Raw genomic sequence first — 57,238 nt, forward strand, 5'->3', positions numbered from 1 at the left:
CGGGTGATCGCCGGGCCGGCTACCTATTTAGAAACGGCCCGGGCGGGGTGGCCGCCCCGGGGCCGTTTCTAGTGGATCAGGGTCACTCCTCGGCCGAGGCCGCACCCAGGTCGGCCGGCACCGCGTCGGGGACCGAGACGCCCCGGTCGGCGCCGCGGAAGGTCAGCTTCGCCTTCTCGACGACCTCGGGGTCGCCCTCGCAGTCGACAACCACGATCTGGCCGGGGCGCAGCTCGTTGAAGAGGATCTGCTCGGAGAGGGTGTCCTCCAGCTCGCGCTGGATGGTGCGGCGCAGCGGCCGGGCACCCAGCACCGGGTCGAAGCCCTTGTTGGCCAGGAACTTCTTCGCGCTGTCGGTCAGCTCGAGACCCATGTCCTTGTTCTTGAGCTGGGTCTCGATGCGGGCGGTGAAGATGTCGACGATCTCGAGGATCTCGTTCTGCCGCAGCTGGTGGAAGACGATCGTGTCGTCGATGCGGTTGAGGAACTCCGGGCGGAAGTGCTGCTTCAGCTCGTCGTTAACCTTGACCTTCATCCGCTCGTAGTTGGACTCCTCGGCCTCGGAGGCCTGGAAGCCCAGCGACACCGCCTTGGCCACGTCGCGCGTGCCCAGGTTGGTGGTCAGGATGATCACCGTGTTCTTGAAGTCGACGATGCGGCCCTGACCGTCGGTCAGGCGGCCGTCCTCAAGAATCTGCAGCAGGGTGTTGAAGACGTCCGGGTGGGCCTTCTCGATCTCGTCGAACAGCACCACGCTGAACGGCTTGCGGCGCACCTTCTCGGTCAGCTGGCCACCCTCGTCGTAACCGACGTAGCCGGGAGGGGCACCGACGAGGCGGGACACCGTGTAACGGTCGTGGAACTCCGACATGTCGAGCTGGATCAGCGCGTCTTCGGAGCCGAACAGGAACTCGGCCAGCGCCTTGGACAGCTCGGTCTTACCGACGCCGGACGGGCCGGCGAAGATGAACGAGCCGGACGGGCGCTTCGGGTCCTTGAGGCCGGCCCGCGTGCGGCGGATCGCCTTGGAGACCGCCTGCACGGCGTCCTCCTGGCCGATGACCCGCTTGTGCAGCTCATCCTCCATGCGGAGCAGCCGGGAGGTCTCCTCCTCGGTGAGCTTGTAGACCGGGATGCCGGTCCAGTTGCCCAGGACCTCGGCGATCTGCTCGTCGTCGACCTCGGACACGACGTCGAGGTCGCCGGCCTTCCACTCCTTCTCCCGCTGCGCCTTCTGGCCCAGCAGCTGCTTCTCCTTGTCGCGCAGCTGGGCGGCCCGCTCGAAGTCCTGCGCGTCGATCGCGGACTCCTTGTCGCGGCGCACCTGGGCGATGCGCTCGTCGAAGTCACGCAGGTCTGGCGGCGCGGTCATCCGGCGGATGCGCATGCGGGCGCCGGCCTCGTCGATCAGGTCGATCGCCTTGTCCGGAAGGAAGCGGTCGGAGATGTATCGATCGGCCAGCGTCGCGGCGGCCACCAGGGCGGCGTCGGTGATGCTGATCCGGTGGTGGGCCTCGTAACGGTCGCGGAGACCCTTGAGGATCTCGATGGTGTGAGCCAGCGACGGCTCGCCGACCTGGATCGGCTGGAAGCGGCGCTCGAGCGCGGCGTCCTTCTCCAGGTGCTTGCGGTATTCGTCGAGGGTGGTCGCACCGATGGTCTGGAGCTCACCACGCGCGAGCATGGGCTTCAGAATCGAGGCGGCGTCGATCGCGCCCTCGGCGGCACCCGCACCCACCAGGGTGTGGATCTCGTCGATGAACAGGATGATGTCGCCGCGGGTGCGGATCTCCTTGAGCACCTTCTTGAGGCGCTCCTCGAAGTCACCGCGGTAGCGGGAACCGGCGACCAGCGCGCCCAGGTCGAGCGTGTAGAGCTGCTTGTCCTTGAGCGTCTCGGGCACCTCGCCCTTGACGATCGACTGGGACAGGCCCTCGACGACGGCGGTCTTGCCGACACCCGGCTCACCGATGAGCACCGGGTTGTTCTTGGTCCGGCGGGAGAGCACCTGCATGACCCGCTCGATTTCCTTCTCCCGGCCGATGACCGGGTCGAGCTTGCCCTCGCGGGCGGCCTGCGTCAGGTTGCGACCGAACTGGTCGAGCACCAGAGAGGTCGACGGCGCGGCCTCGCCCGCCGCCGCACCGGCCGCGGCCGGCTCCTTGCCCTGGTAGCCCGAGAGCAGCTGGATGACCTGCTGGCGGACCCGGTTGAGGTCGGCGCCGAGCTTGACCAGCACCTGGGCGGCGACGCCCTCGCCCTCACGGATCAGCCCGAGCAGGATGTGCTCCGTGCCGATGTAGTTGTGGCCGAGCTGCAGCGCCTCGCGCAGCGACAGCTCCAGCACCTTCTTGGCGCGCGGCGTGAACGGGATGTGCCCGCTCGGCGCCTGCTGACCCTGGCCGATGATCTCCTCGACCTGCTGTCGCACTCCCTCGAGGGAGATACCCAGACTCTCGAGAGCCTTGGCGGCGACGCCCTCACCCTCATGGATCAGGCCGAGCAGGATGTGCTCGGTCCCGATGTAGTTGTGGTTGAGCATCCGGGCCTCTTCTTGGGCCAGGACGACAACCCGTCGCGCTCGGTCGGTGAACCGCTCGAACATGCCCTCGTGCTCCTCACGTGCCGTGCGCCAATGGACTGGCGGGGCCAGCGCACGGGCATCGGTGATACCCGTGCTGTAACTCTATCGCCGCCACGCGGCTCCGCCGGGTCCTCGCGACCCTGAAGAAACCGTCCGCAACGCTGATTTAGCCAACTTCGCACGCTCAGACGCTGTTCCCCCACCCGAACGTGTACGCGGACAGCGAAATCAGCGTGCTCCCCGTCCACAGCCTGTGGACAACTCCCTCCACACCTGTGGATAACCCTACGCAACGCGGCGGAAGAGCGAGCTGAAACGCACGCAGGACCCGCAGCCGACGGCTGCGGGCCCCGCGAAACGTGCAGGTCAGCTGCGACCCGGTCCCTTGGCGTGGAACTCGTCGACGATCTCCTGCGGGATGCGCCCGCGGTCGGAGATGTCCTTGCCCGACTTCTTGGCCCACTCCCGGATCGCCTTGTTCTGCTCCCGGTCGGCCGTCGCGCCACCACGGCCGCGGGCAGCCCGGCCGCCGACGACCACGCCGCCTCGGGCGACCTTGGAACCGGCGCTCAGATAGGGGTCGAAGAGCTCCCGCAATTTGGCGGCGTTCTTCTCCGACAGGTCGATCTCGTACTGAATGCCGTCGAGGGCGAACTTGACGGTCTCGTCGGCGTCACCCCCGTCGAGGTCATCGACCAGCTTGTGAATGATCTGCTTGGCCACGCGCCGCAATCCTCCCGAACACAGGTTCTCCCCAGCAATGGGAAGACAATAACGCCAGGGCCGCATCATCCGTCAATGGCGGTCCGATATTTACTCGCCCTGGACACAACGTTTCGCAGAATGCCCGGCCCGCGGGCGGGCTTCAACCGGTGACCGATTTCCGCATTCCGATGCCCGACCACGGATATCGCGGGCGCCGGCCGCGCACCCGGCCGGCCTCGTAATAGGTCGAAGCAGGATCGGCCGGGCGCCCCTCCTTCGGGATAATCCCGGACGAAAGTGGGCGGGGCCCCGCAGTCGGCCCGAACAAACTCGCTCCGGAGTACCGTTCGGTTCCGGGGAAAGGTCATGCTTTTGGGCGGCGTTCTTCACCCAGCGCAGCCGAGAGCGAACCGAAGAGAGTGATCGACTGCTGTTCACGGTGGCCGCATTGCAAGTTGATCTCGAAACCAGGCCGGTGAAAAACAACTCCGGATAAAGATCAGTATCGACCGGGTTGCTGTCCGTCACAAACCGGCCCGACATCAATTCGGACCGTCGCTCAGACGTTCCGCTCGTACACCATCCGCAAGCCGATCAGCGTGATCATCGGCTCGTAGGCGGTGATCGTTCGGCACTCGTCCTTGACCAGCCCGGCCAGACCACCGGTGGCGATCACGGCCGAGACCGGGCCGATCTCCTCGATCATCCGCTCGACGATCCGGTCGACCTGGCCGGCGAAACCGAAATACATACCCGACTGCAGGCATTCGACCGTGTTCTTGCCGATCACCGACCGCGGCTTGGCCGGCTCAACCTTGCGCAGCTGGGCCGCCCGGGCGGCGAGCGCGTCGAACGAGATCTCGATGCCGGGCGCGAACGCCCCGCCGAGGAACTCGCCACGCGCGCTGATCACATCGAAGTTGGTGGTGGTGCCGAAGTCGACCACGATCGACGGCCCACCGTAGAGAGCGTGCGCGGCCAGGGTGTTGACGACCCGGTCGGCCCCGACCTCCTTCGGATTGTCGATCGCCAGCTGCACGCCGGTCTTCACGCCCGGCTCGACGATCACATTGGGCAGATCGCCGTAATAACGGGCGAGCATGGTGCGCAGACTGCGCAGGGCGGCCGGCACGGTCGAACACGCCGCCACCCCGGTGACCTCGACGTTGTCCCCGGCGAGCAGGCCCCGGAACATCAGGCCCAGCTCATCCGCGGTCGACCGGGCGTCGGTCTTGATCCGCCAGCTGTGCACCAGCTTGTCGCCGTCGAAGGTCGCGAGGACCGTATTGGTGTTACCGATGTCGATACAGAGCAACACGACAGATCAAAACCTTCATTTCGTACGCGGGCGCGACTCCCCAACCGCAGGAGAACCCGTGACGGGCCCGACGACCAGAGACCTCTATGTTTCCACCCGATTCGTCAAGCCCGCGGACGCAGGTCCATCGCGATGTCGAGAATCGGCGAGGAGTGGGTCAGTCCGCCGACCGAGAGGTAGTTGACGCCCGTCGCCGCGTACGCCGAAGCGGTCGAAAGCGTGAGATTTCCGGTGGCCTCGAGTTCCGCCCGGTCACCGACCTCCCGAACCACGTCGGCCAGCAGTTCCGGCGACATGTTGTCGCAGAGCAGGAACGTCGCGCCCGCCCCCACCGCCTCCCGGGCCTCGGCCAGCGTGGTCACCTCCACCTGCACCGGAACCTCGGGAAACTTCTCGCGGACCAGTTTGTAGGCGGCGGTGATGCCGCCGGCCGCCAACTTGTGGTTGTCCTTGATCATCGCCACGTCGTAGAGGCCCATGCGCTTGTTGGTGCCTCCGCCCACCCGCACCGCGTACTTCTCGAGCGCCCGCAGGCCCGGAGTGGTCTTGCGGGTGTCGAGCACGGTCGCCCGGGTGCCCTCGAGCAGGTCGGCCCAGCGGCGGGTGTGGGAGGCGACCCCGGACATCCGGCTGATCAGGTTGAGGGCGGTGCGCTCGGCGGTGAGCAGCGACCGCGTCGGCCCGGTGATCGTGGCCAGCACGTCGCCGCGCCGGACCCGGTCACCCTCGGCCACCCGCTGGTCGAACTCGGCCGTGCCCCCCGAGGTGACCGCGAAGACCTGATCAGCCACCGGCAGGCCGGCCACTACGCCGTCGGCCCGGGCCACCAGCTCGGCCGTGTCGACCTGACCGGCCGGGATGGTCGCCTCGCTGGTCACGTCGCGCGGCGGGTCGCCCAGGTCCTCGGCCAGCGAGGTGTAGACCACCCGCTCGACCTCGCTGAGGTCGAGCCCGCCGGAAAGTTCCGCCGCTCCGCTTCCGCCCGTCACTTGCCCTCGCCTTCGACGCCGCCGCCGGTCGATCCGGTCAGGGCACTTCCTGGAGCCTCCGAGCCGGTCGCCCGTCGGCTCCGCCGCGCGTGCTCGCCGGTCACCGCATGTCCTCGAACGTCTGGGTCAGCCGGCCGGTGCCGTCGAGGCCGTCGAGCAGGTGGCCGCGCCACTCGTCCTCGGCCACCGGGTAGTCCTCGCGCCAGTGGCAGCCGCGGGTCTCCCGGCGGGTGGCGGCCGAGGCGACCAGCGCCGACGCCACGGTCAGCAGGTTGGTCGCCTCCCAGGCCGCGTTGCGCGGGGTCGCCCGCAGTCCGGCCAGCCGCGACAGCTCGGCCGCCGTGGCGGTCAACGAGCCGGCCGACCGCAGGACACCGGCACCGCGGGTCATCGCGCGCTGGAGATCGGCGCGGGTCGCGGGGTCGACCACCCAGCCCGGCTCCTCGGCCCGGGTCACCGGGTCGGCCTGGGCGGGCAGTTCGCGGGCGATGTCGTCGGCGATCCGCCGGGCGAACACCAGACCCTCGAGCAGCGAGTTGCTGGCCAGCCGGTTGGCGCCGTGCACGCCGGTGCAGGCCACCTCGCCGCACGCGTAGAGGCCCGGGATGCTGGTGCGCCCGGCCAGGTCGGTGCGGACACCGCCGGACGCGTAGTGGGCCGCCGGGGCGACCGGGATCAGCTCGGTCGCCGGGTCGACGCCGGCCGCCCTCGTCGACGCCATGATCGTCGGGAACCGGTGCTGGAGGAACTCGGCGCCCAGATGACGCGCGTCGAGGTAGACGTGGTCGCCGCCGGTCGACAGCAGCACCCGGTGGATGCCCTTGGCCACCACGTCGCGCGGGGCCAGCTCGGCCAGCTCGTGCTGCCCGACCATGAACCGCTTGCCGGCCTCGTCGACCAGGTGGGCGCCCTCGCCCCGCAGCGCCTCCGAGATCAGCGGTCGCTGCACCGACGTCACGCTCGCGCTGACGAACGAGGTCGGGTGGAACTGCACGAACTCGACGTCGGTGACCGTCGCGCCGGCCCGGATGGCGAGCGCGACCCCGTCGCCGGTCGACACCGAGGGGTTGGTCGTCGACGAGTAGATCTGACCCATCCCGCCGGTGGCCAGCACGACCGCGCGGGCGAGGATCGCGCCGACTCCGTCCTCCGAGCCCTCGCCCAGCACGTGCAGGGTGATGCCGCAGGCACGCCCGTCGGCCGCGCGCAGCAGGTCGAGCACGAGCGCGTGCTCGACGAGCCGGATCCACGGGTCACGGCGTACGGCCTGGTGCAGCGCCCGCTGCACCTCGGCGCCGGTGGCATCGCCGCCGGCGTGCACGATCCGGTCGGCCCGGTGGCCGCCCTCGCGGGTCAGCATCAGCGAGCCGTCCGGGTTGCGGTCGAACTCGGCGCCCATCCGGATCAGCTCGCGGACCCGGGCCGGACCCTCCTCGACCAGCACCCGCACCGCCGCCGGGTCGCACAGCCCGACCCCGGCGATCTCGGTGTCGTTGGCGTGCGCCTCGGGGGTGTCGAGCGGGTCGAGCACCGCGGCGATGCCGCCCTGCGCCCACCGGGTCGAGCCGTCGTCGATGTTGACCTTGGTGACCACGGTGACGTGCAGACCCTGCTCGCGCAGGTGCAGCGCGGCGGTCAGGCCCGCGATCCCGGAGCCGACGACCAGCACGTCGGTGGTCTCGCTCCAGCCGGGTTCGGCCGCGGCGAGCCGGCGCGGCAACGGCGGCAGGTCGGCGAGGGTAGACATGGACACAGTCAACTCCGCGGTTACGCGAAATTCACGGCGGGGGTGCCGTCAGTGGGAACCATTACTTGTACTGGACAGGAAGGCTTTTCGCGCCCTTGCCCTTGAGCGATCCGGTGAGCCCGGTGCCGTCCAGCCACAGGTAGCAGCGCACGCCGTGGTCGCCGAGCGCCCAGACGTCCTCGCCGCCGGGCAGCGAGACCACCCCGGTGCGGTACTGCAGGTCGGCGTCGTCGGGCACGCCCACGTAGCCGGCGATCACCTTGCGGCAGCCGTCGTGGAACTTCGTCCAGTCCGGGTCCTGCTTCGGGTAGTCGAGGTCGTCGCCGGCGTACCAGGTGCCGGTGTACTCGGCGTTGTGCCGGGCGGTGCAGCCGACCGGCGGCATGCTCTGGATCGCACCCGAGTTGTCGAGCTGGATCGCGTAGCAGGTCAGCATCAGGTCGGACGAGCCGTTCGCGAGCGCGTTACGCAGCGAACCGGTGCGCTGGACGACGCCGCCGTCGTCCTCGACCGAGCTGAGCTCCAGCACCTCACAGCGGAACCAGCGGGTCCCGCCGGCCCAGGCGGCCGGCGAGGGATGGGTGACGCCGATCCACAGCCGGGCGTTCCGCCACGGTCCGCCGACGTACTTCGTGGTCTGGTCGTCGCAGGTCCGGTACGCGCTGCGGGCCCCGGCCGAACCCTCCGCGGGCGGCTCGTCGGCGTCGGCGGCCGGCGAGTCGTAGGTGCCGACGTACACGGTTTCGGTGCGGTGCTGAAGGTCGCAGCCGACCTCCTCGTACGTCGACCGCGCCCCGGCCGTCGCGAAGTTGGCGCTGTGGCACGTGCCCGCGGTCGGCTCGAACCCCTCGGCGGGAGCCATCGGCCCCCAGCCGTTGGTCAGGTCGCCGTCCACCCCGCCCGGATTTCCGCACCCGGCGACGAACACTAGCAGGATTGCGGAGGCCATGATCCCGAGCCGGGTGCGCAACCCGTCGCGCATGACCACCTCCCCGCATGTCGTCGATGTCCGTTTTGTCGATCATAGGGGGATCGACTGGGACACCGGGGCGGTTCGGGCGAATCACGAAACGGGCCGGGGACGTCAGGTCACCGCGTACGGAATCAATGGCCGCGGCAGCGGCACCCAGCTCACGCTGTCCGCAGTTCGAGCCGGACGTTGTCGATCAGCCGGGTCGCACCGACCCGGGCCGCCACGAGCAGACGGGCGTCACCGCCGGCCGGCGGCTCACCCAGATCGGTGCCGGTCAGCGCCAGATAGTCGAGGCTCACGCCCGGCTCGTCGTCCAGAATCTTGCGGGCGGCCTGGAGCGCGGCACCGGCATCGGTGTGGGCGGCACCCTCGCGGAGCGCCCGGGACAGCGCGAGCGCGGACCGGCGCTCAGCCGGCGACAGATAACGGTTGCGGCTGGACAGAGCCAGACCGTCCGCTTCCCGCACGGTCGGCACACCGATGATCTCGACGCCGAGCTCGAGGTCACGGACCATCCGGCGGATCAGCGTCAACTGCTGAAAGTCCTTCTCGCCGAAGTAGGCGCGGCCGGCCCTCGTCAGCACCAACAGCTTCTCGACCACGGTCAGCATGCCGGCGAAGTGCCCGGGGCGGCTCGCGCCCTCGAGGATCTCGCCGAGCGGCCCCGGGCTCATCGTGACCTGCGGCGGGCCGTCCGGATACATCTCGTCGCGGCTGGGCGCGAAAACCAGGTCGACACCCTCGGCCCGGCACACCTCGACGTCGGCGTCCAGGGTCCGCGGGTACTTCTCGTAATCCTCGTTCGGACCGAACTGCAGCGGGTTCACGAAGATCGTGGCTACGACGTACCGGTCCTCTTTCCGATCTTCTTCTCGGTTTTCCTTCCGGGCCGCTCGCATGAGCGCCCGGTGGCCCTCGTGCAGGGCGCCCATGGTCATGACCACGCTGTTTCGGGCCGGAATCCGGGCCGCGAGCTCGGCACGGGTGTGCACGACGACGGTCACGAGGGGCTCCCCACGGTGGCACGGGACAGGACATCCATCAGCAGCGCCGCGTCCTGCGGACGCAGGCGCCCGGCCGCGATCGCACGGTCGGCGGTGCGGCGCGCCAGAGCGAGGTACGCCGGGACGGCCTCGGACGGCAGACGATCCAGGTGCTTCCCGACCGTTCCGGCGTCGCCACGGGAAACCGGCCCGGTGAGCGCCGCGTCGCCGAGCCGGAGCGCGTTGTCCAGAGCCGCGTGCAGCAGCGGCGACAGCACCCGCTCGGGCCGGTCGACGCCGGCCGCGCGCAGCAGGTCGGCCGCCTCGTTGACCAGCGTGACCAGGTGGTTGGCGCCGTGGGCGAGCGCGGCATGGTAAAGCGGCCGGGCCTCCTCCGCGATCCACTCCGGCACCCCGCCCAGGTCGGCGACGAGCCGGGTGGCGAACGCCCGATCCCGGGTGGTGACGCCCCACGCGATGCCCGGCAGCCTCTCCAGGTCGGCGTCACTGCCGGTGAAGGTCATGGCCGGGTGAAGGGCCATGCCGTTGACGTCTTTCAGGACCGCCAGCCCATGAGCCCCGCTCGTATGGGCGACAATCTGTCGCGGCCCTAGCGCGTTCGTGGCTTTCAGGCCGGCGACGACGCTCGCGAGCGCGTCATCCGGCACCGCGAGCAGAAGAAGATCGGTGCCCGCTCGGGCAACCTCGTCGGCCGGCAAAATCTCGGCCCCGGGAAGCAGCCGGACAGCCCGCTCACGGGACGCGGCCGACACCGCGGCGGCGGCCACGACATGATGCCCGGCGGCGTTCAGCGCGGCGCCCAGAACGGCACCGACACGACCCGCGCCGACCACCCCGACAACCAAAGGGCGTGCGCTCATTCCTCAGATCCAGTCCTCGATAAGGGGTACCGGTCGGGGCAAGTATGCGCTGTCCGGGAGCTCCCCCGACAAGAACGTGTGAACAACGCCATCTCTGGTCGGGCAGGCCGTTTCGGAGGTGACGGTGGTGGATATGGTGCCGCTTTCGCTATGGCCGGAGCTGGGTCGCCGGCCGCTCCCGGCCCCAGCCTGGGGGAACCGCGCGGGCGGATGGGATGGGGGCGGCTGTGGATAACTGGGGAGATTTGTCGGGGGTCGGCGCTTTACTCGTCCCACCCGGTACGGGGTGGGGTGGAACAGGCTGCTCTCGACGCCGGGTTGCGGGCGCGGTTGTGGATAACGGCCCAGTTTTGTCGGGAGGTGCCGCTTAACTGACCCCACCCAGAAACGGGGTGGGGCGCGGCGCGGCCGATTTTCTCCGCGGCGTGGCCCCAGTTGAGTGCGGATCTGCTCGGCGGGAAACGGGCTACTCAGCGCAGCGCGGATCGGTCTGGCACGGATCGGCCTGGCGGGGCGGGGACCGGCCCTAGTGCGGACTGGCCCAGCTCGGACCCGCCCAGCTCGAGCCGGTCAGCTCGAACCCGGCCAGCTCGAACCGGCCAGCTCGAACCCACCCAGCTCGAACCGCCAGCTCGGACCCGGCCAGCTCGGACCCGGCCAGCTCGGACCCGGCCAGCAAAGCGGGGAAGGCCCAACGCCGACCGCGCCAGCAGGGCGGGGAAGGCCCAGCAAGGCGGAGACCGGCCTGGCGCGAGGCGGCACAGCGAGGCGCGGCTCACTTGAGCTGGAATCGACGCGACCCGGCCGGGCACGGTGCAGCTGGGCTGGGCTGGGCACGGCTGGGCTGGGCACGGCACGGGCCTGAGGGGTGGCTGGGAAGACCTAGGGTGGCCGGGTGATGGGGTGGCGGCAGGCTATGGCTGTGGCGCTTTACGGGCCCGGCGGGTTCTTTGTGCGGGCGGATGGCGGGCCGGCGGGGCATTTTCGGACCAGTGTGCATGCGTCGCCGCTGTTTGGCCGGGCGTTGCTGCGGCTGGTTGAGCGGATTGACGAGGCGCTGGGGCGGCCGGCGCGGTTTGACATCGTCGACGTCGGGGCCGGGCGGGGGGAGCTGCTGGAGACGCTCCGGGGGCTGATCGGCGGTGAGTTCGCCGGCCGGGTGCGGCTGGTCGGGGTGGAGTTGGCGCCCCGGCCGGAACGGCTCGACGCCGCGATCGAGTGGCGGGCCGAGATGCCCGAGGAGATTGCCGGGCTGCTGGTGGCCACCGAGTGGCTGGACAACGTACCGCTGGATGCGGCCGACCTGGATGACCACGGGCGGCTGCGGAAGGTGCTTGTCGACCCGGTCAGCGGAGACGAGACGCTGGGCGAGCTGGTTGACGCGGCGGACCGGTTCTGGCTCGAGCGGTGGTGGCCGGAGGCCGGGCGGGTGGAGATCGGGTGGCCGCGGGACTCGGCGTGGGCCGAGGCTGTGCAGCGGGTGCGGAGGGGGTGTGCGCTGGCGGTGGACTACGGGCACCGGAAAGAGGCGCGGCCCGTCGGCGGGACCCTGACCGGATATCGGGGCGGGCGGCAGGTGCGGCCGGTGCCCGACGGCAGCTGTGACGTGACCGCGCATGTGGCGATCGACAGTGTGGCGGGCGCGGCCGGGACCGCGTACGAAATCGTCACCCAGCGCGAGGCGCTCAAAGCGCTCGGGGTCGACGGCGGCCGGCCGTCGTTGGATCTTGCTCGGGAGGATCCGGCCGAATACCTGAGGAGGCTGTCGGCGGCCGGGGCCGGGGCCGAGCTGATCGAGCCGGGCGGGCTCGGTGGGCACTGGTGGCTGCTGCACACCATCGGGATCGACGCGCGTGGGAGCATGCTGGGGTGACGCGTGAGATGACGGTCGGCACCGGCGCCGGGCTCGACACCGCCGACATGGTGCTCAACATCGGGCCGCAGCACCCGTCCACCCACGGCGTTCTGCGGCTCAAGCTGACGCTGGACGGTGAGCGGGTGGTGTCGTGCGAGCCGATCGTCGGCTACATGCACCGCGGCGCCGAGAAGCTGTTCGAGGTGCGCGACTACCGGCAGATCATCGTGCTGGCCAACCGGCACGACTGGCTGTCCGCGTTCTCCAACGAGCTCGGCGTGGTGCTCGCCGTCGAGCGGCTGATGGGCATCGAGGTTCCGGAGCGGGCGGTCTGGCTGCGGATGGCGCTGGCCGAGCTCAACCGGGTGCTCAACCACCTGATGTTCCTCGGCTCCTACCCGCTGGAGATCGGCGCGATCACGCCGATGTTCTACGCGTTCCGCGAGCGGGAGACGCTGCAGGCCATCATGGAGGAGGTCTCCGGGGGCCGCATGCACTTCATGTTCAACCGGGTCGGCGGCCTCAAGGAAGAAGTGCCGGCCGGGTGGACGCGGCGGGCCCGCGAGGCGATCGCGCTGGTCCGGTCGCGGATGCCCGACCTCGACCACCTGATCCGAAAAAACGACATCTTCCTCGCGCGCACGGTCGGCGTCGGGGTGCTCACCGCGGCCCAGGCCGCCGCCTACGGCGCCTCCGGGCCGGTGGCGCGGGCCAGCGGACTCGACATCGACCTGCGGCGGGACGAGCCCTATTTGGCGTACGACCAGTTGACCGTGCCCGTGGTGACAAGGAGCGCGGGGGACTGTCACTCGCGGTTCGAGGTGCTGCTCGACCAGGCGTACGTGTCGCTCGACCTGGCCGAGGAGTGCCTGGACCGGGTCGACACGATCTCGGGGCCGGTCAACGTGCGGCTGCCCAAGGTGGTCAAGGCGCCCGAGGGCCACACGTACGCGTGGACCGAGAACCCGCTCGGGATCAACGGCTACTACCTGGTGTCGCGCGGCGAGAAGACGCCGTGGCGGCTCAAGCTGCGCACGGCGTCCTATGCCAACGTGCAGGCGCTGGCCACGCTGATCCCAGGCTGCCTGGTGCCCGACCTGATCGCGATCCTCGGTTCGATGTTCTTCGTGGTCGGCGACATCGACAAATAGCCCTACCAGCGGCCATAGCCGTTGGGGTCGTAGCCCTGCACGTACCGCTCGTCGGCCCCGCGGTCGTAGCCGCCGCCGGACGACCGGTCGTACCCGCCGTAGGCCGCGAAGTCGGCCAGCGTGCCGACGTTGGTGTCGTTGGCGCTCGGGCGATGCCGGCGGGCCTTGTAGTTGGGGTCGCCGGTGACCTGGTCCTGCGCGTCGTAGGCGTCGTCCGAGGAGGCGTAACCGCCGTCGGCGTAGCCACTGCCGTCGTAGCCGTAGTCGTCGCCGCCGGACCCGTAGTTTTCGGCGCCGTAGTCGTTGTCGAAGCCCTCACCGTAGGTCGCGTTGTCGGCCCCGCCGGAAGGCCGCCCGTAGGTGTTGCCGCCCTGGATCGGGGCGGTACCGACCTGGGCCGAACCGACCTGGGGCGATCCGATCTGAGCTGAACCGACTGGGGCGCCGGCGCGGGCTCCTCCGCCGTACACGCCGGGCGCTTTGGGTCCGGAACCGCTGTTCATGCCGTGCGGGCCGTTCATGCCGTGCGGGCCACCGCCGGGGCCGCCCAGGCCGGGAGCGCCCGGCTCGGCGTAGCCGTTGCCGGCGTCGAAGTCGCCGTCGAGCGATTCCGACGATCGGCCGTATTGACCGCCGCCGCTCACGGGGCCGGGCCGCACGCCGGCCGCCGGCGCGGGTGGAATCGCGGCCGACCCGGCTCCGCCCCGCTGACGGGGAATGACCGGTCCGGAACGGCCGCCGGGAGCGCGTCCGCCAGTGCCCATCCCGGGACCACCCGGCCCGCCGGACCCGATGCCGGGACCGCCCGGGCCGCCCGGGCCGTTCGGACCACCCGGCCTCATGCCCGGACCATTCATGCCGCCCGGGCCCACACCAGGACCGTTCGGACCGCCGGGCCTGATCCCAGGACCGCTGAGACCCCCGGGAGCCATTCCTGGACCGGCCGGACTGCCGGGGTGCATGCCCGACCCGGGCGGCCGCGCACCGGGGGCCATGCCCACGCCGCCCGGAATGCCCGGGCGACCGACAGCACCCATCCCGGGGCCGCCTCGCTGGCCGCCGGTGGTCAGACCGGGCTGTTCGGAATCGCCCTGGTCGCCCCACCCGCCGTCACCCGGCGGCGGGACCGGGCGGACCGCGGCCGCGGCGGACGCGACCGGCACCGAGGCGCGCCCACCGCCGCTGCCGGCGGCGAAGGCCGGCGCGAAGTCTTCACCCGGGGCGGCGTCAAAGCCGTCGCCTTGGAAGCCGTCGCCGTCGTAGCCGCCGCCCTGGAAGCCGCCGCTGGGCTCGTCGTCGGGGGTGTAAGCGCCCGGCAGCATCGGTTCGTCGCGGAAGAAGTTGGACTGGTCGGGGCGCGCGCTCTGGGGCGGCCGGCCGCTCCTGCCCGGGCGGCCGAACTCGGCGCGCAGCTCGCGGCGGAGTTTGCGGACCTCTTCGGTGACGCGGTCTTCGACGTCCATGCGTTGCAGGGCCGGGTCGCTGCGGATCAGCACCGAGGCGCCGACCAGCACGACGCTGACCGCCAGCAGCAGCACGGCGAAGCGCGTCGAGCCCTGGCTGCCGCCGATCAGCACGACGGCGGCGGCGACCGGGGCAAGGCCCACGCCCGCCCAAATCAGGCCACGAAGTAGCCCGGCACTGTGTCCCGCGGTCGGTTCCCGGTCCGGCATGGGCGCTGATGTTACTCAGAGGACGCTTGCGGCGAAACGGGCAAGCGCCGGGCTTCAAATAGGTGAAAACCCGACGCTTGCCCTACAAAACGGTAGGTGAACAGCCGGGGTCAGCCGGCCGCCAGTGCACTGTCCGAGCTGAAGACCACGCCCACGCTCACCTTGCCGGTCTTGAGCGCGGTCTTGGTCAGCGGGCCGCCCGCGTCCAGGGACTGGAAGCTGCCGGCGTTGAACTTGTAGACGCTGACCAGGCCGGCCTGGCACTCCGGCCGCTGCGGGCACTCGGCCGGCCCGCCGAGGCTGGTCGCCGCGCCGGAGCACTTGGAGGCCAGGTCGGAGAGTGTCTTCACGCCGTACTTGTCGGCGAACCCGGTGGTGACGGCGAACGCGTTCTCGTCCTGCGCCTGAGAGGCCTGGCCGAAGACCAGCCCGGCCTTGTCACCGAGGGCCTTGAGATTGGTCACCGTGGTGGTGAGGTCGGACGAGGCCGGGGCCTTGCCGCCCTTGTCGTATTTGCCCTGGAGGAACGTGGCGAGGGTCGCCGCGTACTCCGGGACGATGTCGATCTGGCCCTTTTCCAGCGCGGGCTCGTAGAGCTCGCGGTTGCCGATCGTCTGCACCTTGACCTTGTAACCGGCCGCGGTCAGCGCCTGGGCGTAGAGCTCGCCGAGCGTGGCGCTCTCGCTGAAGTTGGCCGCGCCGACCGTGATGTTGCCGCCGGGGCCCTTCTGGATGCCGGCGGTGATGTTGTTGGCCGCCACGAAGTCGGCCGCCGCCTGCTTGGAGGACTTGCGGTCGACGTCGACCGCCTTGTTGAGGTCGATCAGCTTGGGCGTGTCGAGCGCCGCCGAGACCTTGTCGAGTGCCGCGATCAACTGCGGAGAGGACTTCTTCTTGTTGATCGCCGGAATCACGTTGTCGGTAGCTTGCTGGTTTTTGTCGTCGGTGAGGGCGACCAAACCGTCGCCGGCGACCGGGGCGCAGCCCGCGCCGCTCGCTGCCGACGGCGGTGCGGCTGTTCCGGAGGAGCCGGCGTTGCCACAACCGGCGAGTGAGACGACGGCCACCGTCGCAGTGGCGGCCATCAAAAGCAGGTGTCGACGCATACTGCCGCCTTCTGTGTCCCGGCGTGACCGACCTGGTCATGCCGCGTGTCCGACGGGCAGCCGAAGTGCGTGCCCGTATGTATGCCCTGAAACTTCTACCCGCTGGGTATGACAAGTTCGGGGAACGATGCAGGAGCGTTATCCGGCCAAGGCCGCCGCGGACGGCTTCCGGCGCCATGCCGAGCGTAGCGGACGGGGCGTGACCAGGCGTTGTACGCCCGCGAGGAGGATTTCGACGGCGAATGCGAGTAGCGCCACAACAATGCCGCCGCCGACGATCTCACCGCCCCCGACGTTGATGCCGAGGCCGAATCCGGCGCTGATGATCTCGCCGAGTCCGCCGCCGTTGACGAACGCGGCCAGCGCCGTCGTCGCCACCACCTGGACCGCCGCCGTGCGCAGCCCGGCCGCCAGGTAGGGGACGGCGAGCGGCAGTTCGACCCGCCACAGCACCTGCCGGCCGGACAGGCCCATGCCCTTGGCCGCCTCGAGGGTCTCCGGGTCGATGGAGCGCAGACCGGTGTGCGCGTTGGCCAGCAGCGGCGGCACGGCGAACACGGCCAGGGCCACGATGACCGGCGGCTTGCCGAAGCCGAGCGGGGTCAGCGGCAGGATCGTGAGCAGGGCCAGAGTCGGGATGGCCAGGGTGATGTTGGCGATCGAGATGGCCGGGCCACCGCCGCGCCCGCGGTGCCCGAACCACACGCCGAGCGGCCAGCCGATCGCGCAGGCGATCAGCACCGCCCAGAAAGTGATCTGCAGGTGCTCGACGAGCCGGTCGAACAGCCCGCCCGGATTGGTCCAGTTGAGCGGGTCGTTCAGCCAGACGATGCCCTGGTGGAAGTAGCTCATGACGTCCTCCTGCGAGCCCACGGGGTGAGCAACCGGCCGATCCCGGCCAGGACCAGATCGAGGGCGAGGGCCAGCGCGACGCAGAGAATCGTTCCGGTGAGGATCTCGGCCTTGTAGAAGTTGTTTCGGAAACCGCCGAGGATCAGCTCACCGAGGCCGCCCTTGCCGATCAGCGCGCCCACCGTGACCAGGGCCACGGTCGAGACCGTGGCCAGGCGCACCCCGGTGACGATGCTCGGGAGCGCGAGCGGCAGTTCGACGTGCCAGAGACGGCCCAACCGGCCGTAGCCCATGCCCAGCGCGGCATCCCTGACCTCGGCCGGAACCTGGGTGAGGCCGTTCAGCGCATTGCGGACGAGAACCAGCAGCGCGTAGAGCACCAGGGCGATGAGGACGGTGACGTCCGTCGTGGTGCCGATCAGCGGCGCGAGCACCGACAACAGGGCCAGCGATGGGATCGTGTAGAGGAAGCCGGAGAGTGCAAGAATCGGCCCGGTCAGCGGTTTGATCCAGTAGGCGACGATCGAGAGCGGCAACGCCACCACCAGTGCGACGATGACCGCCCGCCCGGTCATCCCGGCGTGGTACAGCAGTGCACTACGCAGGGTGTCGGCGTTGTCGTGGATGTACTGCCAGGAGAACCACGGATTTCCCGGCCCGTCATCGGCGGGTGCGGCGAGCGGCCGGACGGCCGGCAGGGCCCACAGGAAGGACATACGTGGACGCTACCGCGATCAACGAGGTGGGTGCTGACCGCAGCGCGGCCTCGATCACGCTGCAGGACGTCGGGAAGGTCTATCCCGACGGCACGGTCGCCGTCGGTGACTTCAGTCTCGAGATCCCGGCGGGCGAGCTCACGGTGCTGATCGGACCGTCCGGATGCGGCAAATCGACCATCCTGCGCATGATCAACCGGCTGATCGAGCCGTCCAAGGGGCAGATCCTGCTCGACGGGCGGAACATCCTCGATCAGGACCCGGTCGACCTGCGCCGGCACATCGGCTACGTGATCCAGAACGTCGGCCTGTTCCCGCACTACACGGTGCGCAAAAATGTCGCGACCGTGCCCACGTTGCGGGGGTGGGAGCGCCGCAGGGTCCGCGACCGGGTCGACGAGCTTCTCGACCTGGTCGGTCTCGATCCGGCCCGCTTCGGCGACCGCTATCCGCAGGAGCTCTCCGGCGGTCAGCGCCAGCGCGTCGGGGTGGCCCGGGCGCTCGCCGCCGACCCGGTCGTGCTGCTGATGGACGAGCCGTTCTCGGCCGTCGACCCGATCGTGCGGGGCCGACTGCAGGAGGAGTTCCTCAAACTGCAGGCCGAGGTACGCAAGACCATCGTCATGGTCACCCACGACATCGACGAGGCGGTTCGCCTGGGCGACCGGATCGCGGTGCTCGCCGAGGGCGGCAAGCTCCTGCAGTACGCCCCGCCGGCCGAACTTCTGAGCCGCCCGGCCTCGCCCGCGGTCAGTGATTTCGTCGGCACCGACCGTGGCGTCCGGCGACTGGCCGTGACCGCGGTACGCGATGCCATGCGGCCGATCGGCGAGGCCCAGCCGGCCGCCGGAGCGCCGACGGTCGACGAGGACGGGACGCTCTACGACGCGCTGTCGGCGATGCTCACCGCCGACTCGGCCGAGGTCGTGGTGGTCAAGGACGGAAACCCGGTCGGTGTCGTGTCGAGGAGCGCGATCTTCGACGTACCGAATGCGCAGGCGCAAGCGACCGTCTGAGAGTGACCGAACCGATGGTCCGGGGTGCCGCGGCGCCCCGGACCGCCGTGAATCAGCGTTTCCCGCGATAGCCACCGAGCGTGGCCAGGCCGACGATCCAGCCGACGAAAAGGCCGTAGCCGGCACCGTTGCCGGCCGCCTGAAACGCGCCGAGAAGCGACGGGTTCTTCAGGAACAGGGTGGTCAGCAGGGCGGCGAAGCCGCCGGCGAAGATGTACGCGCCCCAGCCCGCGAAGAACTGGCTGATCGTGCCGCGGGCCCGCGCCAACTGCGAGCCGGGCAACAGGAGCAGGAAGATCAGGGTCAGCACGACCAGCAGAATCGCCTTGAGGTCGCCGACGATGATCGTGCGCAGCGAGTCGTTGGAGTTGAACTCCCAGTGCGGCCAGGCGAGCAGGCGGAGGAACCAGCCACCGGCCGTGTTGGCGTTCGTGTTCTTGTTCGCCCAGTCGGAGTACCAGGGACTGCCGAAGACCAGGACGAGAATGAGTGCGGCCAGCGTGCCCGCACCCGGCGCGGATTTGTAACGGTTACCGAGAGCCATGGCCGGTAAATTCCCAGCCAGGCTCCTTTTTCAAACGACGCCGATAAATGCCCTTTTTGTTAGTGCTTCTGCAGGTAGTCGATAAAAGCGGCCCGCAGTAGCGGTTCCTGGTCGCCGTAGCCGTGCCCCTCGAGCTCGCGGTAGAGCGCGACCGCCTCGTCGATCGTCGGGCCGATCGAGTTGGGCGCGCCGTCCAGCTCGGCCGCCTCGTCCGAATCCGGCAGGTGCTTGAAGACCGACCAGAAGAAGCCGATGTCGTGGTGGTGCCGGGCCAGCGCGAAGGCGCGCTCGCGCAGCTCCTCGGTGGGCAGCGCGTCCAGCTCGGCGAAGCTCGGTGAGGTCATGACGGCAAGCATAGGGCCGCCCCCGCGGCCGTCAGCGGGAAGATCCCCAGGGTCCGTCGTCCCAGGGCTCGCTGCGGGCCGCGGTGGTCGTCGGCGTCCAGGTCTCCGGCAGGTCAGGCGTCCAGTTGGTGCCGTTGGTGGTCGGCGGCGAGTTCCAGCCGGCGCCTACTCCGGAACCGAACGGCCGCCCGTAGGTCTCGACGAGCCGGGTGACGATCAGGCCGGCGCCGAAGACGACGGCCGCGACCGCGAACAGCGCGATGTCGAAGTGCTTGCGGGTGGCATAGTCGAGGAACAGCGTCAGCCCGGCGACCGCGAACAGCGTGCCGAAGATGCCGCCGCGCCGACCGTACGCGCTGGTGCCGGCCAGCAGGGCGAGGCCGATGCCGATGCCGGTCCACTCCAGGCCGGTGCCCGGGACGATCGGGCGGGTGGCCTGCGCGGCGATCAGGGTGCCGGCGCCGACCGCGAAGACCGAGGAGAGAACCAGCGCACCGATCGCCGGAACCGCGGCGGCACCATCGCGGCGGCGGGCCGGGTCACCGGCCGGGCGCATGCGCCCGAGCCACCGGCGTACGGGCGGGACCGTGCCCAGCGCGCCACCGACCACGGCCAGCAGCGCGAAGCCACCGAAGAGGAAGAACGCCTGCCGGGACGGGTCGTAATCGCCCTGGACGGCGACCGGACCGACCCTCAGCTGGTCGAAGACGATCACCCCGAGTCCGGCCGCGAGGGTGGCCGCCCAGCCCGGCACGTGCAGCACGATGATCACGACACCGATCACCAGGCCACCCGCGGCGGCGATCAGCACCGCCGGAAGCATCGCCTTGAGCAGACCCTGATCGCCCTGCTCGGCGTACTGCAGGGAGGCGGCCAGCGCGATCGGGCCGATCGCGAGGTTGGGCACCGCGGCCCGCAGGGTGAGCCCGCCGCCCATCGTGAGCAGGCCGATCGCGGCTCCGGTGACCAGAAGTGTGTCGAGACCCGGCCGCTTCAGCGTGCTCGGGTCGAGACGGTAGAGAAGAAGGGCGAAGGCGGCCGCCGTGAGCAGCAGCACGACCTCCCAGCCGAGGTGGACGCCGAGCCGGTCCCGGCCCTCGTCCTCGATCTCGGCCGGGGCGACCGGCGCCACGCCGCCGGCGGCGTCGTCGGTGGTCTCGTCCATCATCTCGGCGGCCCGCCGCCGCTGCTCGGCGGCGGCAAGCGTATTGGCCCGGTACGCCGCCGGGTCGGACGGAGTCTCGTCGTACGCCATTTCGGCCGCCTCCCAGGGTGCGCCTCGGTGGGGTCCAGAGCGCACGCCGAACTTGGGGCTTGGGTAGCCCGTGCCCAGAGCATACGGATAGAAGCGGGCCTCAGTTCAAGGCCCAGAACTAGGTGATCAACGACGGCCGGACGGCCGATCCGAATCGTTCTCGTCCGTGCGGTCGGGGTCGGGCGGGACCCGGCAGGCCCGCTCCAGCCAGAGCGCGGCCCCGACCAGCAGCGCAGCCGCGATGAGGCCGCCGATCGCGGTCGGTCGGTCGTCGCGGGCGGCCTTGGTCGGCTCGAGCACCAGCCAGGCCAGCAGGCCGGCCGAGAACCCGGCCGACAGCGCACCGACCAGCGCCGACGCCTTCGCGAGTGCGACATAGCGGGCGACGGCCAGCGGGTCGACCCGGGGCGTGCCCGGCTTGCGCTGGATGCGGGCGCTCGTGTTCTGCGCGAGCAGGCCCTCGGCGACCGCGAGCACGGCCAGCACGATCACCGGCGACCACGGCAGCTGGGGCAACAGAGAATAGGAGAAGCTGAGCAGGAGCCAGCCGACCGCGGCGGCCGCGAGCGCCGCGACGATCAGCACCGAGACGCTGGTCGGACGCATCGACGGATCCGACTTGGGCGACTCCGGGTTGCTGCTCACGTCATCTCCGGTTGGCTAACGTCTTCTGCTCACGTCGACTCTAACGGGAGGTCTCCGCGCGGCTGCATCGCGGCGATCTCGTCGGCCAGCGCCGGCGCGTTGAGCAGGTCGGTGAGCCACCCGTGCCCGGGCAGCTGCCCGTAGGGCTGGATGTCGATCCACGGGCGAAGCACGAACGCGCGCTCGTGCGCCCGTGGGTGGGGCAGGACGAGCTCGGGCTCCTCGTGGATCACCGGCTGGTCGTCGGCGTCCCAGACCGCGATCACGTCGACGTCGAGCGTGCGCGGGCCGAACCGGCGCTCGGGATCGCGCACCCGGCCGGCCGCCGCCTCGCAGGCGTGCGCCCGCTCGAGCCAGTCGCGCGGGGCCGCCCCGGGATCGGTCGCCAGCAGCACCGCGTTGAGATAGGAGGGCTGGTCGGGGTCGCCCCAGGGCGGTGTCTCGTAGACCCCGCTGGCCAGCACCACGCTGTCGCCGAGCAGCTTGACGGCGAGCCGCAGGTTGGCGATGCGGTCGCCGAGGTTGCTGCCGATCGAGAGGACGGCCCGGCTCATCGAGACCCCCGTTCGCGGTCCTGGTCGAGGGTTCCGGCCTTGCTTGCGGTGTGGCTCCGGTCGCGGCGCAGGGTGACCGCCACGTCGGCGAAGTCGTGCGGGATCGGCGCCTGCGGTTTGTGGACGGTGACCTCGGCCGCGGCGACCCGCGGATCGGACAGGCAGGCCTCGGCCAGCCGGCCGGCCAGCGTCTCGATCAGGTTGACCGGCTCGCCGGTGATCACCGCGACCAGGCGCTCGGCCAGCTCGCCGTAGTGCACGGTGTCGGCCACGTCGTCGGTCGCCGCCGCCTTGTCCAGGTCGATCTCCAGGACGACGTCGACCACGAAATCCTGGCCCTGCTCGCGCTCGAAGTCGTAGACGCCGTGCCGGCCCCGCGCCCGCAGGCCGGTCAGCACAATCCGGTCGCTCACCGTCAGCCCCTCCATCCGTTCCCACCCACCTTGCCGTACGGGCGGGGCGGTTTGGCGCGCCTCACTCGTTCCGGTGCCGGCCGGCTCACTCTTCAGCACGCCCGGACGACCCGGAACGGTTCGATCGGCCAGTCTTGATCTTGGGTGCCCCGCTCGCCCGCCAGACCGCGAGCGCATCAGCGGTGGCCCGTACGTCGTGGACCCGGATGCCCCAGACGCCGGCCGCGGCCGCCAGGACCGAGGTCGCCAGCGTGGCCGCCTCGCGCTCGTCGACCGGCCGCGGAGTGGCGTCCGGTGCGGCCAGCAACCGGCCGAGATAGGTCTTGCGGCTGGCGGCGAAGAGGATCGGGAAGCCGAGGTCGATCAGGACGTCGAGATGCCTCGTGAGGGCCCAGTTGTGATCGGCGTTCTTGGCGAACCCGAGGCCCGGGTCGAGGACGATCCGTCCCGGGTCGACACCGCCGCCGACCGCCTCGTCGACCCGTTGCAGCAGCTCATCGCGTACGTCCTCGACGACGTTCCGATAGATCGCGAGCTCGTTCATGCGGCGCGAGTGTCCACGCCAGTGCATCAGGATCCACGGGCAGCCGGCGTCGGCCGCCACGCCCGCCATCGCCGGATCGGCCAGCCCCCCGGACACGTCATTGATCACAGTGGCGCCCGCGGTGAGCGCGGCGGCGGCGACCGACGCGCGGGTGGTGTCGATGCTCATGCGTACGCCCGCGGCCGCGAGCCCGGCGATCACCGGGACCACCCGGCCGGCCTCGGTGGCCGCGTCCACCCGCTCGGCGCCGGGCCGGGTCGACTCCCCGCCGACGTCCACGATGTCCGCCCCGCCCTGTTGCAGAGCTATGCCATGTTCGATGGCAGCATCCACGTCGGCGTATCGGCCGCCGTCGGAAAAAGAGTCCGGGGTGACGTTGAGGATCCCCATCACGACCGGGTGATCTTCTCTAACTGACTCGGCACCCATGAGCAGGGCATCCCTCGGCTTAGTCGTCACGGAAGGAGGGTACGGGGACCATGTCATTCGAACATGTGTACGATACGTCGTGACTCATTTTCATCCACGCCTTTACCTTGCGTAACGAATCAGACGCTTGTAGCTAAGAAGTACGGGCCGTACTCTTCGGAACTGCGGCATCATGAAGGAACCGAAGAGAGCAGACGAGCATGGCACGCCCGCAACCGCTCACTCGACGCGGTGAGCTGGAAGTAGCACGATATGGGCGACGCCGTGAGGCTTCACAACTGCAGCGTGTCCGGCACCCCCTAACCGGGCACGGGGAGGTTTACCAATGATCGCCACCGAGCTCACCGCTTACGCCTTCACGGCGTTCCCGCACGGTACGCTCGCCGCAGCGACGCCCACCGGCATCAACACCACGGGCGTCGTCACTTTCTTCGCCAAGAACATCGCCCCGATCCTTCTGGCCGTCCTAGGTGTCATCTTCATCGGACGCGCCAGCCGGGGCGAGATCTCCAAGGTGCTCACCAGCTCCGCGATCGCCATCGTCGGCCTCGCGTTCATTGCCGGTGCGGCGACACTGTTCTTCCTCGGCGACTATCTCGTCAAGCTGATCTTCAACTGAGATGCGCCTCCGGACCGACGACGACATCTATCGGGCGCGCCTCGTTTACCTGGGGCCGCCCGGTTACACCCTGCCCATGCACCTGCCGTACGCGCAGTACGGCCTCTTCGTGGTGCTGGTGCCACTGTTCTGGTTCATCCACTACCTGATCACGTTCCAGTTCGATCCGTTCCCGGCCTGGGAGATCGCGCTGGCCATGGTCACGACGTCGTACATCTTCCGGCACGTGGATCCGGACCGGCCGGCCCGCATGGTCATCCGCACCGCGTTCACCGATTGGCGCCGCACCCGTGAGCCCACGGTCGAGCAGCGCGATCCGAGACTTGTCGCCACTCGCATCCGGGTTCGGGAGGAGTTGGTATGACCAGTTCAGCGGTGCTCTCCTTCGGGGCCGGCGCATGACCGAATCCTTCCCGCACGGGCATCCCCGGGCGGATGCCCTTGACTCCGGCAGGCAGAGTAACGGTATGCGTTCGGACAATTACTCTCCGCTTGATTCCGACGAGCCGGTCGACGAATTCGTCACCGCGCCCGGAGACGGCGCGGTGGGTGTTTTCCAGGCGCCGCAGCCGGTGCGGCCACGCAGCGCGGCCGTCGACACGACGTTGGACATCGACTCACCGTTCCTCGACCTGTTCGGAGGGACGCCGACGCCGGTGTCGTCGTCCCCGGGGCCGGGGGCGGCCGCCACAGCGCCGCCCGAGTCCGATTCTGATCTCGACTTCGGATTCGAGTTCGGGGAGCCGGGCGACCAGTCGGCGGGGCCTGGGTCGCCCTTTGACGCGCCATCGGCGCCAGCCTTCGGCGGGCGGTCTTTCGACGCACCGCCCGCTGGTGACACACGGCCCGCGCGGACCTTCGACGCGCCGCGCGAACGGGCCTTTGACTCGCCGCCCGGGCGATCCTTCGACACGCCGCCCGGGCACGCCTTTGACTCGCCGCCGGGGCAGGTCTTCGACTCACCGCCCGGTGTGGAGACGTCGCCGGGGTTTGAGCCGCCTGTTTTTGAGGCACCCCACGGTTCGTCCTTTGACGCGCCACCTTCGTCTGCGTCGCGCTCGTCTGCGGAGCCCTCGTCCGCGCTGCCTTCGCTTGCGCCGACTTCCGCTCCGCCCGCGTCCGCTGGGCCGACATCTACTCGGCCCACCTCTGCGCCTCCGGCGGCCGCTCGACCGACATCTGCCCCGCCAGCGGCTGGTCAACCGGCATCCGCGCGGTCCGCATCCGCGCCGTCGGCATCCGCGGCACCAGCGTCCGCTCGACCGGCATCCGCGCCGCCAGCAGCTGGCCAACCGGCATCGATGCCGTTCGCGTCCGCGCCACCGGCATCAGCCGGGCCGGCATCCGGGCCGCCCATGTCCGCCCGGCCGACGTCCGCGCCGCCGGGCGACGCTGGGCCGACATCCGCGCTGCCCGCAGCCGCCCGGCCGACATCCGCGCCGCCCGCGTCCGCCCGGCCGACATCCGCGCCGCCGGGCGACGCTGAGCCGACATCCGCGCTGCCCGCAGCCGCCCGGCCGACATCCGCGCCGCCCGCGTCCGGGCGGCCGACACCCGCGCCACCGGGCGCCGCCCGGCCGACATCTACGCCACCAGCATCTGCGCCGCCGACGTTCGCCCGGCCGGCATCTGCGTCTGCCCTGCCTGCGCCTGTGCCGCCTGCTTCGGCGCCTCCATTTGCCGGGGGCGGCCCAGGTGCGACGCCGCCCGCGCCGGACGAGATCGACTTCACGCGGGCTCCCGCCGGGCCGCGGGCCGACTACTTCACCGAGCCGGGAGCCTCCGCGTTCACGGCGCCGGGAGCCTCCGCGCCCGGCAGCGGGGACTGGCCCGACTTCGACGACTGGCCGGCTACGCCGACGCAGCCCCCGGGCGAGCAGGCGCCGCGGTGGCCGGCGGCGGGACTGCCCTCCGCGCGTACGAGAATGGAGCCGGAAGCGGCAGCGCCCGGCGTGACCACGATGTCGGCCGCGCCCGCGGCCTATGCCGCGCCGATGCGCAGCGAGGCCGAGTCGGCGCTGGTCCCGGCGACCGAGAAGCGGCCGGCCAAGCGCAAGGAGAAGGCCCCGGCCAAGCGCAAGGAGAAGAAGGCCGAGCCGCGGAACCTGCCGGTGCGCCCGCGCCCGCAGGACGTCAAGCCGCTGCGGCCCAACAAGATCAAGTTCAGCGACCGCGACCCGGCCATGGAGCTGGCCATCAGCGAGATCGCCGGGCACCTGACCTTCACCCAGAGCACGGTCACGGCCTGGTACTACCTGCCCGAGGTCCGATGGGCCTTCCGGCCCGACGCGGAACGCGAGGCGCTGCTCAGCGCCATCTCCGAGCAGTACGCGGGCCTGGCCGGGTTCCGACTGCATCTACGCCGCACCAACCGGCCGTTCCCGGCCGACGAATGGGCGCGGACGGTCGACTCGTTCACCGCCAAACCGCTGCCCGACGTGCAGGGCGGCACCTCGTGGTCCGATCACCTGGTCGCGGCCCAGCGGCACCTGCTCTCGGTCAACCACGCCGAAGGCCAGACCTATCTGGGTGTCACGTTTGCCCGCCGATCGCTGGGCGACACGTTCTCCGAGCGCATCCTGCGGGTCTTCGGACGCGGCACATCGGACGGTGAGCGCCGCAAACTCGGGCGCACGGTCGAGCAGTTCGACGAGGTGCTCAACGCGTTCGGCATGCGCGGGCGGCGGGTCACCCCGGCCGAGCTGGAATGGCTGCTCTACCGCTCGGTCGCGCTGTGCATGGCGCCGCCGAGCATGCTCTCGCCGATCTCCAACGGGCACTGGGAGACCGGTGACCTGCTGGCGCTGACCGAGCAGGTGGAGCGCTACCGGACGCCGTACGGGTCGACGGTCAAGCTGGTCAACCGGATGACCGGCGAGGAACGGCACGTCGCCGTGCTCTCGGTCGGCCGGATGGAACCGCTCGAGATCCCCGAAAAACACGAGCCGTGGCTGCACTTCCACGAGCGTCTGCCCTGGCCGATGGAGATCTCCTCGCGCCTCGACATCCTCGGATCGAACAGCTCGTTCAAAAACCTCGAACACCGGCTCCGGATGATCCGGTCGCAGCAGCTCGACTACGCGGAGCACGGCATCGACGCCCCGCCCGAGCTGGAGCGCCTCGCCAAACGGGCGCTCGTGATCGGCGACGAGATGACCACCGGCCTGCCGGTCGAATCGGCCCGCGCCCACGGCTGGCACCGGATCGCGGTCGGCGGCGCCACCCGCGAAGAATGCCTGGAACGGGCCCGGCGACTCATCCAGCTGTACTCGCGCGAACTGCGGATCTCACTGCAACACCCCAAGAACCAGGACCAGCTGGCCCGGGAATTCATCCCGGGCGAGCCGATCGCCAACACCGGATACGTACGCCGGATGCCGGTCAAACTGCTGGCCGCGGCGCTGCCCCAGGCCGCGTCCACGGTCGGCGACCGGCGGGGCGACCTGATCGGGCGTACGTCCGGAACCTGCCGGCGTCCCGTCTTCCTCGACCTGCACTTCCCGATGGAGGTACGCGAGCGTTCCGGCCTCGGCGTGTTCGTCGCCGAGCCGGGCGGCGGCAAGTCGACGCTGATGGGCGCGCTCGGCTACCTCAACGCCCGCCGGGGCGTCCAGGTGACGCTGCTCGACCCGTCCGGGCCACTGGCCCGGCTGTGCCAGATGCCGGAGCTGCGGCCCTACAGTCGCGTCTTGAATCTGACCGGTTCGGAACAGGGAACGCTCGCGCCGTACGCACTGATCCCGACGCCGATCCGCACCGAGTTCCCGACTGGCCCCGGCGGGGACCGCGAGTACGAGATCGCGGTCTCGAACGCCCGGGCCGAACGGCGCATGCTCGTTCAGGACATCTGCTCGATGCTGGTCCCGCCGCAGGTGGCCAAGGAGGCGTCGACCGCGACGCTGCTGCGGCACGCCGTGCGCCAGGTCCCGGCCGAGGAGACGTCGACCCTCGACGACGTGGTCCGCACCCTGCAACAGGTGGACGACGACGAGGGCAAGGAACTGGCCAACCTGCTGCTCGACACGGCCGAAATGCCGCTCGCGCTGCTGTTCTTCGGCTCGCCACCACAACACCTCCTCGGCGCCGACGCGGCCCTCACCGTGATCACGATGGCCGGCCTGCGCCTACCCGACCTCAAGATCGAACGCGAGTACTGGTCGGCCGAGGAATCGCTGGCCCTGCCGATGCTGCACACGGCCCACCGGCTCGCCGTACGCCGCTGCTACGGCGGCTCGATGTCATCCCGCAAAATGGTCGGCCTGGACGAGGCGCACTTCATGGAGGGCTGGCGCTCCGGCCGCTCATTCCTGGTGCGGCTCGCCCGCGACTCCCGCAAGTGGAACCTGGCCGCCCTGGTCGCCTCACAGAACCCGCGCGACATCCTCGGTCTCGACGTGCAAAACCTGGTCTCCACGGTCTTCGTGGGCCGGATCGCCGAAGACCAGGAGATCGCGTCAGAAGCCCTGCGGCTGCTCCGGGTGCCGGTCCACGACGGGTACGAGGCGACGCTGGCCTCGCTGTCCCAGATCGACACGTCCTCGGCCAGCCGGCTGGGCTTCCGCGAGTTCGTAATGCGGGACGTGGACGGGCGCGTGCAGAAAGTCCGGGTCGACGTGTCATACGTCGAAGGCCTCCTGGACCATCTCGACACGACGCCGACGACGGTTAAGGCAGCACCGACGGCCATCTCGATGACGTCGTCCGACATGGAGGATTGACATGGTGCGGCGGGCGTTGGCGCTGGTGATGACGATGCTCGTCACGGTGGTGGCGTCGATCGCTTGGGCGGTGGCCGCCCCACCCGCTTCGGCGGCGCCGATCGAGGGGCCGCTGCGGGCGCCAGGCGGGGCTTGCAGCACCGACGAGTGGAAACAGGACTTCAAGTCTTGCGTCAGTCGACTCGCCGAGGTTGGTTCGGACCGCGCCCAGTGTCTGCAGCCGCCTACCCCGAATACGCCAGACTCCGGTCTCGCGGGGTGGTTTGCTGATAGGCCGGCTTCGTCGGACCCGAAGAACAGCTTCCCCGGCATTTACAGCGACTATGGATACGCTGGGTATAGCTACACCACATATGACCTGGACGGTGGCTGCGCTTCGACCTTGGTTGATCCCGACGTCAAGTTGGAGACGACGGTCTCCAACGGCGAATTCATGATTGCTACGGCGATCATCGGCGCCTCCAACGCTTTGCGGGAGAAGGCGTGGGACCCGAAGTCGCTGTGGGGTTGGGCGGACCCACTGGTCGATCAGGCTACGAAAGCCGTGTACCAGAAAGTCTTCACTGTCTTCGGTGTCATCACTCTGGCAATCGTCGGTCTCTACCTCCTTTGGCGATCGCGCCAGGCAGAGATGGGTGCCGCTACAACCACTGCAGGATGGGCGATTCTTGTCATGGTCGCCGTTACTGCAATCGCAGCTTGGCCCGTCCGATCGGCGAACCTAGCCGACAACACCCTGATCACATCCCTCGGCGTGGTGCACGATGCCGTCGGCCCTCGACCAGAGGCACCCCCGAAGGGCTGTGCCCTGGGCGGCAACGCTTGCGTCGACAATCGGCCGCCAGCCGTTCGCGCGAGTGACACGGCGACCGAGACAATGCTCTACCGGAACTGGTTGCGGGGCCTTCTCGGATCAGCCGACAGTGTGACCGCACAGAAATATGGAATGGCGCTCTATGACGCCCACTCGCTCACTTGGGATGAACAGCAGAGGATCCGCCAGAATCCGGCAACCCGCGACGGCATCCTGAACGGCAAGAAGGAGCAGTGGGAGAAGGTCGCCGAGCAGATCAAGGTCGAAGACCCGGAGGCCTACGAGTACCTGCGAGGCAACAACGGCATGGATCGGATCGGCGCGGGCTTCATCGCGATGCTCGCATCGTTCATGTTCGCGATGTTCGACCTCACAGCGTCGGTGCTGGTGCTGCTCGGTTTCTTGATCTTCCGATGGGCCGTGATCGCGGCGCCGATCCTCGGCACGGTCGGACTCCTTCGACCAGCCAGCTCAGGAATTCGCCGACTCGGCAACGCTGTCGTTGCGGCGATCTTCAACATCGCGATCTTCGGAACCGGCGCGGCAATCTACCTTTTCGCGGTTGACCTGATCATGAATACGGCGAGCCTTCCAGGGTGGCTACAGGTCGTGCTCGTCTGGCTGTGCGGTGTCGTTGGCTGGCTACTGCTGCGACCTTATAGGCGAATCACCCAGCTGGGCGGTAAAGACGGCACCGCCGCGATCGTCACGGCCGGCTCCTGGCACCGAAACTTCTTCCGCGATATGCGTACAGCAGCCAAGCTCGATGTGGCCGAGGGTGGCGGCACCCGCGAGCCGGTCATCAGCCGTGGTGGCCGCACCGTCTACGCGGACCAAAGCAATCTGCGGCCCGAGGCACGCCTGGAGGATCCCTCGCACAACGCCGTGGGTCGGCGCGAACTGGAACCCGCTACGACCGGTGGTCGGCCCGCACTGCCGGCACAGACGCGCCCGGACGGCAAGGAGAGCGTCCACGAGGAACAGCGCCGCGACAGCGACCGGCGCGGTCTCCCCGGCCCTGTTCGACGACGTGGGTCTTCGCCGGCCTGGACCGAGCCGGACGTGGCCCAGCAGCCAGCGTCCTACGCGATCTATCGCCCGGAAACCGGATCGACCAGCAACGAGCCCTCCACGCCGCGGGTGCGTTCCGAGGCAAGGTGATCTAGATGCCTCGGACAATGGAGCTTGGCCTCAACAGGATCTTTCGATCGCGATGGGGCGTGGCGATTGTTCTTGTCGTCATCGTGTTTGCGGTGATCGGGCTCGGGCGGCTCTTCTCCAGCGGAAAGGACGACAATCCGGTGGTCGGTGGCGCTCCGCCGGCGACCGTGGCCAGTGTCAATCCGTCGGACGACGACGGAGACATCTCCTCCGAGGCACCGCCGACTCCGTCGACCGGCCCCGGCAAGGCACAACCCGAGGCCGTCGCCTATGCATTCGCGTCGGCGTGGGTCGATAAGAAGGTGTCGGCCAAGACCTGGCGCGACCAACTGCTGCCGAACTCGACCCAGAAGCTGGCCGACGAGCTGAAGGGTGTCGACCCAGCAAGCGTTCCGGCTGACCGGCTGGTCGGGCGGCCCAGCGTGGCCGCAGTCAACTCGGATCTTGTCACTGCTGTAGTCACCATGGATTCGGGCAAGCTCAGCCTTCGCCTTACCGCTCCGGAAGGGCAGTGGCTGGTCGACGCCATCGACTGGGATCCCGCATGAGCCTGCCGCGACCGCGACCGGTGGTCGCGCTGGTCGCCGTGGTGGCGACGCTCGCCCTGCTCTGCTGCGGCGGAAGCCTGACCGCACTGGTCTACAGCTTCTACGGCCAGAAGCAGAACGACAACCAGCTGAACCTGTCCGGTGGTTGTGGCCAGGGCGGCCCGATCAATCCGGATGCGAAGTTGCCGAGCATCCACGACTACGGTCCGGCTCAGATCCGCAACGCGGCGATCATCATCAACGTGGGGGCCAAACTCAAGTTGCCGCCCCGTGCGTGGGTGATCGCGGTCGCTACTGCGATGCAGGAGTCCGGCCTGACCAACCTGGGCGACCTCGGCAAGAACAACGACCATGACTCGCTCGGCCTCTTCCAGCAACGTCCGAGCACCGGCTGGGGCTCTCCGGCTCAGGTCAAGGACCCGGTCTACGCGAGCACGAAGTTCTATCAGAAGCTGAAGACCATCTCGGGATGGCAGAATCTGCCGCTGACCGAGGCCGCTCAGAAAGTGCAGGTCAGCGCCTATCCGGATGCCTACGCCAAGCACGAGCCGGTGGCCACGCAGATCGTGAACATGCTTGCCCACGGCGCGGCCAACGCGGTCGGCAATTCACTGGCCATGGTCTGCGCGCAGGCTGGCCAGATCGCCGCGTCGGGCTGGACGGTGCCGGTTAAAGGCGCAACCGTGGGCGACCGGTTCCAAACACCCCAACGGCCCACTCACAACGGTGTCGACTTGATCGTCGACCGGTACACCCCGATCATGGCCGCGTCGAGCGGCGTCGTCTCTCGCGTCAAGTGCGACCCGGACTTCCGCGGGCGCTTCTCGTGCAATCAGGACGGTTACGTCGGCAAGGGCGGATGCGGCTGGATGGTCGAGATCCAGCACGCCGGCAACGTCATGACCCGGTATTGCCACATGGTCCGGCCTCCCGAGGTGAAGGTCGGTCAGGTCGTGAAGGCGGGCCAGGTTCTCGGCCAGGTCGGCATGAGCGGCAACGCGTCGGGTCCGCACCTTCACTTCGAGGTGCATTTGAACAATGATCGGTCGAGTGCCGGTGCGACCGACCCGGTAGCGTTTATGAAAAAACAGGGAGCCCCGTTGGGAGGTGCCGGATGAACGGCGAATCGCTTCCGGATCCGTTCGCTGGGCACTCGGAGTGGGCGCCCGAGCCGCCCCGGCCGGTCGTGCCTACACCGGCCACGATGGGCGGGCAACTACGAGGCCGACGGGTCATTGTCGGCCTGCCCGGGCATGGTTGGCGCGGAGACCTGCGGGCCGACGAGAAAGTGGTCCAGGGCAGCCGCACCTATGTGCCGGTGATGTCGGAGGGCGAGTGGTATCGCGCCGAAGCCGAACAGACCGAAGTCTTCGCACCGTTGGTGCCGGTGGAGCGGGTGTGGGTCGAGGAATACGGCATGGCCGGCGCAATCGCGTCGAGCCCCGACGTGATGTCGCGTCTGGTCTCCCTTGACGAGCCACCGCGTCGCGAGCCGGTGGCGTCGCTTGATGCCGGCTCGTTCACCGGTCGCCGCGTTGTGCAATTGCTGGAGGACGGCGGCGAGCGACGGGACCTGCGCGCTGTGACCGAGCTTCACACGAATCAGGACGGCGACATCTGCGCACGGGTAGCGCACGAGCTCGATTGGTATCGGTGGGGATGGAGCGGACGCGCTCCGAAGACTCTAGAAGTGCCCGTTCACCTGCTCTGGATCGAGTGAACGACTATGAGAGCGCTGAGGCGCCGCAGACTCGCCATCCGTCTTGATCGACGACCTTGAAGGTCCAGGAGTTCGACTGCCGGCCGGACTGATCGGCCAGCGTCTTGATGAGGTCGGTTGTCACGGTCCCCTGGGAGCCACTAGTCGAGACTGTAAAGGTTGACCACGTAACACGGATCCCTACCGAAAACTGCTTCTCCCGCGACTCAATGTCGTTCCGGTAAGCCGCGATCGCGGCGAAATCTCCCCCGGTCTTGCACTGATAGAGCGAGGCGCGTTGGTCGTCTCGATTGACGAGGTATGCGCGAAGGAAGTTGTCGACGACGGCGTCGGGGGCTGAGCGTTCGATCTTCGTCGAGTCGTTGTAGAGGAGGGCCACGATGCCGGCCCCGCCCAAGCACAGCAACGCCACAACCCCGCCGATCACCGCCACCCACAGCCGGGCCCGGGATCTCTTCGGCGGCGGCGCGCCGGTTCCCGGTCCCACCGCCGGCGGGGGGATCTGTCCGGTTGAGGGCTCCTGCGGCTGCACACATACGACAGTAGTGCCTTCGTCCCAGTCCGGCGCGAAAGGACCTGTGGACCGGTAGCGCGATGCCAGGCCCGGTCTGGGATAGGTTTTATCCGCACACAGGAGGTGAGAGCGGTGGCGGATTCGGCTCTGCGGGTCCAGCAGGCTGCGGCTCTGCACCGGCAGGCGACGGCGGTTGTGGATGCGGCGTCGGTGGCGCTTGAGGGTGACTCGGCGGGTGCCCCCTCTGACCCGTTGGAGCAGCACCGGCTCGCCGAGGAGTTGCGTTCCGCGGCGGCTGCGCTCACGCCTGGCTGGCTCGGCGCCGAGTTGGCTGCTCAGTCGCCGCAGGCGCCGCTGGGTGGCGCCTTTCCGCCCCAGTTTGTACGCCTCGGCATCGCCCAGCCTTTCGACGACGCCCGTTTCCCGGCCGTTGTTCCACTGCTCGGCACCGGTCATCTGACCGTCGATCAGAATGTCACCGACTCTCGTGTTTTTGGCCTTCTCCGGTCGCTTCTGCTGCGTCTGCTTGCCGCCGCTCCTCCCGGTTCGCTGCTCGTCAGGGCGGTTGACGGTGTCGGTGGCGGCTCGGTGTTTCTGCCGTTCGCCGATCTGGCCGATGCCGGGCTGATGTCGCCGCCCGCGACTGACCGGCCTGGTCTGCGTGACGTGCTTGCCGAGGCCGAGAAGTGGCTGCGTCCCGGTCGGAGTGGCCCGACCAGGCGGGGGCGGCGCGATCGCATGATGCTTGTCGTCATCGCCAGCCTGCCCCCGATGATCGAGGGTGAGGAGCTCAACCGGATCGCCGCGATCGCCCAGCAGGGCCCCGAGTCGGGCCTTCATCTGATTGTCGCCGGCTGGCCGCCGCCTCCGTTGACCGCGGAGACGACTCAGGCGCCGCTTCCGCGCACCACTTCGGTGTCGTTGCGCCAGGAGTACGCGGTGATCGGCGACCCGCCCGGCAGTTCGTACGGTTCGATCCCGGAGGCGAAGTGGCTGAACGCCCCGGTTTATCTGGATGACGATCCCCCGCCGTACCTGATTGATGGTGTTTGCCGCGAGCTGGCGGCGCATTCCGCCGCGAGTTCCCAGGTGGCCCTGGCCGATCTTCTGCCGGAGGCTTCGGAGCCGTTCTGCGCCGGTGACGCGGCTGACGGGCTCGGCACTGTGGTCGGTCATGACGGCGATACCCCGCTGGTGCTGCGGTTCAACGATCTGACCCCGCACTGGATGGTCGGCGGGCGGTCCGGCGCCGGCAAGACCGCCTTCATCATCAACGTCCTGTACGGGTTGGGCGCGCGTTACAGCCCGGCCGAGTTGGCCCTCTACCTGCTCGATTTCAAGGAGGGCGTGTCGTTCGCCGAGTTTGTGCCGACTCGGCGGGACCGCACCTGGCTGCCGCATGCGCGGGCGGTCGGTGTCGAGTCCGACCGGGAGTACGGCTTGGCCGTGCTCCGTGAGCTGGACGCCGAGATGACCCGCCGTTCGGTGGCTTACAAGCGGGCCGGCGTGACCCGTTTCGCTGATCTTCGGGCTTTCGTCAAGGAGGAGGGTAACGGCCGGCCGCTGCCACGCATCCTGTGTGTCATCGACGAGTTTCAGGTGCTGTTGGCCGGTAACGACCCGACGGCCGCCGAGGCGGTGGGCCTGCTCGAGTCGCTGGCGCGGACGGGCCGGTCGTACGGCATTCATCTGATCCTGGCCAGCCAGACTGTGCTCGGTGTGGAGGCGCTCTACACCAAACGCGATTCGATTTTCGGCCAGTTCCCGGTGCGGATTGCCCTGCCGGGTGGCGGTGACGTGCTGGAGCCGACCAATGACGCGGCGGCTGGGCTGCCTCTGGGCACCGCGGTGGTCAATACGGCCGGCGGTCTGGGTGGGCCGCGGGGCGCCACTCGCGGGCACGAGCGCGTGGTCCGTTTTCCCGACCCGCATGCCGACCGTCGGGTGCTCAACGATCTGCGGCACCGCCTGTGGGGTGCCCGCGACCCCGAGGCTCTGCCGCCGCGCATTTTCGCCGGCTACGCCCATCAGCATCTGGCCGACGACCCGACTTATCGTGCCGCGCTGGCCGGTCGCAGTTCCCGTCCGGCCGCTCTGGTCGGCCGGGTGATCGATGTCAATCTGACGACGGCCGCCTTCCCGCTCGACTCGTCTCCCGGACGCCACCTGGCGATCTTCGGTTCGCAGGCGTCCGGTTCCGAGGTGCTCGACGCCGCCGCGCGGAGCGTGGCCGCGTTCCATCCTCCGCGCACCGCCCGTTTCGTCATCGCATCGCTGGTCGCCGAGGGTGACGATCTGGCCCGGGCGCTGGCCGATGAGATCGCCCACCGGCAGGAGGTCGCGGTGGTCGACGCGGCCGGGCTGGCCGCCGAGATGGATCTCGACCGTCCGGGCTACCGCGTGGTCTTCGGCATGGACGCGATCGCCTCCGGCTCGCTGCCGGGTCTGCGGCAGTTGCTGCGCGACGGCCCGGGCCGCGGTGTCCACCTGCTGTCCTGGTGGCGGGGCCTGCGCCGGTTCAGCGAGGAGACCGGGGGAAGCACCGGCCGGGAGGACGTGGCGGGTCTGCTCTTCCTCAACGTGCCTCAGGCCGACGTGCAGCTCATGCTCAACCGCACGATCGACTGGCAGCCGCGCCCCAACCGGGCGCTGTTGCACGACCGGCACTCCGACCGCACGGTCACTATCGTCCCGTTCCTCCAGCCCGAGGGTGACGACCAGTGACCGACGCGTGGCACGACATCTGTTGGGGCGGGAGGAGGGCGCCGTGACCGATCAGCAGCAGGAGCGGGATGCCGCCACCGAGGCCTCCATCCCGGTTCAGGCCACGCCGCCGGCTCCCGGGCCGTGGGCCGACTATCTGGCCGCGGCCCAGAGACTGGACGCGGTTCGCCGGGCGGCCAGTGCGGCCGCCGGCGAGCAGCAGGCGACCGTCGCGGCCGCGCAGCAGGAGCTGGGCGGTGTGCGGGCGCGGCTTGCCCCGCAGCGGGCGAGGCTGGTGCGCGACTTCGGCGTACCGGAAACTGAGCTGACGCCGCAGCCGGCGGAGATCGCCTCGGCGCGGCAGGCGGTGGCCGGCGGAGCGGCCGCCGCGCTGGCCGCGCTTCGTCAGGCGAGGGGCACCGCCGACGCCGCGGATGCCGCGATCATCGGGCCGGGGCCCGGGCCGACTCGGCCGTGGCGCCCGTGGGCCCGCAACCTGCTGGTCTACGGCCCGTTCGCGGTGACCGTCCTGATCGTGCAGTTCGCGCTCTATCTGGTCGCGCCGCAGGGTTCGGTGCCCAAGCTGGCCCTGCTCTGCGGGCTGAGCCTGCCGGTGTTCGCCTTCGGGCTCGGCTGGGTGACCATCGGCTTCGTCTGGGGCGGCGACGGCAAGGTCGACCGCACTCCGATCGCCGGGGCCATCGCGTGTTTCACTCCCGTCCTGCTGACCTGCATGGGTGTCGGAGTTCTGGCGTTGTTCAGATAGGGGCGAGAGGAGCGGCGATGGCAAACGTCGAAGAGGTCAAGGCGCACGTGGCCGCCTCGGTGGACGGCGCGGGCCGGGCGGTGACCGGCATCCAGCAGATCACCGATCAGCTGGACGACGCGCTGGCCCTGCTGCGGATGACCGCGATCGGCTCCTTCCACCCGTCGGTGGCCAACGCGATCGCCCAGCTCGAGCAGGCCCGCACCCGGCTCGACGAGGCGACCCAGCTGACCCGTGCGGCCATGGACGCCGCCAACAACTTCCGCACAGTCATCTGAAGCGACGCCAGGCGGGGCATTCACGGCAGCGCGGCCGTCAGGTCGACCTCGATCAGCTGGTCGCGGTAGCCCAGTGACGCGACGCCGAGCAGTGTGCTCGCCGTGGTGAAGGCCGGCGCGAGCGCCGACCCGGTGAGCCGCTGCCAGACGCCGGCGAGCACACCGCTGTCGGGGCTCACCACATAGATGATCGAGCGGACCACATCGGACGGTGACGCACCGGCCGCCTCGAGCACAGCGAGGCAGTTGGCGATCACCTGGTCGGTCTGGGCGTCGAAGTCGCCGGGCTCGCCGACGACTTGGCCGTCGAGGTCGAGCGGGCACTGGCCGGCCAGGTGCGCGAGCCGCCCGGCCGAGCTGATCGTGACGTGGCTGTAGCCGGCGGGCTGGTGGACGGTCGGCGGGTTCGTCTTCGTAAGCACGAGGGCCAGTATTCCGGTGAGCGGCCGGGACGGACACCGTGTTAACCGAACCATCCGGGCACGTCGACGGGAAATCCGGTCGCGGGCACGACCGTACGCAAAGAAGCCTCGACCACCGCGAGTCGCTCCGCCCCCAGTTTCTCCGCCCAGCCCGCGCGCAGTTGATCGAAGATCTCGGCCGCCTGCACGAGCGAGTCGACGCCGCGCGGCGTCAGCCGGATCAGCTTGCGCCGGGCGTCGGCCGGATCGTCGACCCGCTCGGCATAGCCGAGCCCTTCGAGCCGGTCGACCGTCTTCCCGGCCGCCTGCTTGGAGACGCCGAGCCGCCGCCCGACCTCGCTGGCCGTGGCCCCGTGCACGCCGATCGCCTGCATCGCGAACCCGTAGGCCGGCCGCACGTCGGGATGGCCGCGCCGGGCCAGTTCGGCGTGCAGGTCGTCGATGAGCGCCCGGAACCCGGCGAACAGCAGCAACGGCAGCTCGAAGCCCTGAGTCAACGAAAACCCCCTTGGCAGATTCGACAACCTGGTTTACGTTCTAGGAACGACAACCAGGTTGACCAGTTTACCGGAGGGATCATGTTCCGCACGCACACCGTCGACTCCGCCCCGGCCGCGTCGCGTCCGCTGATGGAGTCGACCATCGCCCAGTTCGGGCAGGTCGCCGAGCCTGTGGCCCGGCTGGCCGAGTCGCCCGAGACCCTCGACGCGTTCCTGCACGCCAACCATCTCTTCGAGTCGAGCACGCTCGATCCGCTCAGCCAAGAGGTGGTGGTCATGACGATCGCGACCCGCAACGGCTGCCGGTTCTGCATCACCCTGCACACCGGCCGGCTGCGCCAGTTGAAGGCCGAACCCGAGTTGATCAAAGCGCTGAGAGACAACGAGCCGCTCAACGACAAAAAGCTCGAAGCAGTCCGGCAGTTCACGCTCCGGGCGCTGGCCACCACGGGCCAGGTGCCCGACGAGGAGATCGAGAAGTTTCTGAGCGCCGGCTTTACGACCCGCAACGCGCTCGAAGTGATCCTCGGCATCGGCACCTACACGATGTCGACCTTCGCAAATCGACTGACCAGGGCCTGATCAGCGCGCGTTGATCAGCGCCATCGCCTCGGCCCGCACCTTGCCGTCGGTCTGGAAGGCGCCCCGGACCGCGCTGGTGACCGTGCGGGCCCCGACCGTGCGAATGCCGCGCATCTCCATGCACAGGTGCTCGCACTCCAGCACCACGATGACGCCGCGCGCCTCGAGCTGACCGAGCAACAGGTCGGCGATCTGCGAGGTCAGCCGCTCCTGCACCTGGGGCCGCCGGGCAAAGACCTCGACCAGGCGGGCGAGCTTGGACAGGCCGGTGATCCGGCCGTGCGTGCCCGGGATGTAACCGATGTGCGCGACGCCCTTGAACGGCAGCAGGTGATGCTCGCACATGCTCATCACCTGGATGTCGCGCACCAGCACCAACTCTTCGTGGTTGGCCTCGAAGGTGGTGGTGAGGACCTTGGCCGGGTCGACGCGGAGCCCGGCGAACAGCTCCGCGTACGCCCGGGCGACCCGAGTCGGCGTGCGCTCCAGCCCGTCGCGGTCGGGATCTTCACCGATCGCGATCAGGATCTCGCGGACCGCCTTCTCGATCCGCCCGAGGTCGACGGCCTGCTCGACCGGGGTTCCGGTGAGCTTGCCGTCGACCAGGCGGGCGGCGAGATAGTCCAGCTCGTCGTCGTCGGAAATCAGTTACTGCCTTCCAGACCGTTTCCGTTCGGGTTCGGACCGACCGCGAACTGGCCGTCAGCCTCCGCCTGGGCCCGCAGCTTCTCCCGCTCGGACGGCGTGAGCACCGGCGGCGCGTCGGACGGCAGGCGCTTGCCGAAGCCGTTGAACGGCGCCATCGGCGGACGCTTGACCACGCGCTCGCAGATCCGGTCCATGTCCTCGCGGGTGATGGTCTCTTTCTCCATCAACTCGAGGACCATGGTGTCGAGCACGTCGCGGTATTCGACCAGGATCTCCCACGCCTCGTCGTGCGCGAGCTCGATCAGCGCGCGCACCTCGGAGTCGATGTCGGCCGCGACCGAGTCGGAGTAGTCCCGCTCGTGGCCCATGTTGCGGCCCAGGAACGGTTCGTCGCCGCTCGTGCCGTACTTGACCGCACCCAGCTTGAAGCTCATGCCGTACTGGGTGACCATGGCCCGCGCGAGACCGGACGCCTTCTCGATGTCGTTGCCGGCGCCGGTCGTCGGCTCGTGGAAGACGAGCTCCTCGGCGGCCCGGCCACCCAGCGCGTACGCCAGGGTGTCGATCATCTCGGCGCGGGTCTGCGTGTACTTGTCCTCGGTCGGCAGCACCAGCGTGTGACCGAGCGAGCGGCCACGCGGCAGGATCGTCACCTTGTGCACCGGCGCCGAGTGCGGCAGAGCGTAGGCCACCAGCGCGTGCCCACCCTCGTGGTACGCCGTGATCTTCTTCTCGGCGTCGCTCATCGCCCGGGTGCGCCGCTCGGGGCCGGCGATCACGCGGTCGATCGACTCCTCGAGGAAGTAGTTCGAGATCGCCCGCTTCTCGTTCCGGGCGGTCAGGAGCGCAGCCTCGTTGATCACGTTGGCCAGGTCGGCGCCGGAGAAGCCGGGCGTGCGGCGGGCCACCGAGTCGAGGTCGACGTCGGGCGTGAACGGCTTGCCCTTGGCGTGCACCCGCAGGATGGCCTTGCGGCCCTCCATGTCCGGGTTGTCGACCGGGATCTGCCGGTCGAACCGGCCGGGACGCAGCAGCGCGGGGTCGAGGATGTCGGGGCGGTTGGTGGCGGCGATCAGGATGACCCCGCCCTTGGTGTCGAAGCCGTCCATCTCGACCAGCAGCTGGTTGAGCGTCTGCTCGCGCTCGTCGTGACCGCCACCCATGCCGGCGCCGCGGTGCCGGCCGACGGCGTCGATCTCGTCGACGAATACGATCGCCGGCGCGTTCGACTTGGCCTGCTCGAACAGGTCGCGGACCCGGCTCGCACCGACACCGACGAACATCTCGACGAAGTCGGAACCGGAGATCGAGTAGAACGGCACCCCGGCCTCGCCGGCGACCGCGCGGGCCAGCAGCGTCTTACCCGTTCCGGGTGGGCCGAACAGCAGCACACCCTTCGGGATCTTGGCGCCGAGGGCCTGGTATTTCGCCGGGTTCTGGAGGAAGTCCTTGATCTCGTGCAGCTCCTGGACCGCCTCGTCGGCGCCCGCCACGTCGGCGAACGTCGTCTTGGGCGTGTCCTTGGTGATCATCTTGGCTTTGGACTTGCCGAAGTTGAGCACCCGGGAGCCGCCGCCCTGCATCTGCGACATGAACAGCAGCAGCAGGACCACCAGGATGGCGATCGGCAGCAGGTTGATCAGCAGGCTGAAGAGAATGTTGTCGCCGGAAACCGTGGCGTTGACCGTCCCGGTGATCCGACCGGCGGTCTTGGCCGAGGTCACCATCGACCAGACCTCGCTCGTCACCTCGGACGGGAACTGGGTCTCGATCTTGTCGGTGCTCTTGCCGTCGAACCGCTCCGGGCTGGCGAGATCGATCTGGAGCGTCTGCTCCTTGTCTTTCTCGACCACCTTCTTTATGCCGGGCTGGGTCAGCCGATCGAGCGCGACCGACGTGTCAACGCGCTGGTAGCTGGGACCACTGGTGAAGATCGAGCTCAGCGCAATCACACCGATGATCACAAGAATGATCCAGACCACCGGGCGGCGGAAGAAACGCGTACGTTCCATACTGTTGTCGGGCGCCAAGCGCCCGGACCCTCCTGATCGGCGTCCTGGTCACCTCAATGTCGGACACAAGATTGGCCCGCGACGGAACGGCGAAACGTCCACCGCGCCGGCTCGGGTTCCCGCCTCCGACCCCTCCAGCGCTGTGACACTGCGCCATCGGTCACTCGACGGTACACCGTACGTGCCCAGTGCGAACCCATGAGCCCGCTCGCCGGACACCCTCCGGTCCCCGCCCGTTCAGTCGCCTTTCCTGCCAAAACCGCCCATAAAGACGATTTCTGAGAAGAGGCTGAGAAAGTGGTTCAGCTACGGGCGTAGACCTCGGGGCGCAGCACCCCGACGTACGGCAGTTCGCGGTAGCGCTCGGCGAAGTCGAGACCGTAACCGACCACGAACTCGTTCGGGATGTCGAAGCCCACGTACTTGACCGGGACCTGCACCTTTACCGCGTCGGGCTTGCGGAACAGGGCGACCACCTCGACGCTCGCGGCCGAGCGGGACTGCAGGTATTTCATCAGCCAGGACAGCGTCAGACCGGAGTCGACGATGTCCTCGACCACCACGACGTGCCGGCCGGTGATGTCGCGGTCGAGGTCCTTGAGGATGCGCACCACCCCGGACGAGGTCGTGCCCTGCCCGTACGACGAGACGGCCATGAACTCCATCTCGGTGGACGGCCCGTGCGGGGCCAGCGCGCGAGCGAAGTCGGCCATGAACATGACCGCACCCTTCAGCACGCAGACGAGCAGAATGCCGTCCTCGGCGTCGGCATGGTCCGCGGAGACCTGCTTCGCCAGTTCGGTGATCTTCTCTCGGATCTGCTCCTCGGAGATGATCACGTGTGCGATGTCGGCGTCGTACCAAGCGCCCTCAGCCATGCGCCTAAGAGTGCCGTATGAAGGTTGCCGTCCGTCGCGAGGGCCTGCGGTCACCTCGCGCCTAAACCCTGGATATGGCCCTGTTATGTCGAAACTGTCCGGAGAAACCGACACCCAGAGTGACAACTCTCACAAGTCACCCGGCCACCCGGACGAGGACCCCGCGGACCCTCGCGGCAAGGATGCCGCCGGGCAGATGTACGGGCCCCTGGCCGTGCCAGTCCACGACGAGGGCGTCCAGGGCCTCGACGTGCCGGTGGGAGAGAGCCGACCCGGGTGCACCCAGCCGTCGTGCCCAAAGGTGCAGCACCCGCCGCCGGATCGCCGTGGCCAGTCCGTAAATTTCGGAGATGTCGAGCGAGGTCGCGTCGCCGATCGCCGCCGACGCCAGCGCGTCCAGCGCCTCGTTGTCCGCCGCGATCATCGGCGCCGACCGGGCCAGATTGGCGACCACGTCCGGCCCGAGCGCCGCCACCAGCGCCGGCATGGCATCGGAACGCACCCGCGCCCGCGCATAGGACGGGTCGACGTTGTGCGGGTCGTCCCACGGCACCAGGCCGAGCGCGGCACACGCCTTCCGCGTGTCGGCCCGGGCCACGTCGAGCAGCGGTCGCAGGAAGATCCCCCGCCGCTCCGGCATCCCGGCCAGCCCCCGCGGCCCGGCCCCGCGGGCCAGCGCCAGCAACACCGTCTCGGCCTGGTCGTCGCGGGTGTGCCCCAGCAGCACGGCCCCCGCGCCGTGCCCGGCCGCCGCCGACGACAGTGCCTCGTAACGAGCCGTCCGCGCGGCCGCCTCCGGCCCGCCCGACCGGCCGTCGACCCGCACCGGCGCCGCCACGACCGGGTCGAAGCCGAAAGCCCGCGCCCACGCGGCGACGTCCGCCGCCCGGCGATCGGAGCCCTCCTGCAGGCCGTGGTCGACCGTCACCAGCCCGACCGGACGGCCCCGCCCCACGAACCGGGCGGCCGCGGCCAGCGCCAGCGAATCGGCCCCGCCCGAGCAGGCAACCAGAACCAGCCCCTCGGACGGCATCACCCGGCGCACGGCCGTCCGCACAGCGGCAACCGACGCCGGGATCCGGGCCATCAGCTGCCGAGTGCCGCCTGCGACCCGTGCACCCGGGTCACCCAGGCGTCCGGATCGCCCAGCTCGTCGAGCCGGGGCAGGGTCAGCGGCGACTCGAAGACCTTGTTGAACCCGGTCATGCCGACCCGCTCGACCACGCCGTGGACGAACTTGCGGCCCTCGGCGTACTGCCGCATCTTGACCTCGATGCCGAGCAGGCGCCGAATCGCCTTCTCCAGCGGGTTGCCGCCCTCGCGGCGGCGGTTGAACTTGGCCCGGATCGACTCGACGGTCGGGATGACCTCGGGGCCGACGCCGTCCATCACGAACTCGGCGTGCCCCTCGAGCAGCGTCATCAGCGCGGTCAGCCGGTCGAGCACGGCCTTTTGGGCCGGGGTCTGCACGATGTCGAGCACCGACGAGCGGCTCTCCGGGTCGCGCAGGGCGTCGGACAGCGTGGCCACCCCCCGGCGCAGCCGCTCCAGGATGTGCTCGCCGCTCTGCGACGCGTCGACGAACGCCTGCACCTCGCCCAGGAAGTAGCCCCGCATCCAGGGGACCGCGGTGAACTGGGTGCGGTGGGTGACCTCGTGCAGGCAGACCCAGAGCCGGAAGTCGCGCGAGTCGGCGCCGATCTTGCGCTCGACCTCGACGATGTTGGGCGCGTTGAGCAGCAGCTGGCCGGGGTCGCCGGAGAACACCTCGTATTGCCCGAGGACGCGCCCGGAGAGGTAGGCCAGGATCGTGCCGGCCTGCACGCCGGTGACCCGGGAGCCGATCGCCTCGGTCAGCCCGCCCGACTGCTTGTCGCCGGTGAGCCGGCTGACCAGCGGCCCGATCACCTGCTTGAGCCCCTGGATGTTGACGGCGGCCCAGTCCTTGCGGTCGACCACCCGCACCGGCGGGACCTCGACCTGGGAGACCAGGCCGGTGTAGCTCGCGACGTGGCCGGCGGCCTCGTCGGTGAGTGCCCGCAGCTCGGACACCACCGCCATCGCATCGTCGTAGGAAACCGCGGGGCCGGATTTGGAGAGCGCGCCTGCGGTCGCGGCGGCCAGATCCCAGTCAACGAACTGCGCCATGCAACCCACCGTACCCGCGTGATTCCAGCGTGAACTCCGGTGAAACCCTGAGGTCAGCAGCCACAGGCGACGAGCCGCGCGGGCACCTTGTCCAGAGCCTGCTTGGCCTCGGACGAGTTCGCCCCGCCGCTTGCCATGATCGCGAAGACGAGCAGCCGGCCGTCCTTGGTGACCAGCTCACCGGACATCGTGTTGACCCCGCTGAGCGAACCGGTCTTGGCCCGCACCACGCCCTGGCCGACCGTATTGCCCGCCGGGGCGCCGAACCGGTTGGCCAGCGTGCCCGACCAGCCGGCCACCGGCAGGCCGTCGAAGAGCCCGGTCAGCGCCGGCTGCTGCCCGCTCGCGGCGAGCGCCAGCGTCTGGGTGAGCAGGGTCGGGCTGATCCCGTCGTGCCGGGACAGGCCGCTCGCGTCGTAGAGGTCGCCCTCGTCGGCCGGCAGACCCAACTCCTTGATCTTGTCGAGCGTCGCCGCACTGGTGTCGTCGAAGTCCGCCGTCTTGCCCGCGGCCAGCGCGACCTGGCGCCCGACCAGCTCGGCGATGGTGTTGTCGCTCTCCTGGAGCATCCAGTCGGTGATCTGCACCAGCGGCGGCGACTGCACCACGCCCAGCTGCTTGGCCGACTTGCCCGCCGTGCCGTGCTCGACCGTGCCGGTGGGCACGCCGAGCAGCTTGGCGAACGCCTTGCCGGCCGACAGCGCCGGATTGGACGAGCGCGGGTCGCCGCTCTCGCTGTGCACCGGCTTGAGCCGGCCGCCGTTGACCATCAGCGACTGGATCTTGGAAACCTGCCCGCTCGGGATGACGTCGCCGTCCCAGCCCAGGCCGGTCTCCGGCCCGTCGAAGAGCGTCGTGTCGATCAACACCTTGGTCGGTCTGGTCCCGCCCAGCGCCTTCTTCACCTGGGCCGCCAACTGGTCGAGCCGGGCCACCCCCGGATAGATCGACTTGCTGTCGATCGCCAGCGTCGGGTCACCCCCGCCGACCAGCACGACCTCGCCGGGTTCGCTTCCGGCCACCACGCGGGTGCTGATCCGGTAGGCGGGCCCGCGCGCCGCCAGGGCGGCCACCGCGGTGAGAATCTTGGTGGTCGAGGCCGGGGTGATCGGCACATCGGTGTTCTCGGCATAGAGCACCTGACTGTTCGCCGGGTCGAGCACCGCGACGTGCACTTCGGTGCCGAGCGCCTTCGACTGCACCAGCGGATCGAGAGCCGCCTTGACCGCGTCCGGGCTCAGCTCCTTGCCCCCGCCGGCGGCCCCGGCCAGCACCGGCGTCGGCTTCGGATCGGCACCCAGCCCACCGGTCGGCGAGGCGGTCGTCCCGCCCCCGAACAGGTCCTTCACCGGGCCCGGCTTCACCAGCGCGAGCACGCCGCCGATCATCACCAGGATCACCAAGATCGAAAGAACAGGAACCAATTTCGTACGGGATTTGCCCGAGGGTCCCGCCTCGACCGGGCGATCACCGTCGTTGGTCCCGGCCGTTGCGCCCGCATCCGGCGATGCTGCGACACCGGCACGAGGCGCCCCCGAAACCGGCCGAGCCTGGTCACCCTCGGCGACCGGCGGCACCGTGTTGAGCGGCACCGAGGCCCGCCCATAGGTCCCACCGCCGGCATCAGCCCCCGCCGCCGGGCTGCTCGGCGGCGTCGCCCACGCCCCCTGCGCCCGCTCCGCCGACTCACCCGGCCGCTGCTCGCCCTGTTGGCCGGCCGACCCCGGCTGCCGGCCGGGCCAGCCCGCACCGTCCGACTGGCTCGGCCAAACCGCGGTTTCCGGCTGACCCGAGCGGCCGGCCGCAGCCTGCTGCTGGCCCGGCCAACCCGCGGCATCCGACTGGCTCGGCCAGCCGGCGGTTTCCGGCGAGCCTGAGCGGCCGGCCGCGGCCTGCTGCTGGCCCGTCCATCCAGCGGCATCCGGCTGACCTAGCCCGCCGGCCGCGGGCTGCTGCCGGTTCGGCCAACCCGCGGGTTCCGACTGGCCCGACAAGCCGGCCGCGGGCTGCTGGCTCGGCCAAGCTGCGGCGTCCGACTGGCCGGGCCCACCGGCCGCGGGCTGCTGTCGGCTCGGCCGACCCGGGGTTTCGGACTGGCCCGAGCCGCTGGCCGGGTCCTGCTGCTGGCTCGGCCAACCCGCAGTGTCTGGCGGGACTGAGCGGGCGGCCGCGGCCGGCCGCGGGGGGGTGTGGTGGGGGGGGGGGGCCCGCCGCGGGGGCGGGGGGCCCGGCCCCCCGGGGGGCGGGGCCGGGGGCGGCCCCCGGGGGCCCCCGGGCGGGGGGCGCGGGGGCCGGCCGCCCCCGGCGGGGTGGATGGGGGGTGGGAGGCGCCCGGCCGCTGGGCCGGGTCGCCCGGCCACGCGGAGGTCGGCGACTGGGCCGGCCACGGGTCTCCCGCGGGCTGGGACGGCGGTTGGCGCCAATCCGACACTTGCGGCTGCGCCGGTTGCTGGGCACCCGGGCGCCCCTGTCCCCACGATGCCGGTTCGGCGGATTCCCGGTCCGGTCCCTGCGGCTGCATCTGTCGATCTTCCCCGTCTGCGCCACGCCACCGCGTCTGCTGAGGGTTTCCCCAGCTCACAGGGCTTAACTGCGGATCACTCGCGGGGAAACGGGGCGGCGCTTCCCCACCCGTACCCCAAGGGGCGCCGGAAGCGACGCCCGGGTGACCGGGCGATATGCCGTATTGATCCGTTTTGTGGGGGCCGCTGGTGGCCGGGCCTGAGAAAGGCACACCCGCGTGACCCGGCACGGGGTTACCGTTCTGGTAGTCGCGGCGGGGCTCGGACACGCCGCCGTCGACGGGATCACTATGTGAATCCTGCCTCCCCACGAGCCCCTCCTCGTTCTTGGCGACAGACTTAGGGGAGACTAGCGACATCCGGCACACCGGCGCGCGCGGATCCTGTCGGCGAGCTATTTCCGCCGCGGTTCTCCGCCTGTGGTGACCGGCTTTCTCAGGCGGGCGAACAAGGGAGCATGACGATGGATTTCGACGTACTAGTTGAGATCCCCAAGGGCCAGCGGAACAAGTACGAGGTCGATCACAAGACCGGGCGCATCCGCCTTGACCGGACCCTCTTCACCGCGACGCAGTACCCCGCGGACTACGGCTTCATCGAAGGCACCCTCGGCCAGGACGGCGACCCGCTGGACGCCCTGGTCCTGATCCAGGAGCCGACGTTCCCCGGCTGCCTGGTGCGGGCCCGCGCGATCGGCATGTTCCGCATGCGTGACGAGAAGGGCCCGGACGACAAGGTTCTCTGCGTGCCGTTCGAGGACCCGCGCCAGGAGCACCTGCGCGACATCCACCACCTCGGCGAGTTCGACCGGATGGAGATCCAGCACTTCTTCACGGTCTACAAGGACCTCGAGCCGGGCAAATCGGTCGAGGGCGCGACCTGGGTCGGCCGGACGGAGGCCGAGGAGGAGATTCGGGCCTCGTTCAAGCGGGCCGAGGTCGCCGAACACCACGACGAATAGTTCTGATTCATCGCCGCCCGCGAAAACAGGCGCCTTGCACTGGGCAGGGCGCCTGTTGTGTTCAGTGGCCCAGGTTGCCGACGGCGCCGTAGAGGCCGACGACCGCGCAGGCGATCGGGATGACCGAGACGACGGCCAGGGTGTCGACCAGGTCGGCGGCCCGGCCCAGGTAGGGCGAGGGCGGCCGGCGGGAGTACGTCGCGCCGGCGGCGACGGTCACGACCGCGAGGACCAGGCCGATGCCGATCACGCCGAGCAGGACGGTCGAGTCGGCGTGGGCCAGCATGTTCCAGCCGAGCGAGAACACCCCGGCCAGCCCGCCGACGACCAGCGGCACCCGCTGGCGCAGCGTCACGAACAGGCGCGAGCGCAGCAGCAGCGCGGCCGCCGCGACCCCGGTCAGGAGGCGGGCCGAGAGCGCGTCCGACGTCGCCAGCACCAGGAACGCGCCGATCGCCAGCACCGCGTGGCCGAGCAGCATGCCCGCCAGCAGCTCTTCCGTGCGGGCCACCGCGGCGAAGACGGTCGCCCGGTCGGGGCGCTCGCGGGCCGCGTCGAGGGCCCGGTCGGAGCTGACCCCGGTGAACCTCTCGGCCGCCTCGCTGCCGGTCGGCAGGGTGACCGGCGGCGTCGGCATCTTGCCGAACCGGATCGCCAGCAGCGGCAGTGCGCCGATGCCGCAGACCAGGATCGCGGCCAGCACCGCCGCCGCACCGGCCGCCGAGGTGAACATGCCGACGATCGCCGTGACCGCGGTGAACAGGCCGGCCACCGCGCCGGCTGTGAACAGCCGCAGCGACGCCGACACGCCGACCCCGCCGAGCGCCGCGATCAGCAGCAGCGCGACCGCGCCGGCCAGCAGCTCGGAGTCGCCGAGCCAGGGCAGCCAGCCGAGGGCGCCCACCCGGTCGTCGGTCGCCACCAGCGCGGCCCCGCCGACGAACGCGTAGGGCATCGCGTACGCCCCGAAGGCCGCACCCGCGCGGGCATCGCCGTACGCCCGGGAGGCCGTGACGCCGGCCAGCGCGAGCAGCACCGCGACGCCGAGCCCGGCGAACGGCGCCCCGGTCATCGCCGGGCCGGCCAGCAGCAGCCCGACCAGTCCGAGCAGGAGCACCACCCCGGCCCCGGCCAGCGTCGCCGTCCGCGTCGAGGCCGGCGTCCAGACGCTGCCCCGGCGGCGGGCGCCCTCGGCGATCGCCTCGACGACGTCGTCGTATTCGAGTTCGGGCCAGTTGTCGCGGGCCGGCACGAGGTGCAGCACCTCGCCGTCGCGGACGCCCTGCGGGAAGAGGCCCTGACCGGTCGCGAGCGCGACCCCGTCGGTGCGCCGCAGCACCCAGCCGCCGTGCTTCTCGCCGTCGTCGGCCAGTCCCTCGCCGGCGTGCCGCAGGACTTCCGGCAGCAGCTCGGCCAGCGGCACGTGCTCGGGGAGCGCCACATCAACGCGGCGTTGCGGAGCGTTGATAGTGACCCGGGCGAGACCGACGCTCATGACTGGTTCAGACCTTTTTCCATCGACGATGATCAGCCTTCAGCCGACCTTAGGGTGGTGGGTGGAGCGGTCGGAAGCGAGGCTGCGGAGATGAGCGCACTTTACCTACGATGGGCTCCACGCGATGTCCGGTGACCGGCGCGCGCACGGGGAGACGAAAGGGACAAGCCTCGCATGAGCACGGTGGTGATCAAACGGTCGGCACGGCGACCGGCCCCGGAGATTCCGACCGGGGAGCTGGCCGTCGAGGCGCCGCCGGAGATCCCCCAGGCCGCGGGCGGCCGCTGGCAGCAGGCCATGATGGGCCTGCCGATGCTCGGCGGCTCGGTCGCCATGGCGATGATGATGAGCCAGGGCAGCGGAGGCGCCTACCGCTACGTCATCGGTGGTCTCTTCGGCTTCTCCTCGGTGGCGATGCTGGCGACCAGCTTCGGTTCCGGCGGCACGCCCAAGAAGGCCGAGATGATGTCGGCCCGCCGCGAATATCTGCGCCATCTGGCCGGTCTGCGCCGCCGGGTCCGCGAGACCGCCGGCAAGCAGCGGATCGGCCTGCTCTACCGGCATCCCGATCCCAGCCAGCTCTGGTCGACCGCGGCCAGCCACCGGGTCTGGGAGCGACGGCCGGCCGACCCCGACTTCGGCGTCGTGCGCCTGGCGGTCGGCCCGCAGACCCTGGCCACGCCGCTGATCCCGCCGGTCACCCGCCCGCTGGACGAGCTCGAGCCGATGACCGCGGGTGCCCTGCGCCGCTTCCTCGACGCCTATTCGGTCGTCCCCGATCTGCCGGTGGCGGTCTCGCTGCGCGGCTTCGGCCGGGTCTTCCTGCGCGGCAGCGGGCCCAACGGCGAACGCGACGCCCGCTCGCTGACCCGGGCCGTGCTCACCCAGCTGGCCACGTTCCACGCCCCCGACGACATGATCATCGCGATCTGCGCCGGGTCCGAGCGGCGGCCGGCCTGGGAGTGGGTCAAGTGGCTCCCGCACAACCTGCACCCGTCGCGCACCGACCGGCTCGGCCACGTGCGGCTCGTCGCCAGCACCGGGCAAGACCTGGAGAAGCTGCTCGAAGACGTGATCGGCAACCGGCCGCGGTTCAACCCGGCCGGCTCCAGCCACACCGGACCCCACGTGGTGATCGTTCTCGACGGGATCAACCTCAAGGGCGCCACTCAGCTCGACGACGGCATCGACGGCGTCACCGTTCTCGACCTCGACGAGCAGCCGCCCCGCCTCCTCGACCGGTCGCTGCTCGTCCTCGAGGTGCATAACGCCGCCGGCGGCCGGCGGGCGCTCTTTACGTACGCGATGGACCACGAGGCCGAAGTCGGCACGCCCGATCAACTGACCGTGGAGCAGGCTGAGGCGATCGCGCGACGGCTCTCCCCGCTGCGGCTGGCCGCGATGTCCAAGTCGTCGGACACTCCGCTCGCGGCGCAGATGGGCCTGGCCGAGCTGCTCGGCCTGGGCGACCCCGAGACGTTCAGCGTCGCCCAGCACTGGATGCCCCGGCCCAACCGCGACAAGCTGCGGGTGCCGATCGGGGTCGGCGCCGACGGCAGCTCGATCGAGCTCGACCTCAAGGAGTCGGCTCAGGACGGCATGGGCCCGCACGGCCTGCTCATCGGGGCGACCGGCTCGGGCAAGTCCGAGCTGCTGCGCACCCTGGTGATGGCGCTCGCCTCGACGCACTCGTCGGAGACGCTCAACTTCGTGCTGATCGACTTCAAGGGCGGCGCGACCTTCTCCTCGCTCGACCGGTTGCCGCACACCGCGGCCGTGATCACCAACCTGGCCGACGAGCTGGTGCTGGTCGACCGCATGGTCGACGCCATCGAGGGCGAGATGACCCGGCGGCAGGAGCTGCTGCGCAAGGCCGGCAACTACGCCAGTCTGCGCGACTACGAGAAGGCGCGACTGGGCGGCGCGGCCCTCCCGCCGTTGCCGTCGCTGCTGGTCATCTGCGACGAGTTCTCCGAGCTGCTCTCGGCCAAGCCCGACTTCATCGACCTGTTCGTCCAGATCGGACGCCTCGGCCGGTCGCTCGGCGTGCACCTGCTGCTGGCCAGCCAGCGGCTCGAGGAGGGCCGGCTGCGGGGCCTCGACACCCACCTCTCCTACCGGGTCGGCCTGCGGACGTTCTCGGCGCTCGAGTCGCGGGCGGTGCTCGGCGTTCCGGACGCCTACGAACTGCCCCGGTCGCCCGGTCACGGCTACCTGAAATTCGGCACCGAACCGCTGTTGCGCTTCAAGGCGGCGTACGTCTCGGGGCCGATGCAGAAAGCCGGCGCCCGGGGTGCCGGCGCGAGTGGCACGGGTTCGGTTCCTCAGGTGCTGACCTACTCGACCAATTACGTGCCGGTGCCCAAGCAGGCCAAGCCGGTCGAGCCGAAGCCCGAGGAGGTTCCGTCCGGCGAGAGCGTGCTCGACGTGCTCGTCGACCGGCTCAACGGTCAGGGACCCCCGGCCCACCAGGTCTGGCTGCCCCCGCTCAACCAGTCCGCGGCCCTCGACGAGCTGCTCGGGCCGGTGGTCGCCGACCCGGCCCGTGGCCTGGCGTTCGCCAACCCGGAGCTGCACGGCTCGCTGCAGGTGCCGATCGCGCTGGTCGACAAGCCGCGCGAGCAGCTGCGCGACGTGATGTGGCTGCAGCTGGCCGGCGCGGCCGGGCACGTGGCGATCGTCGGCTCGACGCTCAGCGGCAAGTCGACCGCGATGCGCTCGATGATCTGCGGGCTCGCGCTGACCCACACGCCGGCCGAGGTGCAGGTCTACTGCCTCGACTTCGGCGGCGGCTCGCTGGGCACGCTGCGCGATCTGCCGCACGTCGGCGGGGTCTCGGGCCGGCTCGACGCGGTCGGGGTTCGGCGTACGGTCGGTGAGATCTCCACTCTGCTCACCGAGCGCGAGGAGCGCTTCGCCGCGATGGGGATCGAGTCCATGGCCACCTATCGCCGGCGGCGGGCCAACGCGGCCGGTCTGGGCGGGGCCGCGACCGACGACCCGTTCGGCGACGTCTTCCTGTTCATCGACGGCTGGGCCACGCTCCGCAAGGAGTTCGAGGAGCTCGAAGGGGTCATCACCGACATCGCCACCCGCGGCCTGTCGTACGGCATCCACATAGTCGCGTCGACCTCGCGCTGGATGGACTTCCGCCCGGTGATCCGCGACCTCTTCGGCTCCCGGCTCGAGCTGCGGCTGGGCGACCCGACCGACTCGCTGATCAACCGGCGGGCGGCGATGACCGTGCCCGAGAAGCCGGGCCGGGGCATCATCGAGCACCCCTCGGACAAGAACAAGAGCCTGCACCTGCTGACCCTGCGGCCCGAGCTGAGCACGATGGGCGACACCGCGGCGCTGGTCAAGGCGATCGTCACCAACTGGCACGGGCCGATCGCGCCGCGGGTACGCATGCTGCCGTCCCTGGTCCCCTACACCGAGCTCGACGTCGAGCGCACCACCGGCCTGCGGCTGCCGATCGGCATCGCCGAGGCCGACCTGCGGCAGGTCGAGATCGACTTCGCCTCCGATCCGCACTTCCTGCTGTTCGGCGACTCCGAGTCCGGCAAGTCGTCGTTCCTGCGTTCGCTGGCCACCACGATCATCCGGAAGTACGCCCCGGAGGAGGCCCGGATCATCCTGGTCGACTACCGGCGCAGCCTGATGGACATGCCCGAGTCGGAGCACCGCATCGGGTACGGCATCCAGGCCCAGAAGTCGCTGGAGCTGATGCAGTCGGTGGCCGGCTACATGGAGCGCCGCCTGCCCGGCCCCGACGTCACCGCCCAGCAGTTGCGCGACCGTTCCTGGTGGACCGGGCCGGAGTTGTTCGTGCTGGTCGACGACTACGACCTGGTCGTGGCCGGCCCGACCAACCCGCTCACCCCGCTGCTCGAATACCTGCCGCAGGCCCGCGACGTCGGCCTGCACCTGGTGCTGACCCGGCGGTCCGGCGGCGCCGGCCGGGCCCTGTTCGAGCCGGTGATCCAGCGGCTGCGCGAACTGTCCGCGCCGGGCCTGGTGATGTCGGGTTCACCCGACGAGGGTGCGCTGATCGGCGCGGTCCGCCCGACGCCGATGCCGCCCGGCCGGGGACGACTGATCACCCGCCGCGAGGGCGTCCGATTGGTACAGATTGCCCATCTGCCACCGTTCTCAGACCCCGGAAACTGACACACTGGCTGTGCGATAACCATCGACCGATAAGGGCACCGCAACGCGTTTTCGGAGTAATCTGCATCGACCGTCCAGGATCAGGATTGGCGATGCGACCCGTGATTGCTGCGCGTTTGGCTTGCCGGCCCGGCAGGGCGCGCCGTGTCATGTCCCACGGCGCCGCACCCGGCGGTGGGCATTGCTGATCTCCCGTCGATGGGGCTCCGCCGTCACGGCCGGGTTCCTCGCGCTCGGCCTGACCGCCGGCCCGGCCCGGGCCGTCCCGTCGCCCGACGTCGACCCCAACCCGCTGGTCGGCGATTCGGTCCGCGAGGAGCAATGGCACCTCAAGACGCTGAACGTGGCCGGCGCCTGGGTCTATGCCGACGGTGCCGGCGTCACGGTGGCGGTCATCGACTCCGGGGTGGACGCCGACCATCCCGACCTCAACGGCCAGGTGCTGCCCGGCCTCGACCTGGTCGACCCGAAGGGCAACGGCGACACCGACCTGGTCGGCCACGGCACCACGGTCTCGGCGATCATCGCGGGGCGCGGCGACGACAACGCCGGAGTGATCGGCATCGCGCCCAAATCCAAGATCCTGCCGGTCCGCGTGCTGAACGAGGAAAATCGCTACAACGACGCGATCATCGTGGCCAAGGGCGTTCGCTGGGCGGTCGACCACGGCGCCCGGGTCATCAACCTCTCCCTGGGTGGCAACGGCAGCAGCCCGGCGCTGGCCGCGGCCCTCGACTACGCGTTCGCCAAGGACGTCGTGGTCGTCGCCTGCACCGGCAACACCAGCGCCTCCACAACCGACCAGGTGTGGTACCCGGCTCGCGAGCCCGGCGTGATCGCGGTGGCCGGCACCGACCGGGCCGGCGACGCCGTCTGGCCGGGCTCGATCACCGGCCAGGACACAGTGGTCTCCGCCCCCGCCACCGACCTGATCGGCGCCCGCCCGGGCGGCTACTGGAAGGTGCAGGGCACCAGCTTCGCCGCGCCGATGGTGGCCGGCACCGCGGCACTGATCCGTTCCCGCTGGCCGACGATGCCGGCCGGCGAGGTCGTCAACCGCATCATCCGCACGGCCAAGGATCTCGGGACCCCCGGCCGCGACCCGGTCTTCGGCTTCGGCCTGGTCAATCCGACCGGGGCGCTGACCGCCGATGTCCCGGCGGTGTTCGACAACCCGCTCGACACGTCGCCGCCGCCGGGGATCGCCCAGTTCGGCGCGGCCCCGGTCTCCGGTCAGGCCCAGTCGGCGCCCGACGGCGCGGTCGGCGCCGTGCAACGCCCGCCGGCCCTGGCCGACGCCGGCAATGGCGGCGCCCCGGCGATCCGGGAGGCGGCCAGCCCGATCCGGCACGGCTGGTGGGCCGCAGCGATCCTCTTCCTGCTCTCCGCCGTGGCCGCCCTGCTGACGATCCGCCGCTTCTCCAGCACCACCTGACCCTGACCCGCCGCGGCCAAGGGCAAGGCCGCCCCGGACGCGTGATCGTCTTACAAGCAGGCTTTTAGTGCCGCGCGAAGGCGGGCCCCGCAGGTGCCGGGGCCGGCGGCCCGCATGCCGGAAACTAAGGACCGCACGGCCGCCCTTGCACGGGGCAACCGGGCCATGGAGACCGCGCCGGATGCGTACGGCCGCCCTTGGCCGGGCCGCGGAGCCGCCCGTGACACGCGAGACCGTCCTTGCAGGCGGCAACCGGACCACGTAGGCCGCCCAGCACGCGCAAGGCCGCCCGTTACGCGGCAACTAGGGCCGCGCATCACACCCCCCAAGGCCGCCCTTGCGGGCGGCAACTAGGGCCGCGCACGAGGGCCCCCGCACCGCCCTCATGAAGCCCGGATCAGGCGCAGTCGCCGGTCTGGACGCCTCGGGTGCGGCCCGCACCCTGCTGGGCGATCGGCGCCGCCTCGCTCGCGGTCAGGGCGAAGCCGGTGTTCCGGTCGTCGGCCGCCGCCGCGAAGATCACGCCCAGCACCTGGCCGCCCGGCGTGATCAGGGGGCCGCCCGAGTTCCCGCTGCGCACCAGCGACCGGATCGTATAGATGTCGCGGGTGATGTCGTTCTGGTCGTAGATGTCGCGGCCGGGCAGCTCGTCGGCGTCGCGCACCCGGGCCGACTGCGCGTCGTACGGCCCGTCCTGCGGATAGCCCAGCACGATCGCGTTGGCCCCGCTGCCGGCCGCCTTGGGCGCGAACGGAATCACCGGCGCTTTGAGACCGGGCACATAGATCACCGCGAGGTCGCGCTCGGGGTCGTAGACCACGACCGTGCCCTCGTGCCGGCCGCTGTTGTCCTCGACCACGAGGTCACGCGTGCCGGCGACGACGTGGGCGTTGGTCATGACGCGCTCCGGCGCGTACACGAAGCCGGATCCCTCGATCCGCCGGGAGCAACTCGGTGCCGTGCCCAGCACCTTGAGCACCGATTTTTTCGATTTTTGCACGACCTCGGAGCCGGCCAGCTTGGGGTCGGGCGCCGCGACCTCCTTGGCGTTGGTCCGGGAGAGGCCGCCGAGCACGTTGGGGAAGCCGCTGGTGTCGAGGGTGTCGCGCAGCGCCGACGAGAGCGCCTGGGCCTGCTCGGGCATGACGCTGTTGATGCCGCCGAGGATCGCGCTGCTGCGCACCGCCTTGTTGAGGCCGGGGAATGGTGTCGACGCGAGCGGCACCGCGATCAGCCAGGCCACCAGGAGCACCGCGACCAGCGAGATCAACGCACCGCCGAGGTCGTCGACCCTTTGCAGGGGCGGGCTCGAGATGGCCCGCCGCAGGTGGGTGCCGAACCATCCGGCCAGGGTCTGCCCGAGAACCGCCAACGCGAAGATCGCCACGAGCGAGACCACCAGGCGGGCGGTGCTGTCGCTGAACCGGTTGGCCAGCAGCGGGCCGAGCTGGAGGCCGATGAGCACGCCGCTGAAGAAGCCGCCGAACGACAGGGCGCCGATGACGAAACCTTGCCGGTAACCGCTGATCGCGAAGATCAGCATGAGCAGAATCAGGATGGCATCGACCACGGACACTCACTCAGCGTAGAGACGCGGGACCACCCGTGGATCATGGGAGCACCTCGTCGGGCGCGCCGCTGCGTGCGGCCGGCACGGGAGCGGATGCTTCCGGTAACTCCACTATGCGGCCGGGCTGCCAGGGTTGCGACCAGCCACCGATGTCGAGCAATGTCGAGATCACCCCTGCCGTGAAGCCCCAGACGAGCATGCCACGGACCTGGAACGCCGGTCCGACCCAACCACTGCGGTGCCGCACCCGAATACGGTTCTCCGGGTCGACGAGTTCACTGATCGGCAATCGGGCGACGTGCGCGACCTCGGCCGGCTGGCACGGGCGGACCGGGTGCGGCCGCCGCCACCAGGCCAGCACCGGCGTCACCACGAACGAGCTGACCGGAATGTAGAGCTCGGGGAGCCGGCCGAGCACCTCGACGCTGGCCGGGTCGAGCCCGACCTCTTCGCTCGCCTCGCGCAGCGCGGTGGCGATCGCGTCGGCGTCCTCCGGGTCGGTGCCGCCGCCGGGGAACGCGGGTTGCCCGGCGTGATTGCGCATTGTCGCGGCTCGCTGCAGCACGAGCAGGTCGGGGCCGGTCTCCTCGCTCTCGCCGAACAACACCAGGACCGCGCTGGGCCGGCCGCCGCCGACCGGCGCCCGCAGGGCGGAGAAGTCTTCCGTACGCAACGACGCGACCCGCCCGAGCAGCGGGTCGAACCAGCCCGGCAGGTCGGCCGGCCGCTCGACCAGCTGCCCGCGAGTCACCGTGTCACCGTCACACCGGTGTGCTG

General features: G+C 70.1%; 51 protein-coding genes (1 of these 51 only partly in view). 17 read left to right on the forward strand and 34 right to left on the reverse strand.

Annotation, left to right across the window (positions count from 1 at the left end):
• Positions 1-82: 82 nt before the first annotated feature.
• The 8 genes from AB0M88_RS04285 to AB0M88_RS04320 all read right to left on the reverse strand — a co-directional run bounded on the left by AB0M88_RS04285 (position 83) and on the right by AB0M88_RS04320 (position 10,180).
• Entirely contained in the window at positions 83-2,605 is a 2,523-nt protein-coding gene (locus AB0M88_RS04285) for an ATP-dependent Clp protease ATP-binding subunit (protein WP_364095148.1), read from the reverse strand.
• A 345-nt stretch (positions 2,606-2,950) separates the two neighbouring features.
• Positions 2,951-3,307 carry an Lsr2 family protein gene (locus AB0M88_RS04290; protein ID WP_364095151.1) on the reverse strand — a complete coding sequence of 119 codons (357 nt, stop codon included), beginning with the start codon at positions 3,305-3,307 and terminating at the stop codon, positions 2,951-2,953.
• A gap of 541 nt (positions 3,308-3,848) precedes the next feature.
• Positions 3,849-4,607 (reverse strand): type III pantothenate kinase, encoded by a 759-nt coding sequence (locus AB0M88_RS04295; RefSeq protein ID WP_364095153.1) that lies wholly within the window; start codon positions 4,605-4,607, stop codon positions 3,849-3,851.
• A gap of 104 nt (positions 4,608-4,711) precedes the next feature.
• On the reverse strand, positions 4,712-5,596 hold the full coding sequence (gene nadC / locus AB0M88_RS04300; protein ID WP_364095155.1) for a carboxylating nicotinate-nucleotide diphosphorylase: 885 nt from the start codon (positions 5,594-5,596) through the stop codon (positions 4,712-4,714).
• 100 nt (positions 5,597-5,696) lie between these two features.
• Entirely contained in the window at positions 5,697-7,343 is a 1,647-nt protein-coding gene (locus AB0M88_RS04305; RefSeq protein ID WP_364095157.1) for an L-aspartate oxidase, read from the reverse strand.
• 61 nt (positions 7,344-7,404) lie between these two features.
• Positions 7,405-8,325 carry a septum formation family protein gene (locus AB0M88_RS04310; RefSeq protein ID WP_364095159.1) on the reverse strand — a complete coding sequence of 307 codons (921 nt, stop codon included), beginning with the start codon at positions 8,323-8,325 and terminating at the stop codon, positions 7,405-7,407.
• Positions 8,326-8,474: 149 nt separating this feature from the next.
• Entirely contained in the window at positions 8,475-9,320 is an 846-nt protein-coding gene (panC, locus tag AB0M88_RS04315; protein ID WP_364095162.1) for a pantoate--beta-alanine ligase, read from the reverse strand.
• The gene (locus tag AB0M88_RS04320) at positions 9,317-10,180 is read right to left on the reverse strand and encodes a Rossmann-like and DUF2520 domain-containing protein (RefSeq protein ID WP_364095165.1); all 864 of its coding nucleotides are present in this window, start codon (positions 10,178-10,180) and stop codon (positions 9,317-9,319) included. The genes panC and AB0M88_RS04320 overlap by 4 nt, the downstream gene beginning before the upstream one ends.
• Before the next feature lie 898 nt (positions 10,181-11,078).
• On the opposite strand from AB0M88_RS04320, the gene AB0M88_RS04325 reads away from it, so the two are divergent.
• Positions 11,079-12,053 (forward strand): SAM-dependent methyltransferase, encoded by a 975-nt coding sequence (locus tag AB0M88_RS04325; RefSeq protein ID WP_364095310.1) that lies wholly within the window; start codon positions 11,079-11,081, stop codon positions 12,051-12,053.
• 8 nt (positions 12,054-12,061) lie between these two features.
• Entirely contained in the window at positions 12,062-13,186 is a 1,125-nt protein-coding gene (locus tag AB0M88_RS04330) for an NADH-quinone oxidoreductase subunit D (protein WP_364095313.1), read from the forward strand.
• A 2-nt stretch (positions 13,187-13,188) separates the two neighbouring features.
• Here AB0M88_RS04330 and AB0M88_RS04335 read toward each other — a convergent pair whose 3' ends face one another.
• From AB0M88_RS04335 to AB0M88_RS04350, 4 genes are all read right to left on the reverse strand, one after another.
• Positions 13,189-14,859, reverse strand: a complete 1,671-nt coding sequence (locus AB0M88_RS04335) for a hypothetical protein (protein ID WP_364095168.1) — start codon at positions 14,857-14,859, stop codon at positions 13,189-13,191.
• A gap of 110 nt (positions 14,860-14,969) precedes the next feature.
• Positions 14,970-15,944: a glycine betaine ABC transporter substrate-binding protein gene (locus tag AB0M88_RS04340; RefSeq protein ID WP_364095171.1), complete on the reverse strand. Its 975-nt coding sequence runs from the start codon at positions 15,942-15,944 to the stop codon at positions 14,970-14,972.
• A 159-nt stretch (positions 15,945-16,103) separates the two neighbouring features.
• The gene (locus tag AB0M88_RS04345) at positions 16,104-16,817 is read right to left on the reverse strand and encodes an ABC transporter permease (RefSeq protein ID WP_364095173.1); all 714 of its coding nucleotides are present in this window, start codon (positions 16,815-16,817) and stop codon (positions 16,104-16,106) included.
• Positions 16,814-17,533, reverse strand: coding sequence for an ABC transporter permease subunit (locus AB0M88_RS04350; RefSeq protein ID WP_364095175.1), 720 nt, complete (start codon positions 17,531-17,533; stop codon positions 16,814-16,816). The genes AB0M88_RS04345 and AB0M88_RS04350 overlap by 4 nt, the downstream gene beginning before the upstream one ends.
• Positions 17,534-17,535: 2 nt before the next feature.
• Between AB0M88_RS04350 and AB0M88_RS04355 the strand changes: the two genes are divergently transcribed.
• A complete protein-coding gene (locus tag AB0M88_RS04355; protein ID WP_364095178.1) occupies positions 17,536-18,549 on the forward strand; it encodes an ABC transporter ATP-binding protein in 1,014 nt (337 codons plus the stop codon).
• Positions 18,550-18,601: 52 nt separating this feature from the next.
• Here AB0M88_RS04355 and AB0M88_RS04360 read toward each other — a convergent pair whose 3' ends face one another.
• The 7 genes from AB0M88_RS04360 to folP form a co-directional block, all read right to left on the reverse strand.
• Entirely contained in the window at positions 18,602-19,093 is a 492-nt protein-coding gene (locus AB0M88_RS04360) for a hypothetical protein (protein WP_364095181.1), read from the reverse strand.
• Between the two features lie 59 nt (positions 19,094-19,152).
• Positions 19,153-19,437: a hypothetical protein gene (locus AB0M88_RS04365; RefSeq protein WP_364095184.1), complete on the reverse strand. Its 285-nt coding sequence runs from the start codon at positions 19,435-19,437 to the stop codon at positions 19,153-19,155.
• Positions 19,438-19,468: 31 nt separating this feature from the next.
• Entirely contained in the window at positions 19,469-20,692 is a 1,224-nt protein-coding gene (locus AB0M88_RS04370; protein ID WP_364095187.1) for an ABC transporter permease, read from the reverse strand.
• A gap of 126 nt (positions 20,693-20,818) precedes the next feature.
• Positions 20,819-21,298: a DUF3180 domain-containing protein gene (locus tag AB0M88_RS04375; RefSeq protein ID WP_364095316.1), complete on the reverse strand. Its 480-nt coding sequence runs from the start codon at positions 21,296-21,298 to the stop codon at positions 20,819-20,821.
• Positions 21,299-21,366: 68 nt separating this feature from the next.
• Positions 21,367-21,891, reverse strand: a complete 525-nt coding sequence (gene folK, locus AB0M88_RS04380; protein ID WP_364095190.1) for a 2-amino-4-hydroxy-6-hydroxymethyldihydropteridine diphosphokinase — start codon at positions 21,889-21,891, stop codon at positions 21,367-21,369.
• Complete coding sequence (folB, locus tag AB0M88_RS04385) at positions 21,888-22,319, reverse strand: dihydroneopterin aldolase (protein ID WP_364095193.1); 432 nt, start codon at positions 22,317-22,319, stop codon at positions 21,888-21,890. Before folB ends, folK begins: the two co-directional genes overlap by 4 nt.
• A 70-nt stretch (positions 22,320-22,389) precedes the next feature.
• Positions 22,390-23,277: a dihydropteroate synthase gene (gene folP / locus AB0M88_RS04390; RefSeq protein ID WP_364095319.1), complete on the reverse strand. Its 888-nt coding sequence runs from the start codon at positions 23,275-23,277 to the stop codon at positions 22,390-22,392.
• Positions 23,278-23,602: 325 nt separating this feature from the next.
• Here folP and AB0M88_RS04395 point away from each other — a divergent pair, with 325 nt between their 5' ends.
• Together AB0M88_RS04395 and AB0M88_RS04400 are read left to right on the forward strand one after the other, a co-directional pair.
• Positions 23,603-23,896, forward strand: a complete 294-nt coding sequence (locus AB0M88_RS04395) for a hypothetical protein (protein WP_364095196.1) — start codon at positions 23,603-23,605, stop codon at positions 23,894-23,896.
• Position 23,897: 1 nt separating this feature from the next.
• A complete protein-coding gene (locus tag AB0M88_RS04400) occupies positions 23,898-24,260 on the forward strand; it encodes a hypothetical protein (protein ID WP_364095198.1) in 363 nt (120 codons plus the stop codon).
• A 117-nt stretch (positions 24,261-24,377) separates the two neighbouring features.
• On the opposite strand, the gene AB0M88_RS04405 is transcribed toward AB0M88_RS04400, so the two are convergent.
• Positions 24,378-24,509 carry a hypothetical protein gene (locus tag AB0M88_RS04405; RefSeq protein WP_364095201.1) on the reverse strand — a complete coding sequence of 44 codons (132 nt, stop codon included), beginning with the start codon at positions 24,507-24,509 and terminating at the stop codon, positions 24,378-24,380.
• 521 nt (positions 24,510-25,030) lie between these two features.
• Positions 25,031-25,195, reverse strand: coding sequence for a hypothetical protein (locus AB0M88_RS04410; RefSeq protein ID WP_364095204.1), 165 nt, complete (start codon positions 25,193-25,195; stop codon positions 25,031-25,033).
• 2 nt (positions 25,196-25,197) lie between these two features.
• Between AB0M88_RS04410 and AB0M88_RS04415 the strand changes: the two genes are divergently transcribed.
• From AB0M88_RS04415 to AB0M88_RS04435, 5 genes are read left to right on the forward strand one after another with little or no spacing between them, the layout of a single operon-like run.
• Positions 25,198-28,614 carry an ATP-binding protein gene (locus AB0M88_RS04415; RefSeq protein WP_364095207.1) on the forward strand — a complete coding sequence of 1,139 codons (3,417 nt, stop codon included), beginning with the start codon at positions 25,198-25,200 and terminating at the stop codon, positions 28,612-28,614.
• A gap of 1 nt (position 28,615) precedes the next feature.
• Positions 28,616-30,589, forward strand: coding sequence for a DMT family transporter (locus AB0M88_RS04420; protein ID WP_364095210.1), 1,974 nt, complete (start codon positions 28,616-28,618; stop codon positions 30,587-30,589).
• Between the two features lie 5 nt (positions 30,590-30,594).
• Positions 30,595-31,137, forward strand: coding sequence for a hypothetical protein (locus tag AB0M88_RS04425; protein WP_364095213.1), 543 nt, complete (start codon positions 30,595-30,597; stop codon positions 31,135-31,137).
• Entirely contained in the window at positions 31,134-32,255 is a 1,122-nt protein-coding gene (locus AB0M88_RS04430) for a M23 family metallopeptidase (RefSeq protein WP_364095216.1), read from the forward strand. The genes AB0M88_RS04425 and AB0M88_RS04430 overlap by 4 nt, the downstream gene beginning before the upstream one ends.
• Positions 32,252-32,857, forward strand: coding sequence for a hypothetical protein (locus AB0M88_RS04435; protein WP_364095218.1), 606 nt, complete (start codon positions 32,252-32,254; stop codon positions 32,855-32,857). Before AB0M88_RS04430 ends, AB0M88_RS04435 begins: the two co-directional genes overlap by 4 nt.
• Positions 32,858-32,861: 4 nt before the next feature.
• Here AB0M88_RS04435 and AB0M88_RS04440 read toward each other — a convergent pair whose 3' ends face one another.
• Complete coding sequence (locus tag AB0M88_RS04440) at positions 32,862-33,389, reverse strand: hypothetical protein (RefSeq protein ID WP_364095221.1); 528 nt, start codon at positions 33,387-33,389, stop codon at positions 32,862-32,864.
• A gap of 129 nt (positions 33,390-33,518) precedes the next feature.
• Between AB0M88_RS04440 and AB0M88_RS04445 the strand changes: the two genes are divergently transcribed.
• Genes AB0M88_RS04445 through AB0M88_RS04455 form a run of 3 tightly spaced genes read left to right on the forward strand, consistent with a single transcriptional unit; the run spans position 33,519 to position 37,118 of the window.
• Positions 33,519-36,095, forward strand: a complete 2,577-nt coding sequence (locus AB0M88_RS04445) for an FtsK/SpoIIIE domain-containing protein (protein WP_364095322.1) — start codon at positions 33,519-33,521, stop codon at positions 36,093-36,095.
• A gap of 43 nt (positions 36,096-36,138) precedes the next feature.
• Positions 36,139-36,840 carry a hypothetical protein gene (locus AB0M88_RS04450; protein WP_364095224.1) on the forward strand — a complete coding sequence of 234 codons (702 nt, stop codon included), beginning with the start codon at positions 36,139-36,141 and terminating at the stop codon, positions 36,838-36,840.
• Positions 36,841-36,857: 17 nt separating this feature from the next.
• On the forward strand, positions 36,858-37,118 hold the full coding sequence (locus tag AB0M88_RS04455; protein ID WP_364095227.1) for a hypothetical protein: 261 nt from the start codon (positions 36,858-36,860) through the stop codon (positions 37,116-37,118).
• Positions 37,119-37,138: 20 nt separating this feature from the next.
• Here AB0M88_RS04455 and AB0M88_RS04460 read toward each other — a convergent pair whose 3' ends face one another.
• Positions 37,139-37,540 carry a RidA family protein gene (locus AB0M88_RS04460; protein WP_364095230.1) on the reverse strand — a complete coding sequence of 134 codons (402 nt, stop codon included), beginning with the start codon at positions 37,538-37,540 and terminating at the stop codon, positions 37,139-37,141.
• A 41-nt stretch (positions 37,541-37,581) separates the two neighbouring features.
• Positions 37,582-38,037 carry a MarR family transcriptional regulator gene (locus AB0M88_RS04465; protein ID WP_364095233.1) on the reverse strand — a complete coding sequence of 152 codons (456 nt, stop codon included), beginning with the start codon at positions 38,035-38,037 and terminating at the stop codon, positions 37,582-37,584.
• A gap of 81 nt (positions 38,038-38,118) precedes the next feature.
• Between AB0M88_RS04465 and AB0M88_RS04470 the strand changes: the two genes are divergently transcribed.
• The gene (locus AB0M88_RS04470; protein WP_364095235.1) at positions 38,119-38,622 is read left to right on the forward strand and encodes a carboxymuconolactone decarboxylase family protein; all 504 of its coding nucleotides are present in this window, start codon (positions 38,119-38,121) and stop codon (positions 38,620-38,622) included.
• On the opposite strand, the gene folE is transcribed toward AB0M88_RS04470, so the two are convergent.
• From folE to dacB, 6 genes are all read right to left on the reverse strand, one after another.
• Complete coding sequence (gene folE, locus AB0M88_RS04475; RefSeq protein WP_364095325.1) at positions 38,623-39,270, reverse strand: GTP cyclohydrolase I FolE; 648 nt, start codon at positions 39,268-39,270, stop codon at positions 38,623-38,625.
• Entirely contained in the window at positions 39,267-41,282 is a 2,016-nt protein-coding gene (gene ftsH / locus AB0M88_RS04480) for an ATP-dependent zinc metalloprotease FtsH (RefSeq protein ID WP_364095237.1), read from the reverse strand. The genes folE and ftsH overlap by 4 nt, the downstream gene beginning before the upstream one ends.
• A 302-nt stretch (positions 41,283-41,584) precedes the next feature.
• The gene (gene hpt / locus AB0M88_RS04485) at positions 41,585-42,160 is read right to left on the reverse strand and encodes a hypoxanthine phosphoribosyltransferase (protein ID WP_364095240.1); all 576 of its coding nucleotides are present in this window, start codon (positions 42,158-42,160) and stop codon (positions 41,585-41,587) included.
• Between the two features lie 136 nt (positions 42,161-42,296).
• Complete coding sequence (gene tilS / locus AB0M88_RS04490) at positions 42,297-43,247, reverse strand: tRNA lysidine(34) synthetase TilS (protein ID WP_364095243.1); 951 nt, start codon at positions 43,245-43,247, stop codon at positions 42,297-42,299.
• Entirely contained in the window at positions 43,247-44,308 is a 1,062-nt protein-coding gene (locus AB0M88_RS04495) for a zinc-dependent metalloprotease (RefSeq protein ID WP_364095246.1), read from the reverse strand. Before AB0M88_RS04495 ends, tilS begins: the two co-directional genes overlap by 1 nt.
• A gap of 53 nt (positions 44,309-44,361) precedes the next feature.
• Positions 44,362-45,708, reverse strand: a complete 1,347-nt coding sequence (gene dacB, locus AB0M88_RS04500; protein WP_364095328.1) for a D-alanyl-D-alanine carboxypeptidase/D-alanyl-D-alanine-endopeptidase — start codon at positions 45,706-45,708, stop codon at positions 44,362-44,364.
• Positions 45,709-47,293: 1,585 nt separating this feature from the next.
• Here dacB and AB0M88_RS04505 point away from each other — a divergent pair.
• A complete protein-coding gene (locus tag AB0M88_RS04505; RefSeq protein WP_364095249.1) occupies positions 47,294-47,791 on the forward strand; it encodes an inorganic diphosphatase in 498 nt (165 codons plus the stop codon).
• 61 nt (positions 47,792-47,852) lie between these two features.
• Here the strand turns inward: AB0M88_RS04505 and eccD are convergent, their stop codons facing one another.
• Positions 47,853-49,286, reverse strand: a complete 1,434-nt coding sequence (gene eccD, locus AB0M88_RS04510) for a type VII secretion integral membrane protein EccD (RefSeq protein ID WP_364095250.1) — start codon at positions 49,284-49,286, stop codon at positions 47,853-47,855.
• 174 nt (positions 49,287-49,460) lie between these two features.
• Between eccD and eccCa the strand changes: the two genes are divergently transcribed.
• Together eccCa and mycP are read left to right on the forward strand one after the other, a co-directional pair.
• Positions 49,461-53,456, forward strand: coding sequence for a type VII secretion protein EccCa (gene eccCa / locus AB0M88_RS04515; RefSeq protein WP_364095251.1), 3,996 nt, complete (start codon positions 49,461-49,463; stop codon positions 53,454-53,456).
• Positions 53,457-53,637: 181 nt separating this feature from the next.
• Positions 53,638-54,891, forward strand: coding sequence for a type VII secretion-associated serine protease mycosin (gene mycP, locus AB0M88_RS04520; RefSeq protein ID WP_364095253.1), 1,254 nt, complete (start codon positions 53,638-53,640; stop codon positions 54,889-54,891).
• Between the two features lie 397 nt (positions 54,892-55,288).
• Here the strand turns inward: mycP and AB0M88_RS04525 are convergent, their stop codons facing one another.
• The 3 genes in view from AB0M88_RS04525 to AB0M88_RS04535 are tightly spaced (at most 34 nt apart) and all read right to left on the reverse strand, a layout consistent with a single transcriptional unit that may run on beyond the window.
• Positions 55,289-56,467 carry a MarP family serine protease gene (locus AB0M88_RS04525; protein WP_364095255.1) on the reverse strand — a complete coding sequence of 393 codons (1,179 nt, stop codon included), beginning with the start codon at positions 56,465-56,467 and terminating at the stop codon, positions 55,289-55,291.
• Positions 56,468-56,501: 34 nt separating this feature from the next.
• Complete coding sequence (locus tag AB0M88_RS04530) at positions 56,502-57,212, reverse strand: CoA pyrophosphatase (protein WP_364095256.1); 711 nt, start codon at positions 57,210-57,212, stop codon at positions 56,502-56,504.
• Positions 57,209-57,238, reverse strand: the end of a protein-coding gene (locus AB0M88_RS04535; protein WP_364095258.1) for a TlpA disulfide reductase family protein. The gene runs 789 nt beyond the window's last position; 30 of the gene's 819 nt are visible here — the last part of the coding sequence; its start codon lies off the right edge, out of view; it ends in the stop codon at positions 57,209-57,211. The genes AB0M88_RS04530 and AB0M88_RS04535 overlap by 4 nt, the downstream gene beginning before the upstream one ends.

The organism is Actinoplanes sp. NPDC051411 (assembly GCF_040682075.1).
In the GTDB taxonomy this organism is placed as follows: domain Bacteria; phylum Actinomycetota; class Actinomycetes; order Mycobacteriales; family Micromonosporaceae; genus Actinoplanes.

Bases quoted from the DNA above. Each gene is read 5' to 3' on its own strand.
- AB0M88_RS04285 (WP_364095148.1), bottom strand. From the start codon at position 2,605: ATGTTCGAGCGGTTCACCGACCGAGCGCGACGGGTTGTCGTCCTGGCC.
- AB0M88_RS04305 (WP_364095157.1), bottom strand. From the start codon at position 7,343: ATGTCTACCCTCGCCGACCTGCCGCCGTTGCCGCGCCGGCTCGCCGCG.
- AB0M88_RS04310 (WP_364095159.1), bottom strand. From the start codon at position 8,325: ATGCGCGACGGGTTGCGCACCCGGCTCGGGATCATGGCCTCCGCAATC.
- AB0M88_RS04320 (WP_364095165.1), bottom strand. From the start codon at position 10,180: ATGAGCGCACGCCCTTTGGTTGTCGGGGTGGTCGGCGCGGGTCGTGTC.
- AB0M88_RS04325 (WP_364095310.1), top strand. From the start codon at position 11,079: ATGGGGTGGCGGCAGGCTATGGCTGTGGCGCTTTACGGGCCCGGCGGG.
- AB0M88_RS04330 (WP_364095313.1), top strand. From the start codon at position 12,062: ATGACGGTCGGCACCGGCGCCGGGCTCGACACCGCCGACATGGTGCTC.
- AB0M88_RS04335 (WP_364095168.1), bottom strand. From the start codon at position 14,859: ATGCCGGACCGGGAACCGACCGCGGGACACAGTGCCGGGCTACTTCGT.
- AB0M88_RS04340 (WP_364095171.1), bottom strand. From the start codon at position 15,944: ATGGCCGCCACTGCGACGGTGGCCGTCGTCTCACTCGCCGGTTGTGGC.
- AB0M88_RS04345 (WP_364095173.1), bottom strand. From the start codon at position 16,817: ATGAGCTACTTCCACCAGGGCATCGTCTGGCTGAACGACCCGCTCAAC.
- AB0M88_RS04350 (WP_364095175.1), bottom strand. From the start codon at position 17,533: ATGTCCTTCCTGTGGGCCCTGCCGGCCGTCCGGCCGCTCGCCGCACCC.
- AB0M88_RS04360 (WP_364095181.1), bottom strand. From the start codon at position 19,093: ATGGCTCTCGGTAACCGTTACAAATCCGCGCCGGGTGCGGGCACGCTG.
- AB0M88_RS04365 (WP_364095184.1), bottom strand. From the start codon at position 19,437: ATGACCTCACCGAGCTTCGCCGAGCTGGACGCGCTGCCCACCGAGGAG.
- AB0M88_RS04370 (WP_364095187.1), bottom strand. From the start codon at position 20,692: ATGGCGTACGACGAGACTCCGTCCGACCCGGCGGCGTACCGGGCCAAT.
- AB0M88_RS04375 (WP_364095316.1), bottom strand. From the start codon at position 21,298: ATGCGTCCGACCAGCGTCTCGGTGCTGATCGTCGCGGCGCTCGCGGCC.
- folK (WP_364095190.1), bottom strand. From the start codon at position 21,891: ATGAGCCGGGCCGTCCTCTCGATCGGCAGCAACCTCGGCGACCGCATC.
- folB (WP_364095193.1), bottom strand. From the start codon at position 22,319: ATGGAGGGGCTGACGGTGAGCGACCGGATTGTGCTGACCGGCCTGCGG.
- folP (WP_364095319.1), bottom strand. From the start codon at position 23,277: ATGGGTGCCGAGTCAGTTAGAGAAGATCACCCGGTCGTGATGGGGATC.
- AB0M88_RS04395 (WP_364095196.1), top strand. From the start codon at position 23,603: ATGATCGCCACCGAGCTCACCGCTTACGCCTTCACGGCGTTCCCGCAC.
- AB0M88_RS04400 (WP_364095198.1), top strand. From the start codon at position 23,898: ATGCGCCTCCGGACCGACGACGACATCTATCGGGCGCGCCTCGTTTAC.
- AB0M88_RS04405 (WP_364095201.1), bottom strand. From the start codon at position 24,509: ATGTCCAACGTCGTGTCGACGGCCGCGCTGCGTGGCCGCACCGGCTGC.
- AB0M88_RS04410 (WP_364095204.1), bottom strand. From the start codon at position 25,195: ATGCCGGTTGGCCAGCTGCTGGCGGCGCGGATGCCGGTCGAGCGGACG.
- AB0M88_RS04415 (WP_364095207.1), top strand. From the start codon at position 25,198: ATGCCGTTCGCGTCCGCGCCACCGGCATCAGCCGGGCCGGCATCCGGG.
- AB0M88_RS04420 (WP_364095210.1), top strand. From the start codon at position 28,616: ATGGTGCGGCGGGCGTTGGCGCTGGTGATGACGATGCTCGTCACGGTG.
- AB0M88_RS04425 (WP_364095213.1), top strand. From the start codon at position 30,595: ATGCCTCGGACAATGGAGCTTGGCCTCAACAGGATCTTTCGATCGCGA.
- AB0M88_RS04430 (WP_364095216.1), top strand. From the start codon at position 31,134: ATGAGCCTGCCGCGACCGCGACCGGTGGTCGCGCTGGTCGCCGTGGTG.
- AB0M88_RS04435 (WP_364095218.1), top strand. From the start codon at position 32,252: ATGAACGGCGAATCGCTTCCGGATCCGTTCGCTGGGCACTCGGAGTGG.
- AB0M88_RS04455 (WP_364095227.1), top strand. From the start codon at position 36,858: ATGGCAAACGTCGAAGAGGTCAAGGCGCACGTGGCCGCCTCGGTGGAC.
- AB0M88_RS04470 (WP_364095235.1), top strand. From the start codon at position 38,119: ATGTTCCGCACGCACACCGTCGACTCCGCCCCGGCCGCGTCGCGTCCG.
- ftsH (WP_364095237.1), bottom strand. From the start codon at position 41,282: ATGGAACGTACGCGTTTCTTCCGCCGCCCGGTGGTCTGGATCATTCTT.
- hpt (WP_364095240.1), bottom strand. From the start codon at position 42,160: ATGGCTGAGGGCGCTTGGTACGACGCCGACATCGCACACGTGATCATC.
- tilS (WP_364095243.1), bottom strand. From the start codon at position 43,247: ATGGCCCGGATCCCGGCGTCGGTTGCCGCTGTGCGGACGGCCGTGCGC.
- AB0M88_RS04495 (WP_364095246.1), bottom strand. From the start codon at position 44,308: ATGGCGCAGTTCGTTGACTGGGATCTGGCCGCCGCGACCGCAGGCGCG.
- AB0M88_RS04505 (WP_364095249.1), top strand. From the start codon at position 47,294: ATGGATTTCGACGTACTAGTTGAGATCCCCAAGGGCCAGCGGAACAAG.
- eccD (WP_364095250.1), bottom strand. From the start codon at position 49,286: ATGAGCGTCGGTCTCGCCCGGGTCACTATCAACGCTCCGCAACGCCGC.
- eccCa (WP_364095251.1), top strand. From the start codon at position 49,461: ATGAGCACGGTGGTGATCAAACGGTCGGCACGGCGACCGGCCCCGGAG.